Below are 56,015 nucleotides of genomic sequence, written 5' to 3'. Positions count from 1 at the left end.
CTGCTGGACCAGGGACAGGGCCGGCAGGCAGCGGTGGGCGAGCCAGACGTAGAGCGCCGGCTCACAGGGCAGGGCCACGACGCCGTCCTCGCCGGCGAGGGGGTCGCCGTCGATCACGCGGATCGTGGTGTCGGACAGGCCCGCCCAGTCGATGCCGCCGTCGTTGTCGGTGTGGATCCACAGGTTCTCCAGGCCCGGATCCCAGGCTCGGCCCTCGGACACCACCATGGCCATCACCCGTCCGATCACCGCGTGTATGAGCGCCGTGGCCACCACCTCGGCCGCGATGTCGGCATTGCTCATCTCGGCCGCGTGCCGCCGGTACATCACCTCGATCCGGCCCTCGCGGATGCCGTCGGCGAGCCGCCACCAGCGGCGTTTGCCCTGGTCTGCCATGGCGGCGACGGCGTAGACGCGCGGGTGTTCGGGTTGCAGGGCGCGCAGGCGGGAACAGGCAGTCCCGAAGGCGAGCCGGGAATCGCGCGGCGGACACACGGTTACGGGTTCGAGCATCGAACCTCCTCATTCATCGACTATTCGGCCAATGCATGGACAACGACCACGGAAAGATAGGTTAGGCTTACCAGACTTAATGAAGCAATGAACGCGTCAGGAGTAGTTCGTCACCGTGCCCGCCGTAGTCACCACCAGACGGCGACGTCTGTCCGGACTTCTCGTTCTCGCCGCCCTGCTGCTGTGTGCCATCGCGGCCAGCATTGCCCTCGGCTCCCGGAATCTGAGCCTCGGAACCGTGTACGACGCGCTCATTTGCCCTGGTGGACTGCCACTCTCGTGTCCCGCGGACGGCTCGGCCGCCCAGATCGTGCGCGAATTACGCCTTCCGCGAACAGGACTCGCCCTGGTCGCCGGACTCGCGCTCGGCATGGCCGGAGCCCTGATCCAGGGCTACACCCGAAACCCGCTGGCGGACGCCGGATTACTGGGCATCAATGCGGGCGCGGCCTTCCTCGCCGCGCTGAGCATCCACCTGCTCGCCCTCACCACGCCCACGCAGTACATCTGGTTCGCCTTCGCGGGCGCGCTGCTCGCGGGCCTGGTGGTGTTCGGCGTCTCCTCGCTCGGGGGCGGCCGGGCGAGCCCGCTCAGCCTGGTCCTCGCCGGCGCGGCCGTCACCGCGTTCCTGCAGGCCATGACCAATATCGTTGTCCTGCTGGACGGCACGGCCCTCAACACCTACCGCTATTGGGTGGTCGGCGACGTGGCCGGGCACGACGCTTCCACCTTCGGTCAGGTGTTGCCGTTCCTCGCGCTGGGCGCGATCCTGGCCCTGGCCTCCGCCCCCGCCCTCAACCTGCTCGGCCTCGGCGATGATGTCGCCCGCGGTCTCGGCGTGAATATCACCCGCAGCCGGGCGCTCGGCCTGGCCGCGGTCGTCCTCCTCGCCGGCGCGGCCACCGCCGCCGTCGGACCGATCGCCTTCCTCGGCCTGATCGTCCCCCATCTGGCGCGCGCCCTCACCGGCCCCGATTACCGCTGGCTGCTCCCCTTTTCGGGCCTGCTCGGCGCGCTGGTCCTGCTCGTCGCCGACACCGCCGGCCGCCTCATCGCCCGCCCGGGCGAACTCCAGGCCGGCGTCACCCTCGCCGCCCTGGGCGCACCGTTCTTCATCCTGCTGGTCCGCCGCCGAAAGCTGGTGAGCCTGTGACTCTTCCGACACCTCCCAACAACACCTCAGCCCCTGTGAGCCCTGGCCACCCCACGGCAAACGCTTCCGGAAGCACCGGATCACCCTCCGCCCGGCCCGCACCGGCAACACCGCCGATCGCCTCCGATCACCCCGGCACTCCCGGACGTGCGGAACCAGCCGGGAGCAGCGACCAGGCTCACGCCGACGAATTGCGCGCTGTCCGGCCCGCGGTGCGCGTGGGCAGGTTCTCGGCAGTGCTGCGGATCGGCGCGCTACTCACCGTGCTCGCGCTCGCGGCCCTGTTGTTCGGGCTGTTCGCGCTGGATATCGCGGTGGGCGAGTTCCGGATTCCGCTCGGGCGAGTGCTGGATGTGCTGGGCGGCGGAGGGACTCGCGCGCAGCGGTTCGTGATCATGGATTCGCGGCTGCCCAGGGCGCTGACCGCGATCGTGGTCGGGGCGGCGCTGGGATTGGCCGGCGCGGTGACGCAATCGATTCTGCACAATCCGCTGGCCAGCCCGGATCTGCTCGGAATCACCTCCGGCGCGAGCTGCGGTGCGGTCGCGGTGCTGGTCGGGATGGGTGGCGTCGGGACGGGTACGGCCGCGGCGCTGGGTGTTTCGGCGGCGGCACTGGCCGGCGGGCTGCTCACCGCCGTACTGATCTACCTGCTGGCCTGGGGCCGGACCACGACCGGGGACAGCGGGGTCATGGGATTCCGGTTGGTGCTCATCGGGATCGGCGTGAACGCGGCGCTGCTGTCGGTGGTGAGCTGGCTGTTGACGCGGGCCACGCTCACCGATGCCGCACATGCCCAGCAGTGGCTCACCGGGTCGCTGAACGCGGCGGACTGGTCGACCCTCGTGCCCGCCGCGATCGGCCTGGGCGTCGCGCTGCTCGTCACGGCCGGGTCGGCGCGGACGCTGGCCGCGCTGCGATTCGGCACCGACACCACACGCATCCTCGGCGTCCACATCCAGACCCAGCAGGCGATTCTCATTGCCGCCGCAGTCGGTTGCGCCGCGCTGGCCACCGCGGCGGTGGGCCCGCTCGGGTTCGTGGGACTGGCCGCGCCGCAGATCGCGCGGCGGCTGCTGCACACGCCCGGGGAACCGGTCATCGCCTCGGCACTGGTCGGCGCCATCGCGGTGGTCGGGGCGGACCTGCTCGCGCGCACCGTCTTTCTCGTCTCGCTGCCGGTCGGCGTGGTCACCGCGGCCGTCGGCGGACCGTTCCTGCTCTACCTGCTCGTTCGCACCAACCGGAAGGCGACACTGTGACTCTCGCGGCGGAAAACATCACCCTCGGCTACGGCGAACGGGTCATCGTCGACGGGCTGTCGGTGCAGATCGAGCCCGGGCTGATCACCACGGTCATCGGCCCCAACGGCTGCGGCAAGTCGACGCTGCTGCGCTCCCTGGGCCGGTTGCTGCGGCCCCGGTCGGGCCGAGTCCTGCTGGACGGCAAGGCCATCTCCACCATGAAGACCAAGGACACCGCGCGCATCGTCGGCATGCTGCCCCAGACGCCGGTCGCGCCCGAGGGCCTGACCGTCGCGGATCTGGTGGCCCGCGGCCGGCATCCGCATCAGTCCTGGCTGCGGCAGTGGTCGGCCGACGACGAGGCCGAGGTGACCGCCGCCCTGGTACAGACCGGTATCGCGGAGCTGGCGGGCCGCACCCTCGACGAGCTCTCCGGCGGCCAGCGCCAGCGCGCCTGGATCTCCATGGCCCTGGCCCAGGGCACCGACATCCTGCTGCTCGACGAGCCGACCACCTACCTCGACCTCGCCCATTCCCTCGAGGTCCTCGACCTGGTCGACCGCCTGCACGACGACCTCGGCCGCACCGTGGTCATGGTCCTGCACGATCTGAATCTGGCCATCCGCTACAGCGACCGCCTCATCGTCATGCACGCCGGCCGCATCGTCGCCCAGGGCGTCCCCGCCGACATCATCGACGCCGAGCTGCTGCGCGCGGTTTTCGGCCTGCGCGCCGAGGTGCTCGAGGACCCGGTGTCGGGGCGGCCGATGATCGTGCCCATCGGCGCCCGGCACGTGCGCGACTCCCGATCCGGAGACATGCCGGCGGATGCCGGGGTATGAGCAATACCACACCAGCAACTCGCCGGTTACGACGGGCTGTAGTACGCATTCCTGTCGTTGCCTCCGTAAACTTGTGGGATGGCAGGTCTTGGTGAACTCGAGAAAGCGGTCATGGACCAGTTGTGGTCGGCCGACGAACCGCAAACGGTCCGGCAGGTCCATGAAGCACTCGCTGAGCGTCGTGAACTCGCGTACACCACGGTGATGACCGTTCTGCAGCGCTTGGCGAAGAAGAATCTGGTGGTCCAGCAGCGTGACGACCGTGCGCACCGCTACGCGCCGGTGCACACGCGCGACGAACTCGTCGCCAGCCTCATGGTCGACGCACTGCAGCAGGCGGACGAAGTTGGCAGTCGCCGCGCCGCGCTGGTGCACTTCGTCGAACAGGTCGGCGCGGACGAGGCTGCCGCTTTGCGCGACGCACTCGCTAAGCTCGAAGCCACCGAGGTGGCGCGCAAGGACAAACCCGAGTCCGAATAGCCGTAGCCTCGGCCCGAGCCCCACAACGCAGTGAGCTGAGGACATGGACTGGACAGCGCCGGTTTTCGCCGGTCTCGCCCTGTTATTGGCGGGACCGGTGCCAACGCTGCTCAGCCGTGCCACCTGGCCCTATCGCAGCCCCCGTGCGGCGCTGGTGCTGTGGCAGGCGATCGCGCTGGCCGCGGTGCTGAGCGCCTTCGGTTCCGGACTCGCCATCGCCTCCCGGCTCCTCGTCCCGGGCGGCGACGGCCGTCCGACCACCACCCCCAGCAAGGAGATCGACGCCCTCGGTCTGCCGCTGTGGCTGGCCCTGGTCCTGGTGTTCGCGCTCACCCTGCTCGTCGGAGCGCGGCTGATCTGGTCGGTGATCCGGGTCGGCATCCACACCCGCCGTCGCCGCGCCCGCCACCGCATGCTGGTCGACCTGCTGGACCAGTCCGGTGTGCATCGGAAATCGGCCGATATCCGGGTACTGGCCGCCCCCGAGCCGATCGCCTACTGCCTGCCCGGCCTGCGCCGGCGGGTAGTCCTCAGCCAGGGCACCGTCACCAACCTGTCCGACGAGGAACTCACCGCCATCGTCAGCCACGAGCGCTCCCACCTGCGCGCCCGCCACGATCTGGTGCTCGAGGCCTTCACCGCCGCGCACGAGGCGTTCCCCCGCGTGGTCCGTTCCAAATCCGCGCTGGACTCGGTGAAGCTGCTCATCGAACTGCTCGCCGACGACTCCGCGGTCAAGGTCACCGGTCCCACTCCCCTGGCGCGCGCCCTGGTGGCCTGCTCCAATTCCCCGGCCCCGCAGGGCGCCATGGCCGTCGGCGGCCCCACCACCCTGATCCGCATCCAGCGCCTGGCCGGTCCGATCGGCGATCTCCGCATCGCCGTCGCTGCCTACCTCGCCGCCGCCGCGATCCTGGTCGTCCCGACCCTCGCCGTCGCGATCCCCTGGCTGGTCGAGCTCAGCCGCCTGGTCAGCCGTGCCTGATCCCCACCACCTATCTGCTCCCGAATCCGACTCGGGCGCGGCGCAATCCGCCATGCCCGCCGCCGATTCCGGCCCGGGCGAGAGCCTTTCGCCACCGCCCGCGAGCAGTGGCAACCCGACTTCGACTTCGACACCCACTTCAGCCCTGGAGGAAACCATCGCCACCGACTCGTCACCCGCAGCCGAGGCTTCGCCGACCGACCGAGCGGCCGAAGCCCGACGCCGGACCGACGCCAGTGAGAGCGGGCGGGACCAGCGCAACCCGGCTGAGACCACGAGCTCGGTGAACGACCATGCGGGCGCCGGTTCAGGAGGCGGCGAGGTGCGGTTCACGGATCTGGGACTCCCACCGGTACTGGTGCAGGCGCTGCGCCGAGGCGGGATCGATAAGCCGTTTCCCATTCAGGCGGCAGTGATTCCGGACATTCTGGACGGACGGGATGTGCTGGGCCGGGCGGCGACGGGGTCGGGGAAGACGCTCGCGTTCGGGCTGCCGATGCTGGCGCGGCTGTTCGGTGCGCCGAGTGCGCCGCGGCGGCCGCGCGGGCTGATTCTGGCCCCGACGCGGGAGCTGGCGATTCAGATCGAGAGCGCGTTGGACGAGCCCGCGCTGTCACTGGGGTTGCGGCTGGCCACGGCGGTCGGCGGGTTGCCGATCAAGAAGCAGGAGGAGCGGCTGGCGCGCGGGGTGGACGTCGTCATCGCGACGCCGGGGCGGTTGACCGATCTGCTCGGGCGGAAAGCGGTGCAGCTGGGCGACATTCGGGTCGTCACGGTCGACGAGGCCGACCACATGGCCGAGCTGGGCTTCCTGCCGCAGCTGACGGCGCTGCTCAACAAGGTGCCGGACGAGGCACAGCAGCTGCTGTTCTCGGCGACCCTCGACGAGACGGTCGACGGACTCGTGCGGAAGTACCTGCGGGAACCGGCGACCCATGCGATCGGCACCGTTCCGGCCGCAGCATCGCCGGGGCCGGTGGATGCCGTTGTGGCAGAGGAGGATTCGGGCAGCGAGCTCCGAAACGTCGCGGCCGGACCCGATATCGCGCACTACGCCCTGCATGTCCGGCGGTCCGACAAGCGGGCGGTGGTCAGCGAGATCGCCGCGCGACAGGGCCGGACGCTGCTGTTCGTGCGCACCCAGCACGGTGCCGACAAGCTGGCGCGCAAGCTGCGCGAGATCGGGATCGGCGCGGTAGCGCTGCACGGCGGGAAGGCGCAGAACCAGCGCAATCGCATGCTCGCGGCGTTCGCGGGCGGAACCGCACCCGTACTGGTCGCCACCGATGTGGCCGCCCGCGGGCTGCACATCGACGATGTCTCGCTGGTCGTGCACGTGGATCCGCCCGCGGATCCCAAGGATTATCTGCACCGGACCGGGCGGACCGCGCGGGCGGGTGCGTCGGGCACGGTCGTCACCATCGTCACCCCGGACGATCGGGAGGAGGCCACGCGACTGGCGGAGCGGGCCTCGGTGACGCTCACCGACGTGGAGGTGCGGCCGGGCGATCGACGGCTGCTCGAGATCACGGGCGCGCGCCGGCCGAGCGGCCGTCCGGTGCCGGATCCCTCGGCGCCGCCGGCGCCCGCAGCGGAGGCTCCGCGCGAGCAGCCGCGGTTCCGGCAACGGCCGAAGGGCGAGAGCCGGCCGCACAACAAGAAGCGCAAGCCGGGCGCGGCCCGACGTTCGTCCCGCTGACGCCAACACGCTTGGACGTTCCTACGACACGCGCGCGAAATCGAGCGGGTTTTCCGGCAAATCGGACGAGATTGAGATAACTCCGAGCCCAAAAGTGGCCGTAGCAATCCTTCAGCAAACGGAACTTTGGTGGCTCGGCGCGGGGGAGCGGACAGCCTCCGCGTCATTCCCTGGAGGGAATCGCGAACTCGCGGCCGGGCGGTGAGCATTTGGGCCATGAGCGAACGAAAGAACCTGCGCTACACCGTCATCGAAGCCACGAACGAGGGTGGTTCGACGTTCACCGACGCCGAAATCCCCTTGGCTGAGCGAACTCTGGCGATCGGAGTGCCCGCCATGGCCGTCGGCGGCATGCCCTCGACCGCGGGTGTGTCCTATCTGCGCAGCGCGGGCTTCGACAGTGAGCCGCATCCGGCCCCGGCCCGGCAGTGGGTGATCATGCTGCGCGGCGTGATCGAGGTGACCACCTCCGACGGTGAGCGCCGGCGGTTCGCACCGGGTGATCTGGTGCTGGCCGCCGACACCGAGGGACGCGGTCACACGACCGTCGCGGTGGGCGAACCGCCCTTCGAGGGGCTGTTCATCCCCACCGCGTCCTGAGCTACCGCTCAGAGCAGGTCGGCATTGCCGTCGATGGTCTTCAGCCTGTATTCGAAACGGTCGATGCGCCAGCCCTTTTCGGTCCGCTGCAGGCCGAGGACATAGCTGCCGACGAACCAGCGGGTGGTGCCGCCGGTGGCGTCGTTCTTCACGTGCACGGCGATGGCGTCGGCGTGGGCCAGCGCGGTGTCGCCGGTGATCTCGACGAGGTGATTGCCGGCCTGGTGGTGGACGGCGTCGAGGGCGCCCAGGCCGGCGGCCCAGGCATCGGCGATGTCGGCGCCGGGCTGCGGGCCGACGGGTCCGCCGAAGCCGTTGTCGAAGAACACCTCCTCCGCGAGCACCGACTCGCGCAGGTCGGCCCAGCGGGCCTGGTCGCAGTAGACGAAGAGTTTGGTGATGGTGTCGCTGACATCCAGTCGATCGGCGAGCGCCGCAAGATCGGTCACGGACGCCAACATAGGAGACCCCGCCTTCACCCGCCTGGCATTTTCCCCGCCCGATCGCACCGCGAACTCTCAGCATTCAGCTACCATGGTCCAACGTGCAGTTTCTTCCCGGGCAGACTCCGCCCTACGACCTGACCTACGACGACGTCTTTCTCGTCCCCCGCCGGACGGATGTGGCGTCCCGGTTCGATGTCGATCTCTCCACCACCGATGGGAGCGGCACGACCATTCCGCTCGTGGTCGCCAACATGACAGCCGTCGCCGGCCGCCGCATGGCCGAGACCGTCGCCCGCCGGGGCGGCATCGTGGTACTGCCGCAGGATCTTCCGATCCCCGCGGCCGCCGCCACCATCGCCTTCGTCAAGAGCCGCTCGCTCACCGCCGACACCCCCGTGGTGCTCGATCCCGACCAGTCGGTGTCCGATGCGCTGGCCCTGATCCACAAGCGCGCCCACGGCGCGGTCGTGGTGGTCGAGAACGGCAAGCCGGTCGGTGTGGTCACCGAGGCGGCCTGTGCCGACGTGGACCGCTTCGCCCGCCTGAGCGTGGTCGCCGACGCCAATTTCGTCAGCGCCCCGGCCGACTCCTCGCCGCGCGACATCTTCGATCTGCTCGAGGCCAAACACGCCCACCTGGCCGTGCTGGTCCATGCCGACGGCACCCTCGCGGGTGTGATGACCCGGACCGGCGCCATCCGCACCGGCATCTACACCCCGGCCACCGACGCCAGGGGCCGGCTGCGCATCGCGGCCGCCGTCGGCATCAACGGCGACATCCCGGCCAAGGCCAAGGCCCTGGTCGACGCGGGCGCCGACGTCCTGGTCATGGACACCGCGCACGGCCACCAGCAGAGAATGCTGGAGGCGCTGGCCTCGGTGGCCGCGCTGGATCTGGGCGTGCCGCTGGTCGCGGGCAATGTGGTCTCCGCCGACGGCACCCGCGATCTGATCGCGGCCGGCGCGGACATCATCAAGGTCGGTGTGGGCCCCGGCGCCATGTGCACCACCCGCATGATGACCGGCGTGGGCCGCCCGCAGTTCTCGGCCGTGGCCGAATGTGCCGCGGCCGCCAAGGAATTCGGCAAGCACGTGTGGGCCGACGGCGGCGTGCGCCACCCGCGCGACGTGGCCCTGGCCCTCGCGGCCGGCGCGGCCAACGTGATGGTCGGCTCCTGGTTCGCGGGCACCTACGAGTCACCCGGCGACCTGCGCGTCGACCGCGACGGCAACCGGTACAAGGAGTCCTTCGGCATGGCCTCCAAGCGTGCCGTGGCCGCCCGCACCGCCACCGACTCGGCGTTCGACCGGGCCCGCAAGGCGCTGTTCGAGGAGGGCATCTCCTCCTCGCGCATGCGCCTGGATCCCGAGCGCCCGGGCGTGGAGGACCTGCTCGACCACATCACCTCCGGCGTGCGCAGCTCCTGCACCTACGCCGGCGCCCGCACCATCGGCGAGTTCCACGAGCGCGCCGTGCTGGGCGTGCAGTCGGCCGCCGGTTTCGCCGAGGGCCGGCCGCTGCCCTCCGGTTGGTGATCACCACCGGTTAGTACTGCACATCCCGAGCCCGGCGGGTCCCTCTCGGATCCGCCGGGTTTCGCGTGTGCGGGGCCCGGCCCTGCGGCGATGCGGGGCCGCCGCCGGATGTGATACGGCACCGCTGTGCGGAAACCCTGGAAGCCGCCCGGTAGCATGGCCTGACCGACCCAAGAAATGGGTATCGGTGGCGTATCTCCGCCAGCAACCCCTGCGAAAGGAACAAGTTGTCACCCGCGTCCAAGGGCGCTTCACAGGAGGGCTCCTCTACCGAGCCGGGTGACGAACCCGGCTTCCCCGCAATACCGGCTTCGGAAACGGCCAGGTGGTGCTGACCGTGTCGGTCCTGCTCACCGTTCTCAGTCTGCTCGGATTCATCGCTCTGACCGCCGGCACGGCACTGTTCGTCGCCGCCGAATTCTCGCTCACCGCCCTGGAACGCTCCACCGTGGAGGCGCACGCCCGCGATGGCGACCGCCGGGCCCGGCAGGTGCGGCAGGCGCATCGCACACTCTCGTTCCAGTTGTCGGGCGCCCAGCTGGGCATCACCATCACCACGCTGATCACCGGTTATATCGCCGAGCCCGTGTTGGCACGGCTGCTGGAGCCGATGTTCCGCTCGTTCGGGGTGAGCGCCGGTACCGCACCGGGCATTTCGCTGGCGCTGGCACTGCTCATCGCGACCTCGCTGTCCATGATCTACGGCGAGCTGGTGCCCAAGAACATCGCCATCGCCAACCCGCTGTCCATGGCACGGCTGACCGCCGGGCCGATGATCGCGTTCTCCACCGTGTTCAAGTGGATGATCAATTTCCTGAACGGTGCCGCCAACTGGGCGGTGCGCCGGCTGGGCGTGGAGCCCGCGGAGGAACTCCGTTCGGCGCGCTCGCCGCAGGAACTGGGTTCGCTGGTGCGGACTTCCGCACTGCACGGGGTGCTGGATCAGCGCACCGCGCAGGTGGTGGATCGCTCGCTGCAGTTCGGTGAGCGCACCGCGGAGGAGCTGATGACGCCGCGGATGACGATCGAATCCCTCGATCAGGATTGCACTCTCGCCGATCTGGTCGACGCCGCCCGCGAGACCGGTTACTCCCGGTTCCCGGTCATCGACGGCGACCTGGACAACACCCTGGGCTTCGTGCACGTGAAGCAGACCTTCGTGCATCCGGCCAGGGATCGCCGCAGCATCAAACTGAAGACGATCGCCCAGCCGGTGCCGATCGTGCCCGCCAGCCTCGATGGTGACGAGGTGCTCGACCGGGTGCGCCGGGACGGCATGCAGGTGGCGCTGGTGGTCGACGAGTACGGCGGCACCGCCGGCATCGTCACCATGGAGGACCTGATCGAGGAGATCCTCGGCGACGTGCGCGACGAGCACGACGAGGAGGAGCTCGATGTGCGCCGCACCCCGAACGGCTGGAACTGCTCGGGCCTGCTGCGCATCGACGAGGTCTCCCGCACCACCGGTTACGACGCGCCCGAGGGCGAGTACGAGACCATCGGCGGCCTGGTGCTGACCCGGCTGGGCCGGATCCCCGAGACCGGCGACGAGGTGCTGCTGCCGCAGCCCGGCAACCACCAGCTGGAGCAGCCGCACACCAAGGGCGGCTGGATCGCCCGGGTGGAGCGGATGGACGGCCGGCGCATCGACCGCGTCCTGATCCGGCCCGTCGACGCCGAGGCCCTCGCGACCTGGGAGCACAGCCATGGGTGACCTGTACGCCGTCCTGCTCACGCTGGTGCTGCTGCTGGGCAACGCGTTCTTCGTGGGTGCGGAGTTCGCGCTCATCTCCGCGCGCCGCGACCGGCTGGAAGCGCTTGCGGCGCAGGGCAAGCGGAGCGCCAACACGGTCATCGAGGCGGGTCAGAACCTGTCGATGATGCTGGCGGCCGCGCAGCTGGGCATCACCATCTGCTCGATCCTGCTGGGTCGCGTGGGTGAGCCGGCGGTGGCGCATCTGCTGGAGAAGCCGTTCGATCTGGTGGGCGTGCCGGATTCGCTGCTGCATCCGATCTCGTTCGCGCTGGCGCTGACCATCGTGGTGATCCTGCACATTCTGCTGGGCGAGATGATTCCGAAGAACATCGCGCTCGCGGGGCCGGAACGGTCGGCGCTGCTGCTGGTTCCGCTGCATCTGATGTGGCTGCGGCTGGCGAAGCCATTGATCGCGATCTACAACTTCGCGGCCAATATCACCCTGCGCGCCCTGCGGATCGAGCCGAAGGACGAGCTGGATTCCACGGTGTCGTCGGTGGAGCTGGCCGAGATGTTCGGCGAGTCGCGTTCGGAGGGTCTGCTGGACGAGGAGGAGCATCGCCGCCTCACCCAGGCGCTGGGCTCGAGCGACCGGATCGTCGCCGACGTGATGGTGACGCTGGCCAAGACCCGCTCGGTGCCGCTGCGCGGGGACGGGACGACGCTGGGCGATATCGAATCCGCCGTCGCCGAAACGGGATTCTCCCGGTACCCGGTGCGTGCGGACGACGGTTCCCTGGTCGGCTACCTGCACGTCAAGGACGTGCTCGATCTGACCGCCGACGACAGTGCGGGCCCGGGCACCCCCATCCCCCGCACCGATATCCGCCCGCTGCCCACCGTCAGCATGGGCACCACCCTGTTCGAGGCGCTGGCCCGCCTGCGCCGCACCAACTCCCATCTGGGCCGCGTGGTCGACAGCCGCGGCAATACGGTCGGCATCGTGGCCCTGGAAGATCTGGTGGAGGAGTTCGTCGGCACGGTCCGCGACGCCACCCACCGCCTCGCCGAATGATGAACGCGCGCACCGATTCCACCGTGTCGTCCGGACCAGAATGGCTGTCCGGCCCCGCCTGGCGGGGCCGGGCGGCCGCCCACCGCGACCGCGTCGACGCCCTGGTCGGCCCGTATCTCGAACGCCGGGCAGCCGGTTCGAAGCATCCGGTGATCGATTTCCTGTTCACCTACTACGGCCACAAGCCCGCCCAGCTCAGACGCTGGCACCCCGGCTTCGGCGTCGTCCTCGCCGACGCCGCCGACTACGCGGGTTCCCGCGGCTACCACCAGGTCTCGGCCCCTCCCGCCGACGGTATCCCGTCGCCCGACTGGACCGCCGACCCGGCCTTCCTCGAAAAGCGCCGCGACACCCTCGAATTCGTCGCCCGCCTCCTCTCGGCCACCGCCACCCGCCCCGCCCAGCTCTCCTGCTTCGGCCTCCACGAGTGGGCCATGGTCTACCGCACCGACGACGTCCGCCACCAGCAGGTCCCCCTCCGCCTGGGCCCCGAAGGCACCGACGCCGTAGTCGACTCCATGCAGCTGCGCTGCACCCACTTCGACGCCTTCCGCTTCTTCACCCCCGAAGCGGCCCCCCGCAACGCCGAACCCCTCACCCGCGACCTGCAAATAGACCGCGAACAACCCGGCTGCCTCCACGCCAACATGGACGTCTACAAGTGGGGCTTCAAACTCACCCCCCTGATCTCCTCCGACCTCCTCTTCCAGGCCTTCGAATTGGCCTGCGCCGCCCGCGAACTCGACATGAAGGCCAGCCCCTACGACCTCCTCTCCTACGGCTACACCCCCATCCGCATCGAAACCCCCACCGGCCGAGCCGAATACGTCCGCGCCCAAGCCGACATCGCCACCCGCGCAGAAGTCCTCCGCACCCGCCTGCTCGACGCCTGCCGAGACTTGCTGGCCACCAGTACCTAGCCGCCTCGGCGAGCAAGGCTGGACATGCCCGGTTCCGCTGTTCGACTGTTGAGGTCAGCAGTAGAGATGCGGACCCCCGAAACGCTTCATCGAGGCCGAAGTTCCCGATGGCGTCAGCAGTTGCGTATCAACCACTTTCGGGTGCGAAGTGCGGGAATCCCGGGCCGACTCGACGCTGCTCGCATCTGGGCCTTCGTCCACGGAATCCGGCAGTTCGGCAACTGTTGAGGACGTCCCAGCGACCGCCACTCGGTGACCAGGCTGGATCTCTCTACTCGGTGACGGGGTGGATCTTGAGGGTGCAGGTGTAGACGGCGGCGTCGATTACGCGGGTGTCGGTTGAGTTGGGGGCGGTTACTTCGGTTTTGACGACTTTAGGGTCGGGTTTGTTGTAGGGGCCGCAGGAGGTGCCCTCGGCGATGGCGTGGGCGGGGTGGCCGGATTTGACCACCACGGTGGGTGCGGTGTCGGTGCCGGCGGGGAGGCCGCCGATGTAGCCGTTGGGGGTGCGTTCGGCGTGGATGACGGTACCTGTGTCGATGATTTCGTCCAGGCCGGGGTAGCCGGTGAGGGTGCAGGCCTGGGACGGGTTGGCGATGGCGAAGGTGAGGGTTATGCCGTTGTGGCTCATGGCGGCGCCCATGCTCTGCGCGGTGACGTCGACCTGGCCGGAGGCGCAGGCGGGGATGGGGGTGTCGGTGGGTTGCGCGGCCGTGGAGGCGGGAGTGCCGGTGGCCGGGCCGCCGCCCTGGTTGCCGCCGCCCTGGTTGCCGCCGGACGGGGTGCCGCCCGTGGTGAGCGCCGAGGTGGTCGGCGCGGCGGAGGGGGTGGAGGACGGGGAGCTCGAGCAGCCGGTGGCGGCTGCCAGCACGGTGCACGCCAGTAGTGCTGTGAATCCTGTTGTGCGCATGAGTCGCCTATCCTCTTCGATCATCGGATGTTTCCCAAATCGACGGGCCGACCGGGTCTGTTACGCACTGCAGCAAGGGATTTGGCCTGGCCCCCAGGACGATCGGCCAGACTGACCGATGGTGTCACAGACACTTATTTGTGACTCGCCCTACCGGACAGTCAGTTTATGCGTTAGCGTTCCGAGACGTAATGGTGACCACATTGCATAGCTGTCTGTGCCACCGGTCACGATACGGACGTTTCGGAAGAAGACGGGGGTAACCGCAATGATGCGGTTCACGGGCGTGCGCCGGTCCAAGCCGGCGGCGGTGCTGGCGGTGACGCTGCTGGGGGCGGCCCTGCTGCCGATGCAGGGCGCGACGGCGGATCTGCAATCCGATATCGCGAATCAGGTGCAGCAGTTCCTGGATGTCGGACGGACCTCGGTGCCGCGGGCGGACTGCGGGGACGACGCGCTGCCGGAAACCGGTCTGCAGGGCGATGTTCCGGCCGAGGATCGCAACAGCGGGCGCAGCACGCTGGGGTATCGCTGCAATCTGTCGTTCGTCGGCGGCTATGTGGGCAGGGGCGCGGGGATCACCTCGGCGACCTACGACCACTGCTCCTACACCGGGTCGATGTTCCCGGGCAATGTTCTCGGGCCCGCGCAGGGTGTGCAGGTGCTGGATGTATCGGATCCGGCGAACCCGGTGGTGACCGGAAGCCTCACCGAGCCCGCCATGCTCGCCGGCACGTGGGAATCGCTCAAGGTCAATGCCGAGCGAAAGCTGCTGGTGGGCACCGGCGTTCCGATCGGCGAGGGCGCCGGGTTCCTGTCGGTCTACGACATCTCCGACTGCGCCCACCCGCGGCTGCTCAATACCGGTGCGGGCACGAATCTGCTGATGCCGCTGCCGATCACGACCCACGAGGGCGGGTTCTCCCCGGACGGCCGGACCTACTGGGCCTCGGGCATCGCGCCCGGTTTCGTCAGCGCGGTCGACCTGACCGACCCGGCGAATCCGCACGTGATCTGGCAGGGCCTCACCGGCATCGAGGCGCACGGCTTCGGGATCAGCCCGGACGGCAATCGCATGTACCTGTCCGCACTGGCCGGTTTCACCGTGCTGGACATCAGCGCGGTGCAGCGCCGGGATCCGAACCCGCAGGTCAACCATCTGGGACGGGTGTTCTGGACCGATGGCTGGGCGACCCAGCACAGCATTCCGGTCACCTACGACGGCAAGCCGTACCTGTTCACCGTGGACGAGGGCGGCGCGGGCGGGGTGAAACTCATCGATATCTCCGACGAGACCAACCCGACGGTCGCGGCCAAGATCAAGCTGGAGATCAACCTGCCCGAGCATCAGGATTCGATGCTGGCCTCGGCCATGGGCGGCTCGGTGTTCTCCTACGACGCCCACTACTGTGCCGCCGATCGGCCGGAGAATCCGACCGCGCTGGCGTGCGGCTGGGAGGAATCCGGCATCCGGGTGTTCGATGTGCGGGATCCGTTCCACGCCAAGGAGATCGCGTACTTCAATCCGCCCGCCCGCAAGGGCCGGAACCTGGAGCTGTGGAACTCCCCACACGCCCTGGCCTCGCTCATCGGCGTCCCGGTGATGGAGTTCCCGTCGGCGGCGCGGGCGGTGCTGGAGGGCAAGTTCGATCCGAACAAGGCGCTCTCGTCGCGGTCCGGCATGGTCGCCTTCGGTGACCTGTCCACCGACTGGTGCTTCTCCCCGCCGGAGTGGCACGGCAACCAGTTGTGGGCCACCTGCAATGACAACGGCTTCATGGTGTTGCAGCTCGCCGACGACGTGTACACCCCGCCCGCCGACCAGCAGTCCGTGGTGGGATCGTGACGGCTCGCCAGTGCGCTCGGGTCCGGCGGCCGGTGGCGATCACAGTGCTCGCCCTCGCCCTGTTGGCGGCCGGGATGCTGCTGCGCCCACTGCTGATTCCCGAGAGCCGTTCCGCGCCACCGGTGCTCAGCCGGGTCGACATCGGTTTCAGCCAGGACATGACCGCCCATCATGAGCAGGCGCTGATCATGGTGCAGCGCTTGGATTCCGGGGTGGATCCCACGGTGCGCCGGCTGGCCCAGCAGATCGCCGATGCCCAGCGCATGGAGATCGGCACCATGCTCGGCTGGCTGCGCCTGGCCAACGCCTCGCCGGACTCCACCCATCCGATGGCGTGGATGACGGCGGATGCGGCTGCCGCGCACGACCATTCGATGCCGACCATGACCAGTACGAACGGCACGTCCATGCCCGGTATGGCCACCCAGGCCGAACTCGACTCGCTGGCCGCCGCCCGCGGCAAGGCCGCCGAGGTCCTGTTCCTGCAGCTCATGCTGCGCCACCACCGCGGCGGCGTGGCCATGGCGCAGGCGGCCGATCGGCTGCTCGCGTCGGGCCCGGTGAAGGAGGCCGCGCGGGGCATGATCACGGCCCAGTCGCAGGAATCGGGGCTGATGACGATCATGCTCGCGCAGCGCGACGCCCAGCCCCTGTCCTGAGGTGCGGAAGCGAGGTGTTGCCTGTCGCCCACGGCCGCAACGGTTTTGGAGTCTTCATCGCTCGACTGGCGGAATCGGACGCTGTCGCGGGACGCCCCTGTCTCCGTCACCCGATGTGCTGTACTGGCGGCATGATCGAATCTGGTGGCCTGACCGAGGCGGTCGACGCGGTGGTCGAACGGTCGTTGCTCGGCGGCCCGCGCCGGTACACCCGCGCGCAGGTGGCCGAGCTGTCCGGTGTGCCCGCCGACCGGGCCCGCAAGCTCTGGGTGGCGCTGGGCTTTCCGGCCGCGGCCAGCGACGACGAGGTGGCGTTCACCGACAACGATGTCGCCGCGATTCGCGCCTTCACCAGCCTGGACCAGGCCTCGATCGCGAACGAGCAGAATCAGATCGCCGCCGCCCGCACGCTGGGTCAGGCGATGGCACGGCTCGCCGAGTGGCAGGCGGATCTGATCACCCGCGAGATCGGCGGCCGGATCGCGGCCGGTGCCGGGCGGCCCGAGGCGGGCCGGGAGACCACCGAACAGGCCATCGCGGTCCTCGCCGAATTGCAGGACTACGCCTGGCAACGGCACATGGCCGCGGCGCTCACCCGCTCGCTCGCCTCGGGCGGAGCCACCCGCCACCTGCTGGTCGGCTTCGCCGACATGGTCGGCTACACCCGCCTGTCCCGCCACCTCGACCCCGACGAGCTGACCGAACTGCTGGAGACCTTCGAGTCCACGACCACCGAGGTGATCACCGCGCACGGCGGCTGGGTGATCAAGAATGTCGGTGACGAGGTGATGTTCGCCGCCGAGGACGCCCGCGCCGGCGCCCGCATCGGGCTGGACCTCAATGCGGCGATCACCCGTGCGGCCCAGACGATTCCGGAGATGCCCCAGATCCGGGTGGGCCTGGCCTACGGACCGGTCCTGACCCGCTTCGGCGACCTCTACGGCACGGTCGTCAATGTGGCCGCCCGGCTCACCGGTGTGGCCCGCCCCGGCACGGTCCTGGTCGACGACGGCGCGGCGGCCGAACTCGACGGCGACGATGAGCTGACGATCCGCCGTCTGCGCAGCGTGCGGGTCAAGGGCTTCTCCCGCTTGCGTTCCCACCTGGTCCGCGAGCGCAAGCGCCGCTAACCCGGCCGCTCCGCCGCAGCCGGCCGGCCCCGGTGATCCCCGCCCGAACCTCGGCTGTTCCGGCCGATGCCCGGCCTCGTCATCGCTCTCACCGAGAGTGGGAAATTTCACCGGCTGCGCCCCGGCCTGCCGTGGGTATGGTCAAGAGATGATCGGCCGACCGGCCGGGAGAGGTTGACTGTCAGCATGACTCGGGCCGAGGCGCTCACCATTCCGACGCATATCCACGGTTATCCGGAGATCGCGTTCGGCGGCTACCTCGCGGGCCTGCTGGCCGCCCAGGCCGGCACCGACACGGTGCGCGTCGACTTCCGGCGCGCCGTCACGGTCGGCACCCCGATCCTGCTCTCGCGTCCCGGCGACGGCCGCGTCGCCTTCACCGCCACCGACGACACCCTGCTGGTCGAGGCCGCGCCCGCGGCGCTCACCCTCGATCCGCGGCCCGCGCCCTCCTGGGCAGCGGCGAAATCCGCTGTCGAACTGGGGTTGTCGGGCGACCGGACGGTCACCGACTGCTACGGCTGCGGGCTGGCCTGCGAGCCGGGCCGCGGGCTGCTGCTGTTCCCGTCGGAGCTGCCCGGCGAGCAGATGATGGCCGCCGCCTGGACCCCCGACGCCGGGCTGGCCGACGAGTCCGGGGAGCTCCCGCCCGAGGTGGTCTGGTCGGCGCTCGACTGCCCGGGCGGCCGTGCCGCGTTCGTCTTCTCGCGAATGGGCAGCGGCGCGTTCACCGCCGCCATGACCTCACAACAGCTGCGGCCGATGTACGCCGGGGCCGACTACATTTCGCACGCCTGGGTGGTGGCGCGCGACGACCGCAAACATACGGTCGGCGTGGCGCTCTCGACCGCCGACGGCGAACTGTGCGCCCTGTCCGAAGCGCTCTGGATCGAACCGCGCCAGGGCTGAGCCGACGCGCCGGGCGCGCCGCGCCGCCGATGCCGTTGGCCGCGAGCCGGACTCGCCGCAACCGCTGAGCGCGGCAACGGTTCGCGTGCCACACTGACCGGGTGGCAGGATCTTCGTCGCCCCAGGCCCAAACCGACGCCATGGCAGCGGTCATCGACTGGAATGTCGTCGGCCCCGCGTTCCACGATTTCTGGACCAGCACCTACGCCCGCGAGGTCACCGACACCGGCCGCCTCACCGGCCGATTCCGCAGCTGGGGGCAGATTCTCCGCTTCATCGCGATTGTCGCCAGCGCTGTGGTGACGGGCCTTGCCGGATTCGAGGGCTCGCTCATCCGCGCTGCCACCGCCTTCGCAGGCGGGGTGGCCGTGGTGGCCACCGGCAGCGCCGCCATCTTCCACGCCGACCAGCGGGTGGCGGCCAACCGGCGCACCCAGCAGTTGCTGCTCTCCGAAGGCTGGCGCTTCGTCGCCGGCGCGGGCGATTACACCGGTGGCCCCACCGCCGCGAACGCCACCAAGTTCCTGCTCAGTGTCGAGCAGATCCTCTCCACCTACGTGGACGACTACGTCAAGACCATCGACGAACCCGCGCCGGCACCCTGATCGCCGAACAGTCCGCGGACAAGAGTCACCGGATCACCCTTGTCCGTGGGCTATTGGATCAGGCGGGTCAGAGGTTTCCGACGGCGTGTTCGAGCCGGTCGGCCACCAGCTGACGCGCCTGTTCACGCAGGGCGGGCCGGAAACCGCTGGGGTAGACCGGATCTGCGGGCGCGTAGGTCTTCAGGACCTCCTTCGCCAGGGTGATCTTGTGCACCTCGGTCGGCCCGTCGGCGATGGCCATCACCTGGGCGTAGTTCATCATGTCGAGGAACGGCAGATCGGTGCTGACGCCGATGGCACCGTGCAGATGCATGGCACGCTGGGCGATGTCGTGCATGACCTTGGGCATGGCCACCTTGATCGCGGCGATGTCGTGGCGGACCTTGCGGTAGTCCTGTTCCTTGTCGATGCGCCACGCGGTGCGCAGCACCAGCAGCCGGAACTGCTCCATCTCGATCCAGGATTCGGCGATCTTCTCCTGGGTCAGCTGTTTGCCGCCGAGCACGCCCTTGCCCATCGGCCGCGACACCGCCCGCTCGCACATCATGTCGAAGGCCTTGCGCACCAGCGCGACCGTGCGCATGGCGTGGTGGACGCGGCCGCCGCCGAGGCGGGTCTGGGCCACGACGAAGCCGAGGCCCTCCGCACCCAGCAGTGCGTCCGCCGGAATGCGCACGTCGGTGAAACGCAGGTGGGCCTCGTGCTCGCTGAAACCGGGGACGGTGAAGTTCCGCACGATCTCGAGACCGGGGGCGTCAGCGGGCACGATGAACATCGACAGCCGCTGATGCGGCGGCGCGTCCGGATCGGTCACCGCCATGACGATGTGGAAGGCGGCGAACTCGGCGGCGGAATTGAACCACTTCTCGCCGTTGATGACCCACTCTTCGCCCTCGCGCACCGCGCGGGTCCGGAAGGCCGTCGGGTCCGAACCGCCGGTGGGCTCGGTCATGACGTAGCACGAGCCGATCTCGCCATCGAGCAGCGGCTGCAGGTATTTCGCCTTCTGCTCGGGCGTGCCGAAGTGGGCCAGGATCTCGGCGTTGCCGGAATCCGGTGCCTGACAGCCGAAGACGAGCGGGGCCCACAGGGACGTGCCCAGCATCTCGTTGAGCAGCGCCAGCTTCAGCTGCCCGTAGCCCGGGCCGCCCAGCTCGGGTCCCAGGTGGCAGGCCCACAGCTGCTGCTGTTTCACCTTCTCCTGCAACGGTTTCATGAGCGCCCGGATCTCCGGGTTCCGACGGTCGTAGGGGTTGGGGTAGAGCAGGTCCAGAGGTTCCACCTCGGTCCTGACGAACTCCGCGACCCAGTCCAGTTTCTTCTGGTATTCCGGATCCGTCTCGAAATCCCAAGCCATGATCAGCCTTTCGTGCTCTTGCGCGGTTGGATGAGTCCGTCCAGGACGGTGGTGCAGAGAATGTCGGCGATCTCGTCGGGGGTGTGCTGCCCGCCGGGCCGGTACCAGAAGGTCACCGAATTGAGCATGCCCAGCACGCCGTTGGTGACCACGTGGTCGTCGGTGCGCAGCACGCCCGCGGCCCGGCCGGCGTCGATGACCTGCTGCCACAGCGCTTGCAGGCGGTCGCGCAGCTCCTGCAGCTCCCGCGCCCGTTCGCCGGTCAGCGCGGTGACGTCGCGCAGCTGGATGGCCACGGCCCGGCGATTGTCGATGATCAGCCGGACGTGGCTGTGGATCAGCTTGCGCAGCTTCGTGATCGGATAGTCGGGGCCGTCCGCGATCTGCTCGGCCTCGGCCAGCATGAGCCGGGTGTAGTCGGCGAGGATCTGCCACAACAGCTCCTCCTTGGATCCGATGTGGTAATACAGCGCCCCGCGCTGCACATCGGCCCGTTCCCCGATCTCGGCGACGCCGGTGCCGTGGAAACCCTGCTCCGCGAACAGTTCCAGCGCCGCGCGCACGATCCGCTCCCGGGTCTCCCCCGGTCCGCTCGCCGACGCGGGCGGGCGGCCGCGGCGGCGGGCCGGGACGGCGGCGGTCATCGGAATCCACCGTCCAGGGCCAGGGTCGCGCCGGTGCAGTAGGCGGAGGCGTCGGAGGCGAGGAACAGCACCGCCCCCGCGATGTCGGCGGGCGCCCCGATCCGGCCGAGGGCGGTGTGCCGGGCCAGTTCGGCGCGCATCTGCCGCGGCCACGCCTTCGCGATATCGGTGTCGAAGGGGCCGCAGCGGATCGTGTTCACCCGCACCGACGGCCCGTAGGTGTGCGCCAACCCCACGGTCAGGGCCTCGAGACCGGCCTTCGCGGCGGCGTAGGGCACCGCCAGCGGTTCGGGATGCGCGGCCTCGATCGAAGATATATTCACGATCGATCCGCCGCCCGCCGCGGCCATACGCGCGCTGATGAGCGCCGAGAGCCGGAAGGGCCCCTTCAGATTGGTGGCGATCACCTTGTCGAACATGGCCTCGGAAACCTGGTCCAAGCTGGGATAGAGCAGGGACATCCCGGCATTGTTGACCAGTACGTCGACCGTCCCGAACTCGGCGTAGGCGGCCTCGGCGAGCGTCTCGCACTGCTCCCAGTCGCCCACATTGCAGGCCACCGCCAGCGCCCGCTGCCCGGTCTGCGCGCGCACGTCGGAGGCTAGTTCCTCACACGCCCCGAGCTTGCGGCTGGCGATGATGACATCGGATCCGGCCGCCGAGAGCGCCAGCACCATCTCGCGCCCGAGCCCGCGACTGCCGCCGGTTACCACAGAGACCTTGCCGGACAAGGGTTTTCCCATGAATCGCACCTTCGCTCCGAGCGGCCGGAAAATGTTCCAACCAGTACATTAAATGTACCGATCGATACAATCAACCCCGATCGTTCGAGGCCCCAACCCCGAGGCCGTGAAATACCGCCCGGTAACCGCGAGTAATATGACGCCCGTACTTTTTCCACCCGGCTTCTCGAAATGAGGCAGTAGATGACAGAGCGGATTCAGGTCGGCGGGCTGCAGGTTGCCAAGGTGCTCCACGATTTCGTGGAGAACGAGGCTCTTCCCGGCACCGGTGTTGATTCCGCCGCGTTCTGGTCGGGTGCCGAGGCCGTCATCAATGACCTCGCTCCCCGCAACCGCGCACTGCTGGCGGAACGCGACGACATCCAAGCCAAGATCGACGAGTGGCACCGCGCGAACCCGGGCGCAGGCTACGACAAGGCTGCCTACAAGCAGTTCCTCACCGAGATCGGCTATCTCCGTCCCGAACCGGCCGACTTCCAGATCGGTACCGAGAACGTGGACGCCGAAATCGCCACCCAGGCGGGACCGCAGCTGGTCGTGCCGGTGATGAACGCCCGCTTCGCCATCAATGCCGCGAACGCGCGCTGGGGCTCGCTGTACGACGCCCTGTACGGCACCGACGCCATCTCCGAGGCCAATGGCGCGGAGAAGGGTTCGGGCTACAACAAGGTCCGCGGTGACAAGGTCATCGAGTGGGCCCGCAACTTCCTCGACGACGCCGTGCCGCTGATCACCGGCTCGCACGTCGGCTCCACCAAGTACTCGATCGAGGACGGCGAGCTCGTGGTCGGCCTCGAGGACGGCACCGAGATCGGCCTGGCCGACAACGACGCGCTGGTGGGTTACCTGGGCGACCCGGCCAACCCGACCTCGGTGCTGCTGAAGCACAACGGCCTGCACATCGAGATCCAGATCGACCCGGCCTCCCCGATCGGATCCACCGACACCGCGGGCGTCAAGGACGTGGTGCTGGAGTCCGCGGTCACCACGATCATGGACTTCGAGGACTCGGTCGCCGCCGTGGACGCCGAGGACAAGGTCCTCTGCTACCACAACTGGCTGGGCCTGATGAAGGGCGATCTGGCCGAGCAGGTGTCGAAGGTCGGCAAGACCTTCACCCGCACCATGAACCCGGACCGCGTGTACACCGCCCTCGACGGCAGCGAGCTTGTGCTGCACGGCCGTTCGCTGCTGTTCGTGCGCAACGTGGGTCACCTGATGACCTCCGACGCGATCATCGACGCGGCCGGCAACGAGGTGCCCGAGGGCATCATGGACGGCCTGATCACCGTCCTGATCGCCAAGCACGCCCTCAATAGCGAGACCCGGCTGAAGAACACCCGCACCGGCTCGATCTACATCGTGAAGCCGAAGATGCACGGCCCGGACGAGGTGGCCTTCACCAACGAGCTGTTCGGCCGCATCGAAGAGGTCGTGGGCCTGCCGGTCAACACCCTCAAGGTCGGCATCATGGACGAGGAGCGCCGCACCACGGTGAACCTGAAGGCGTCCATCTTCGCCGCCAAGGACCGCGTGGTCTTCATCAACACCGGCTTCCTGGACCGCACCGGCGACGAGATCCACACCTCCATGGAGGCCGGGCCGATGGTCCGCAAGGCCGAGATGAAGGCCCAGCAGTGGATCAAGTCCTACGAGGACTGGAACGTCGACACCGGCCTGGCCACCGGCCTGCCCGGCAAGGCGCAGATCGGTAAGGGCATGTGGGCCATGCCCGATCTGATGGCCGAGATGCTGGTCCAGAAGATCGGCCACCCGAAGTCCGGCGCCAACACCGCCTGGGTGCCCTCGCCCACCGCCGCCACCCTGCACGCCACCCACTACCACCTGGTGGACGTGTTCAAGCGGCAGGCCGAGATCGCCAAGGGCGGCCCGCGCGCCACCGTCGACGAGATCCTCGAGATCCCGCTCGCCCCGAACACCGACTGGTCCGCCGAGGAGATCCAGCAGGAGCTGGACAACAACTCGCAGGGCATCCTCGGCTACGTGGTGCGCTGGATCGACCAGGGCGTCGGCTGCTCGAAGGTGCCCGACATCAAGGACATCGGCCTCATGGAGGACCGCGCCACGCTGCGCATCTCCAGCCAGCTGATGGCCAACTGGCTGCGCCACGGCATCGTGACCGAGGCGGATGTCATCGCCTCCCTCGAGCGCATGGCCCCCGTCGTCGACCGCCAGAACGCCGGCGACTCGTCGTACTTCCCCATGGCCCCGGACTTCAACGCCTCCATCGCCTTCCAGGCCGCGAAGGAACTGGTTCTCGAGGGCACCAAGCAGCCCAACGGCTACACCGAGCCCATCCTGCACCGCCGCCGCCGCGAGGCCAAGGCCTTCAACAAGTCCGTCTAGGACACATCCGCTCCACCTCACGAACCGAATCCCCGGTCGACAACTGTCGATCGGGGATTCGCCTTAGACTGGCGGAAGTTCCCTGACGAAAGGACAGGAGCCGGTGAGTGCCGCCATCGAGGACGGGTACGGCTACGGGCCGTACACGGTCGAAGATCTGCACGGCCTGCCCGATGAGGGCAAGGCACACGAACTCGTCGATGGCTGGCTGATCGAATTGTCGCCAAGTTTTCGCCACGACCACCTCGCAAAGCTCTTGACTCGCATCCTGGAACGTGCGGCCGAGGACTTCGGAGCTGACGTTTATGTCCAAGCCCCGATGGATATTTCCACGCCGTCAGGCGCGCGGAAGCCCGATGTCGCCATCGTGAGCGCGGCTGCTGCGCGTACCGCCTACGATCTCGGACTTTCCCTGGTCCCCGGCGGTGACGTCCAGGTGGCGATCGAGATCGTGTCACGCGGTTCGGGCAGCGAACGAGAAGACCGCGGCCGCAAGGTGATCGAATACGCTCGGACCGGAATCGCTCAGTACTGGCTCGTCGATTTCGACCCACGTCCACGCATCCAGATCCGACGCCTCGACGGCTCCTCCTACGGAGAACCGATCATTCTCGAGGAAGCGGACGTCCTCGAGGTCTCCGACCCGTTCCCGATCTCCTTCCCGCTCTCCCGCTTGACCGACTTTTCCTGACGTCTCCGCGACTGGACGGCCGAAGCACCCCGATGGAAACAGCGAGCCGCCGGACCGATTTCGACTGCCCCTATGGATGCTAGGTTTTGGCTTAGTGGGCGTAGGAAGGAGGGCGGATGTCTCCGCGGGTTGGGTTGACGACGGAGCGGGTGGTCGGGGCGGCGGCTGAACTGGTCGATGAGATCGGGTTCGAGAAGCTCACGCTGTCGGCGCTGGCCAAGCGGGTGGGGGTGAAGGATCCGAGTTTGTATGTGCATGTGCGGGGGTTGCAGGATCTGCGGGTGCGGGTGGCGCTGCTGGCCAGTGAGGAGCTGAACGAGCGGATCGGGGCGGCTGTTCTCGGCCGTTCGGGGAGGGAGGCGTTGGTGGCGTTCGCCGACGCGTATCGGTCCTATGTGCTCGAGTATCCGGAACGCTATGCGGCCACGCAGATTCGGATGGATCCGGCCGAGATGGCGGGTGAGCCGGCGCTGCTGCGCAGTGTCGAGCTGACGGCGGCGTTGCTGCGCGGGTACGGATTAGGGGAATCCGAGGGGCTGGACGCGGCTCGCCTGCTGCGCAGTACTTTTCACGGATTCGCCACGCTCGAGTCGGCCGGCGGCTTCGCCCACTCACGCTCCCCCGACGACTCCTGGCCGCACATTGTCGAAGCGCTGCACCAGACGTTGTCGAACTGGCCGTCCTATACGTAGTGGCGGGCCATGGCGGCGGTTTCGGTGGCGATGCGGTGGCGGAGGTCGTCGGGGGCGAGGACTTCCGCACCGGCGCCGAGGCGGAGCAGGTCGGGGATGGCGCGGTCGGTGGATTCGATGGGAAGGCGGATGTCGCGGTGGCCGGTGGAGGTGGGGTCGGTGGCCGAGTCGCGCGCGGCCTGCGCGGTGGCGGGGTCCAGGAGTTCCGGTAGCCGTTCGAAGGTTTCGGCGGTGAGGCGGATCAGGGCCGAATGGTGGTGGCGGCGTTGGTCGAAGGATTCCAGGTAGGTGCCCCAGTAGGCGGCGAGGTCGAAGTCGGGTGGACGGGATACGGGGTCGGGGAGGACCTCGAGTTCCATGATCCGGGAGATGCGGTAGGTGCGCAGGTCGGTGGCGGTGTGGCCCACGAGGTACCAGTTGCCGGATTTGAGGACCAGGCCGAGCGGCTCGGTGGTGCGGGTGACCAGATGTGGTGTGGCCCAGCGGATGTAGGTGAAGCGCAGGGCGCGTTCGTTCCAGACGGCGTCGGCGACGATGGTGAGGTGGGGCGTCGGCTCGGCTTCGCTGTACCAGCCGGGGGCGTCGAGGTGGAAGCGTTCGGCGCCGCGGCCCGCCCGGTCGCGGAGTTCCGGGGGCAGGGCGGACATGACCTTGAGGTTGGCGGCGGTGACGATCGCACCGAGTCCGAGATCGGCTGCGGCGCTGGGGAGTCCGGCGAAGAACAGGGATCCGGCCTCGTCGGTGGTCAGCAGCTCGAGTTTCGCGCGGAAGCCGTCCAGGAGACGGTAGCCGCCGTCGTGGCCCGGATCGCCGTAGACGGGGATGCCGGCGGCGGAGAGGGATTCCATGTCGCGGTAGACGGTGCGGATCGAGACTTCCAGCTGGCCGGCGATCTCCTGGGCGGTGACCCGGTCGCGTGTCTGCAACAGCAACAGGATCGACATGAGACGGCTGGCGCGCATATCGAAAATTTTGCCCGAATCCACTGACACTAGATGTCAGTGAACCCGACATACTGTCCTCCTCGTTCCGAACGGACCCCGTCCGACCATCGAATGAGGAGACACCGCAATGCCTTTCGTCGAAACCCGCACCGGCACCTCGCTGTTCTACCGCGATTGGGGCACCGGCCGCCCGGTGCTGTTCCTGGCGGCGGCCGGGATGGACAGCACCGAACCGCGCGGCGTGATGGCCGATCTGGCCGGACGCGGCTTCCGCACCATCGCCCTGGACCGCCGCGGCCACGGCCGCTCCGACGATCCGGGGCACGGCTACGACTACGACACCCTCGCCGATGATGTCGCCGACCTGATCGACCACCTGGACCTGCGTGATCTCCTGCTGGTCGGCCATTCCATGGGCGGCGGCGAGATCGTCCGCTATCTGACCCGTCACGGCAGCGCCCGGGTGGATCGCATCGCGCTGGTGGCGGCCGCGCTGCCGTTCCTGCTGGGCACCGACGACAACCCGGACGGCGCACCGCGCGCGGCCGCCGATGCCCTCCGTGATTCCTGGCACCACCATCAGGACCGCTGGCTCACCGACAATGCCGACCCCTACATCGGCGCCGGCCTGCCCGGCTGCGAGGTCTCCGCGATCGCCCGCGACCGCGTCCTGCAATCCATTGCGGGGACATCGATCTGGGCGACCATCGAATGCAACCGCGCGGTGGTCGAAACGGACTTCCGCGCCGAGATGCGCACCATCACCGTCCCGACATTGATCATCCACGGCGACTCCGACGCCTCGATCTCACTCGATTTCGGCGGCCGCCGCCAAGCCGCCCTCGTCCCGGACAGCGAGCTCGTCATCTACGAAAACGCCCCTCACGGCCTCTACCTGACCCACCCGGAACGCCTGACCCGCGACCTCCTCGCCTTCGCGAAGTCCCCGGTTCCCGCCTCGGCGTAGCGAATTCGGTCCAGCCCGGCTGCCGCCCACTCCGCGCGGATCCGGCAGCCGCGGCTCGCCCTTGACTCTGTACCCGGGTACAGGGTCGAGAATGGCGGTATGCGCAGCAGTGAGGTGGCCGCCCGCGCGGGCGTGAACGTGCAGACCCTGCGGTATTACGAGCGGCGAGGTCTGCTGGCGGAGCCGCCGCGTTCGGCGGGCGGGTATCGCGCGTATCCCGCGGACGCGGTGGCGACGGTCCGATTCGTCAAGCGGGCGCAGGATCACGGGTTCAGCCTGGGCGAGGTCGAGGTGCTGCTGCAGCTCGCCGCGGGCGGCCCCGAGGACTGTGACACGGCGCGGGAGCTGGCCGAGTCGAGGATGGCCCTGCTCGCCGAGCGCATCGCCGACCTGCAACGCATGCGGCGATCGCTGGCCGAGCTGGTGGCGACCTGCGACCGCCCGCGCGAGGACCGCTGCTGCTCATTGCTGGAGACCTTGCACGAGAAGGGAGATCGGTCGTGAAGCTCGAGATTCTGCAGGTTCCGGACTGCCCGAATGTGGCGGTGCTGGAGGATCGCATCCGGCAGGCGGCGGCGGGCCATCCGATGGTCTTCGAGATCACTCACCGCGTCGTCGACGACCCGGACGAAGCGGCCGCGGCGGGCATGACCGGCTCGCCCACGCTGCTGGTCGACGGGGTCGACCCGTTCGCTGTGCCCGGCCAGGTCCCGAGCGTCTCGTGCCGCCTGTACCGCTCCGAGTCCGGCGGTATGGACGGCGCCCCGTCGGTCGGCGCTCTCCGCGCGGCTCTGTGGCTCGAGCCGATCGATACGCCGGAGGACTCCCGGGCTGTCGGCGACTGCTGCGCCCCCTCGGACACCGTGGGCTCCCCCGCGTCCGGACTCACGACGTGGCGAAGTGCCGCGCAACCGGCGGACCCCGCCGAAAAGGCCATCCACCAGGCTGTTCTGCGCAGTTTCGCCGCCACGGGCCGAGCACCGAGTGCAGCGGAACTGACCCGCATCGCCGCGCGATTCGACGTCTCCGCCGCATCGGTCCTGGCTCGCCTGCATGAAGCGGACGTGATCCGTCTCGATGCCACCGGCGCTATCGCCTCGGCGTATCCGTTCTCGACGTCGCCGACCCCGCACCGCGTTCGAATCACCGATGGCGCAACGGTTTACGCAATGTGCGCCGTCGACGCACTCGGCATGCCCGCGATGCTCGGCACCGATGCCGTCATCACTTCGACGGACCCGACGACCGCCGACCCCATCGAAATAACCATCCACGCAGGCGAACTCATCGCCCACCCGCCCACCGCGGTCGTCTTCCTCGGCGCCCGAGCAGGCGAGGGCCCCTCCGCCGACTCCTGCTGCAACGACCTCAACTTCTTCACCGACCGCGACACCGCCGAACACTGGTCCGACGCCCATCCCCACCTCGACGGCACCGTCCTCGATCTGCCTGCCGCTCACCGACTCGGCAACGACATCTTCGGCACCCAGCTGCAGCCTTGATTCACCGTTGCGCCGACCCATATAGCTCCCGGAACCCTCGGGGGTTCGCGCGTCTCCGCGTCAGCTGACCACGATCACGGACTTGCCCGTGGAGTGTCCGGTGGCCAGGTAGGTGATGGCGGCCGTGGCTTCGGGGAGGGCGAAGGTTCGGTCGATGCGCGGTGTCAGCGCGCCTGCGGTGGCGAGTTCGGCCAGGGTGCACAGGGTTTCGGGTTTGGGGAGGGCCAGGAGGGAGCGCAGGCGGTGGCGGGTGAAGGGTGAGAGGAGTTGGGCGCGGACGGAGCGGCCGAGGCCGCCGAACCAGCGGCCGCCGCCTTCGCCGCCGCCGAGGACCAGGGTGCCGGTGGCGGTGAGGAGGGAGCGCAACAGTGGGAGGGGGCGGTTCCCGGCCATGTCGAGGATGAGATCGTAATGGCCGGTGAGGGTCTCGGTGGTGTAGTCGATGACGTGGTCGGCGCCGAGGTCGGTGACGAAGGCGGTGGACGCGCCCGAGCAGACGCCGGTGACCTCGGTGCCGTAGTGCTTGGCGAGCTGGACCGCGAGGTGGCCGACACCGCCGGACGCACCGATGATCAGCACGCGCTGTCCGGCCTCGATGCGGCCCGCGTCGCGCAGGCCGGTGAGGGCGGTCATGCCGGAGATCGGCAGTGCCGCGGCTTGTTCGAAGCTCGAGTTGACGGGTTTGCGCTGGAGTTTGATGGCAGGGGCGCAGGCGAATTCGGCGTAGGAGCCGGGGACGGTGCCGAAAACCTCATCACCGGGCCGGAATTCGGTCACCTGCGGCCCGACCGCCTCGACGACGCCCGCGACATCCCAGCCGCGGACCCGTTCCCGGGGCGCGCGCAGCCCGAGCGCCAGCCGGGCGATCCGCGGCTCGCCGGTCATGAAATGCCAGACGCTGGGATCCACGCCCGCGGCGCGCACGCGGACGAGCACGCCGTCCTGTCCGACGTCGGGCGTGGGAATGTCGGTGTAGGACAACACGTCGACGGTGCCGTACGCGTCCTGCGCAATAGCCTTCATGGCTGGTCTTCTTCCGGATACTCGAAGATCTCGTCCAGTGGTGCACGGAACACCCGGGCGATCTGGAACGCCATCTCCAGCGATGGCGAGTACTTGCCCTGTTCGATGGCATTGACGGTCTGCCGGGTCACCCCGAGCCGATCCGCCAGTTCGGCCTGTGTCATCTCGCCGTGCGAGAAGCGCAGCGCGCGAATGTTGTTGGTGACCCTGGTCGGCTTCACCATGGCCAGGTCCCCCGCCGGTAGGCGACGAGCTTGGCGACCGCGCCCACCACCGCGGAGAGCGTGAAGCCCAGGTAGATCGCATTGGCGATCCAGAACCGGTCGCCGTTGGCCATGGCCAGCACCAGCGCGGTGACCGCGCCGAGCACGACGAAGGCATTGCCGGCCTGCGTTCCACGCATATCGATTTCACGGTCGCGTTGATCCCGGCGGTCCCGATCTCGTGACCCGATGGCGACGGCGATGCTGGCCACGATCGAGACCACGATGGACCCGCCGACCGTCCACAGCAGTGGCGCGACATAGGCCACGTCCACCACCGCCGTGTGCCGCGCACGCGCCAGCACGACGATCAGATAGATCACGTACGAGACCACGGCCGCGACACCCAGGATCCAGGTTCGCTTCTCCTCGTAGGGCATGCACCTCAGTGTAAAGAAAACACGACTCCATGTACAGAATCTTTTACATCCAGATGAATTGCCGTTCGCCGCAATCGATTCCATCGGCTAGGGTCGCGGTATGGCCGATATCGAAGCCCCGGACCGGATCGAATCCATCGGCCCGGAGTTCTTCGCCGATCCGCACGCCCACTACCGGCGCTGGCGCGAGCACGGGCCGGTGCGGCAAGTCCGGTTCCCCGACGGCGTGATCCGCTGGGTCGTCCTCGACTACGCCGCGGGCCGGGCCGCACTCTCCGATCCGCGCCTGCAGAAGACGGCCGCGGTCAACGACGCGCTGCTCAGCCGCAAACGCGGTGTGCCGCAGTCGGATCCGAATTCGCTGGCGCTGCTGACCAATATGCTCAATACCGATCCGCCCGGCCACACCCGGCTGCGGAAGCTGGTGACCCGGGCTTTCACCCCGCGCCGGGTGGCCGCGCTGGGCCCGCGTATCGAGGAGATCACCGGCTCGCTGCTGGATGCCCTGGAGGGCCGCTCCGAGGTGGATTTGCTGCGCGAATTCGCCGAGCCGCTGCCGATCACGGTGATCTGCGAGCTGCTCGGTGTGCCGCTCGGCGATCGCGCGGACTTCCAGGAGTGGACCCGGGCGCTGGTCGCGGTCGCGGGCCTGGACGAGGACCGGGCCCGCGCGTCGGAGGCCATGGCGGCCTATCTGACCCAGCTGGTGCGGGCGAAGGCAGTGGAACCCGCCGCCGATCTGCTGTCCGCACTGGCCGTCCCCGCCGACGACGGCGATGCCCTCACCGAGTCCGAGCAGGTCGGCATGGCCTTCCTGCTGCTGGTCGCCGGGCACGACACCACCGTCAATCTGATCGCCAACGGCACCCTCGCCCTGCTCCGCAATCCGGCGCAGCTGCAGGCCCTGCGCGCCGACCCCGAGGCGATTCCCGCTGCGGTGGAGGAATTCCTGCGCTTCGACGGCCCGGTGAACATGAGCACCATCCGGCACACGGCCGAACCCGTCACCATCGCGGGCACGGACATCCCCGAGGGCGAATTCGTCTTCGTCGCATTGGCCGCCGCCAACCGCGACGCCGACCGCTATCCGGCCCCCGACGCCCTGGATCCCGCCCGCGACACCACCGGCCATCTGGCCTTCGGCCACGGTATCCACTTCTGTGTCGGCGCCCCGCTCGCCCGCCTGGAAGCGCGGGTCGCCTTCGCCGCATTGCTGTCCCGGTTCCCGGACCTGCGCCTGTCACCCGCCGCGGAGGCGCTCGCCTGGCATCCGAGCACCCTCATGCACGGGCTGCACGAGCTGCCGGTGCTGCTGTAGTACTCGCCCAGATCAGCGGGCCCGCAGGGTGACCGGCAGCGCCGACGGCGAGAGCACGAAATCCCGGTTGGAGGCCCGCACCCGGTGTCCCGGCACCGGGGTGATCCGCCAGCGCGACAGCAGTGCCGCGGAGGCCAGCGCGATTTCGAGCATGGCGAAGTGGTCGCCGAGGCAGCGGCGGCGGCCGACGCCGAAGGAAATCATGGCCTTCTTGGCGGTGTCGGCGGCGTTCTCGGCGGACCAGCGTTCCGGATCGAAGGATTCGGGGTGGGTGAACCAGCGCGGGTCGTGCTGAACCATGTAGGGGCTGAACATGATCGCGGCCCCCGCCGGAATGGTGACGTCCCCGACGGTCAGGTCGGCGCTGGCGTTGGCGGCGCTGATCCACGGTCCCCAGAATCGAATGGTCTCGGAAACGACCTGTTTCAGGTACGGCATGGCGGCCAGGTGTTCGGGCCGCACGTCACCGGTGCCGACCACGGCGTCCAGTTCCGCGTACAGGCGTTCGGCGATGGCCGGTCGCAGGCTGACCTCGTGCCACAGCCACCCGGTCAGCGACGCCATGGATCCGACGCCGCCGGCGAGCATGAGGATGGCCTCGTCGATGATGTGGTCGTCGGACAGCCGCGCCCCGGTCTCGCTGTCGGTGTGCCGGATGAGCGCCGACACCACATCGTTGAAATCCTCGTCGCGCCTTCGGTATTCGCTCACCACCGCCCCCACGGCGGCGCGCAGGTGCCGGGACTTGCTACGCCACCGGTAGTTCGCGATGACCCGCAACCTGCGCAGCTGCGGCGGCAGTGCGGTGCGCACGATGACCTGGCTGAGCAGCCACGGCACACTGTCGCGGATCTCGCGGCGCGCACTGTCACCGAAGTCGGCCGTGAACAGGGTCGCCGACACGGTGTCGAGCACCAGTCCGTGCGCCTCGTCCATGAGATTCACCCGGTGACCGACCGGCAGTGCGGCGGCCCAGGCATTGGCGATATCGGCTGCGGCTTCGGCATATTCGGCCAACCTGCTCTGCCGCAGGGCGGGCGAGATCATGCGGCGGCGCAACCGGTGTTCGGGCCCGCGCAGCACATTGACCGCTCCGCCCGCGATATCGTCGATGGCCTCGCGCAGGTCCTCCCGCTCGAACTCGGCGTCGCTGAGATTGACCTCGCGCAGCAGGTCCGGGGTGGTGAGCACGTAGCCGGTCCGGCGGCCGAAGTGCACGCGCACGATCGGCCCGAGCGCGGGCAGCGAGGTCACGAAGCCGGGTGCGTCGGTGAGCGCGCGCAGACTGTGCCCGAGCACCGGCACGCCGCCCGGGGCGGTGGGGATGTCCGCCAGGCTCCGCGGCATGACGGGCGGCGGCGCGGCGGCCAACCCGGCACCGGCGTCCCGGTAGACCTCCAATACCCGTGCGATCTGGTGCGATTGGCGCACCGTGTCGACCTGTCCGACCAGTTGCGCCCGCAGGTCGGCGAGCACCGAGCGGTCCGCCGCCAGCTTGGCGAGGGTCTCGCTCAGCGCCTCGACCGACGGATCCGCCGACCGGATGCCCGCGGGCACCGATTCGGCGAGATCGGGATCGCAGTACACCACCGGTAGTCCGACGGCGGTGGCCTCGAGCAGCACCATGCCCTGGGTGTCGAATCCGTTGGAGGGGAACAGCAGTGCGTCGGCCGCGGCCATGGCGTCGAGGCAGGCGGCCTGGCTCACCCTGCCGTGCAACCGGATTCGTTCCCCGAGCCGCCGTTCCACGATGCGTCCGACGGCCGCGCCGTGCAGGTCGCCCTCGCCGTAGATGTCGAGCACGCAGTTGTCGGTGCGCCGCACCGCCTCGATGGCTTCCAGCAGCCGCTTCTCCCCCGACAGCCGCCCGCACCACACCAGCCGCAGCGGCCCGTCCGCGGGGCGCGTCACGGCGGTGCGCGCGTCGAGCAGCGCGTCGTCGACGCCGTTGGACACCACGGTGATCGGGCGAGTGAGCCCGTGCGCGAGCAGCAGGTCGGCGAAGTGCCGGGTCGGCGCGATCACCTGGTCGGCCACCTGGGCCTGCCCGCTGATCGTCCACCAGGCGTGCCGGGCGGCGGCCGATTCCCCGGCCCGGTGCGGCATGTGATGCTCGTGCGGCACCCAGCGGCCGTGCAACCCGCGCAGCGCCAGCGCGGTGGCGTAGGGCGCGGGCGAGGTGTGCTCGATGAAGGCGTCGTCGCGGCTCTGCGCGGTGTGCACGAGCGGAATCCGGTGCCGCCGTGCCGCTTTCATACCCGCGATGGCGACGCCGTAGGTGCTCTGGGTGTGCACGACATCGATCGGTCCACGAGCGGCGAATTCGGCGTCGATGAGCGCGGCATTGCGCCGGGTCGGCGCGACGACCGCGAATCCGTTCACGGCCGGAACCGGCAGCGGTTGCAGCGCAACGACATCCGGATCGGGCGCGGCCCCCGGATCGGGCACGGTGAACACGGTGACCCGGTGCCCGGCGCGTTCGAGTCCGCGGCGCAACCCGGTGACGGCGGTCTGCACCCCGCCGAGCGAGGCCGGATGGTAGTCCACGAACATGGCGATGTGCATCAGCGCAACCCTACGCAGCGCCGCCCCTCAGTGAAATGCCCACATTTCCTACGTCTGGACGCCGACCCGCAGAGCACCCCAGGGTCAAGGGATCCCGTCCCCACGCCGAGAGAGGCCGCATGCGCATCGCGATACCGCTGACCGGAACCCGGGGCGATGTGCACCCGATCGTGGGCCTGGGCGTCGAATTGCAGCGCCGCGGCCATGAGGTGCTGATCGGCGCGCCGCCGAATCTGGTCGAATTCGTCACCGCCGCAGGCCTTCCCGCGCAGGGCTGCGGACCGGACGTGCAGCGGCTCTACAGCTCCGACGAGGGCCAGCGCGCGCTGGCCGCGGGCAATACGCTGCGGCTGATGCAGCTGGTCGGTAAGCAGATGGCCGAGTACGGCGAGCGGATGAACCGTGAGGTCATCGACGTGTGCGCGAAGGCCGATCTGATCGTGGCCAGCACCGTCACCGAGGACCGGGCGTCCTCGATCGCGGAGGCCATGGGCGTGCCGCTGGTCAGCCTGCACTACTACCCGGCGCGCATGAACAGCGCCTACCCGTTCCCCGGTCTGCTTCCCGCACACTGGAATCCGCCCGCCCCGGTCAATCGGGCCACCTGGCTGCTGGCCGAGAACCTGCGCCGCGTGGTGTTCCTGCGGTACCTCAACGAGCTGCGCGGCGTGCTCGGGCTGCCGAAGTCGTACACCAGCCCGGCCGCAGCGCTGGCGCGGGCGCGGGTGCCCGAAATCCAGATCTACGATCCTGCCCTGGTGCCGAACCTGCCGGAACAGTGGGACGACCGCCGCCCCTTCACCGGCTTCCTGACCCTGGATCAGGCCACCCGCGCGGCGGTCGGCGAACTGTCGGGCAGCCATGACGACATTCTGTCCTGGGTCGGGGCGGGCGAGCCGCCGGTGTTCTTCGGCTTCGGCAGCATGCCGATTCGCGATGCCGCGGTCGTGTTCGCCATGGTGGAGCAGGTGTCCACCCGGCTCGGGGTGCGTGCCCTGGTGCATGCCGGTTGGAGCGACCTGGATGTCGCGAACACCGTGACGGGCGACCGGATCAAGCTGGTCGGCAATTTCGCCTACGACCTGATCTTCCCGCACTGTGCGGCCGCCGTGCACCACGGCGGCATCGGCACCCTGTTCGAAAGCCTGCGGGCCGGACTGCCCACGGTGGTGTGCTCGGTGTCGTTCGAGCAGCCCATGTGGGGCGGGCAGGTGGAGAAACTCGGTGTGGGCGCGCATCTTCCGTTCACCGCCATGACCGCCGACCGGCTGGCGGGCGCGCTGGCGCCGCTGCTGAACGCGCGCACCCGGCAGCGGGTCGAGGGCTTCGCGGCGACCCTGCGGACCACCGGGGTGGCCGAGCACACCGCGGATCTCATCGAGGCCGCCGCCCGGTGACCGCTCCGATGCTCACGGCGGTACGCCATTTCGTCCCCGACACCCTGGTCATGTTCCGCCGCTGCGCCCGCCGGACCCTGCGCAGCACGGACACGCTGGTCATCTCGCTGACCATGCCGATTCTGATGATGCTGCTGTTCACCTACGTGTTCGGTGGCGCGATCGAGGTCGGCGGCTCGTACCTGAACTATGTGGTGCCGGGAATCATGCTGCTGTGCACGGGTTTCGGCGCGTCGATCACCGCGACCAGCGTGTGCACCGATATGACGCGGGGCAGTATGGACCGCTTCCGGACGCTGCCCATGTTCCGGCAGGCACTGTCGGCGGGGCATCTGAGCGAGGGCCTCGTGCGCACCATGGCGGCCATCGCCATCGCGGTGGGTGCCGCGGTGGCACTGGGTTATCGGCCGGGTTCGGGGCCGCTGGGCTGGCTGGGCGCGGCCGCGCTGATCGCGCTGTTCGTGGTCGCGATCACGGCCGTCGCGGTGGCGCTGGGCATGGCGGCGAACAATCCGGAGGCGGCGGGCGGGCTCACCTACGCCATCACGTTCATTCCGTATGTCAGCAGCGCGTTCGTGCCGACCCGCACCATGCCGAGCTGGCTGCGCGCTATCGCCGACCGGCAGCCCGCGACCCCGGTGGTCGACACCGTGCGCGCGCTACTGGACGGCACCGCCGCCGATCGGGCGCCGGCGGCGGTGCTGTGGTGCCTGGCCATCGCGGCGGTCGGATTCGCCTGCGCCGCCGTGTCCTTCCGGCGTTTGTCCTACCGCTGAGCCGGTCAGCCGCGAGTGGCCACCGCCGCCTGCGCGATCAGCATCAGGTACAGGGTGAGGATGAACAGGACGGCGGGCAGCACCGGGTACTCGTCGTCCCGCGACCGCACGAACCGCCATGCTCCGACCGCCGGGATCAGCGTGAGCGCCAAGGGAATCCAGCCGAGGGCGGTGGCCACGCCGTGCCACTCCCACGGCTTCGCGACGGCGATCTCACCCACCGCCGCCGCCAGTGCGCACAGTACCGACGCCCCGGCGCTACCGAGCGCACCGAGCGCGTTCGAGTAGTACATCTCCCCCGGCCGCACGCTGCGCGAGGTCTTGCGGGCGAACTCGAATTGCAGGAAGGCTCCGGCGAACACGAGCGCCACCACCGCGACCCGGCCGTGGGCCGCCGCCTCTCCGGTGTCGATGGCCGACAGCACGACATACGCGGTCACCAGCAGCTGCACCGGATAGGTGACCACGAGGTTGAGCATGATGTCGGTGCGCACCGTCTCCGAAAGCTGTTCCAGCGCCCAGAGAATCAGGCCGTAGGCGAGCACCGCCGCGATGGCCACCGCCGAGCGCACCGACAAGGCGAGGCTGCCCGCGATGGATACCACCGCGATCACCCCCATGGCACTGCGCAATTCGAGCGCACTCACCGCTCCGGTGACCAGGGGCCGGTCCGGATTGTGCACCCGGTCGTACTCCAGGTCCTTCTGCTCGTCGACCATGCGCAGGTACAGCAGCACGATCGCGACGATGCCGATACGGGCCGCGGTCGCGCCGGTCGGATGCCAGGCGACGCCCGGCTGCGTCAGCAGTGCCGCCGTCCCTTCGAGGGCCAGCACCCAGAGGATGCCGTACAGCAGGTAGTGCGGCTTGTACATCACCGTGGTGAACCGTGCGATCCGGCCCACCGAGGTGAGAAGACCGGTGCGGGACGGGATTTCGGCGAGATCGGTCACGGCGCCGCCACCTCCCCCGGTGTCGGCCAGCCGTCCCAGCCGGTCAGTTCCGCGGCGGGTGTGCGGCGCACGGGTTTACCGCCGCCCGGCAGCAGGTGCGCGACCGGCAGCATGGCCACCTGGGTGACCTCCTCGAACGGAATGCCCAGCAGCTCGGCGACTTCGCGCTCGTAGGCCAGATGCGCCGTGGTCAGCGTCGATCCGAGCCCGCGGGCGCGCAAGGCCAGCTGGAGATTCCACACCGCCGGATAGATCGACCCGTAGAAGCTGGCCAGCCGCAGCGCCGAGGGGTCGGCGGGCGGGCGGCCCAGCGCGCACACCACGATCAGCGCGGGCACCTCGCCCAGGTGGTCGGCCAGGTGCTGCCCCGAGGCCAGATCGGCCAGCTGATCCGGCCGGGGTGTGCGGCCGGAGAGGTTGGCGGCGAACCCCTTCCGGTAGTACTCGCCGATCCGGGATTTGAGTCCGGGGTCGCGCACCACCACGAACCGCCACGGCTGCCGGTTCGAGCCGCTGGGCGCGTGCACCGCGATCGCCAGGCACTCCCGCAGGTCGCGGTCGTCGACGGGCCGCTGCAGGTCGAGGCGTTTGCGGACCGCGCGGGTGCCGGTCAGCAGATCGGTGTCCATCAGTCGCCGTCCTCCGCCGGTGCCAGGTCCCCCGCGAATTCGAGGTCGATCCGCGCCGCCACGGCGCCGGCCTGGCGGATCTCGCAGTGCACGACGGTGGCGTCCACCCCGGAGTCGGTGCGCTCGGCGACGCACACGGCGGGCAGGTCGAGTTCCACGAACTGGTCGAAAGCGCTTGTCACGCTGGTCAATCGGCGGGGCTGCGGGCCCATGGTGGTGAGCGCGACCTGCCGGCAGGCCTCGATGAGGAGGTTGCCGGGCACGTGGTCGAGCTGATGGTCGAACAGGATCGGATGGGTGGTGTCGGCGACCAGCGCGGCACGGGACCGGCCCGGGGTGGACTCCGGCGGCCCGATCACCACATTGCGGGGGTTCTCCCGGCCGACCAGCGCCGCGGCGGCCCGCGTGCCCGGCGAGGCGGGAATCTCGAAGGGCCCCAGGCCCAGCTGTTTCCGGTAGCCCGCGCGGATGGCGGCCCACTGCCGCGGATCCACCCAGGAGAAGGAGCCGTCCACGGTACCCATCGGAACTCCCCGGCAGCTGATGTCGAGGACCAGGTCCAGGCCCTGCAGCCGCTCACCCCGATGGTGTTCGCGCAGCGCCCGCACCCGCAGTTCGAGATCGGCGGGCGCGGAACCGATCTCCCAGATCGCGCCGTCGATGCCGGTGCCGTTGAAGGTGCGCACCAGGAAGGCCCGGTCGGTGGGCACGTCGAAGAACTCGTGGGTCACCGCGATGGAGGCTTGCCGGGCGGCCTCCATGACCGCGATCAGGTCGTGGTGCAGGCCCAGAGCGCCGGCGTGATCGCCGTAATGGCCGTGCATGCGCGGCAATTGGGCCCCGGCCACGTAGGCGCCGGAGGTCTCGGCCTCCAGCGAGGTCACGAAGACCTCCGCGACCGCGTGCCGGTGCGCGAGCGCGCGCGGGATGGTGCGCAGGTGGGTGGCGCGCACAGCGGCGGCGCGGGTGAGCGGGTGAGCGGTTCTGGGTGGCTGTGTCGTCGTCATGGTCTGGCCTCCAGCCAATCGGTCGCGCTGACCGGGCGCAGGGTCTGCGACCCGGTCCCGGCACGCATGGGTAGGACGTAGGAACCCAGCACGATGAGCGACCAGGGGTCGAGCGCGCGGCCACTGGACCACGCCACCTCCAGCAGCGCGGCCTGGGCGGCCGGGGAGCCGGGTTCGGCCGCGGAGATCCGATCGTCCAGGGATTTCATTGCGGCGGAACCCAGTTCGGTGCACAGCCGGGCGATGGCGTCGGAGCGCTCGAAGCTGCGGGCGGGGGCCCGGTCGTAGAGGTCGCGGGCCAGCGCGGCGGCCGCGTCGGTGCGGTCGCGCGCCTCGAGCGCATGGGCGAACACCTGGGCCCGGGTGGTCTCGTCGAAGTAGATGGCGAGTTCGCGCAGCACGTCGGCGGGATCGTCGGGGGAATGGACGAGATTGAGCAGGTAGTTGTGACGGCCAAGCAAGTAGCGCAGTTCACCGGGCTGCCGTTTGCGGGGGTCGGTCGCGCCCTTGGCGGCGGTGAGGCGCACCGGTGTCGGCAGGTCGGCGACCGGGCCGCGGACCACGAGCACCAGGACATCGGAGATCCCCACCAGCAGGTCGGCCAGGCGCCGCCGTTCCGGGGAGGCGATGTTCCAGGCGAAGTACCACAGGGCGCGGGCCACATGCCGATCCACCACCACGCGGCGGGCGTCCACCACCTGGAAGTCGTTGTCCGCCAGCCAGGTCAGGGTCGGTTCGACGGCCCGGGCCACGATGGCGTCCGGTTTCAGCAGCAGCAGCGAGTGCTCGCGGGCGAAGGCGGCGACGTCGATACCGAGCCGCTGTGCCTGCTCGACGGTCTCGAGCACATAGGTGTCGGTGAGGTAGGCGTCGACCTTCTCCTTCGACGGAGTCGCGTCGGCGAGCAGGGTGCGCAGGGCGTCGTCGGTCACGACCGGACCCCCGTTCCCGGTGCCGATACGCCGATTCCGGTGCGCGCCAGGGTTTCCGCGATGGACGGCAGCGGCGCGCCCAGGTAGCCGGACTCCAGGCAGTGATCCAGCAATGCCCGCAGGTAGTCCTTTCCGGTCTGCGGTGGGAGCCGGTCCAGCAGGCGGTCCGCGTTGCTGGTGTCGAAGGACAGCCGGCGCTGGAAGTAGCTGGTGTAGAGCGCGCCGATGCGCAGGTAGTACTCGCGCTCGATCGGGTCGAGATCCTCGGCGCGGAAGGAGGATTCCGGCACGAAGGTCGCGACGTCGAAGGACGGATACTCGGCCAGCACGTCGGAGACCTCGCGCAGTGACAGCGTGTCCCGGCCCACCGCGTGCAGGGTGGATCCGGCGACACTGTCGAAATCGGTGACCGCGGCGGCGATCACATCGGCGACGTGGTCGACCGGGGCCAGGGCGAGCGTGGCGTCGTAACGGCCCGGCAGGGTGCGCAGCTTGCCCTCGACCATGAGTTTCACCACGGTGTAGAGGTTCTTGTACTCGCGGATCACGCCGTCGCCCAGCGCGCCGGTGACGATGCCCGGACGCACCACCGCCCATCGCAGACCGCGTTCCCCGGCCGCCCGGATCACCTGTTCGGCCCGCAATTTGCTCTGCTCGTAGCCGTTTCCGAAGGATTGGCCCGCGTCCAGTTCGTCCTCGCGGATGACGCCGTGCCGCAGACCGCACACGTAGGCGGTGCTGACGTGCAGCAGCGGCACGTCCCAGGCGAGGGCCAGCGCGACGGCGTGCTCCGCGCCGCGCACATTGAGCTCGTCGTAGGTCTCGGCGGTGGCGTCGAAGGCGGTGGTGGCGGCGCAGTGCACGATGATGCCCACCCGGCCGGCAAGATCGGCGGCCGTCGCGGGGTCCAGCCCGAAGACCGGCCGCCGGATGTCGCCGGTGATCGGCAGGTCCGGCTCGTACCCGCTGCCGTCATTGCGGCGGATGTCCGAATTGCTGTGCAGCACGGTGGCTACCGGGCGGCCGGCGGCGCTGAGCCGGGCGGCGACTTCCGATCCGACCAGTCCGCTCGCGCCGGTGAGCAGGACGGTGTTCCGTTCGCTCATGCGCTCACCTCCAGGGTGCGGGTGACCAGATCGACGACCTGGCCGACCCGCAGCACCCCCATCAGCTGTTCGGGCCGGTAGCGCGGCAGCGCGAAGCTCTGTTCGAGCACCACGGTCAATTCCATGAGCCGCAGCGAATCGAAGCCGAGGTCCTCGATCAGGCGCAGCTCGTCAGTCCGTTCTCGCGCGTCGGCGGCACCGTCGAGTTCGGCGGGCCTCGGGGCCATGGTGGCGATGATGTGCCGGACGCGTTCGGCGACAGTGGCTTCGGTGGTCATGACTGCTCGCTCTCTCGCAGGTGGGGCTGCTGGCCGCCGCTGGCCAGCAGGTCGCGGGCCTCGTCCAGGGGCAGGTCGGCGTCGAGATACCCGGCCAGCCGCAGCCAGTCGTAGCCGAGGGTGAGGGTGCGCTGCCACTGCTCGCGGGAATCGAAGGAGGCCGGGAAGTCCCGGCCCGCACCGGTATCCGTGGCCAGGCGCCGCACCGTGGCGACGACGGCATCGATACGGGCAAGATCGTTCAGCGCGTCGCCGCCGTTTCGCAGGGTGCGCGAGAACCGCACGCGCGCAGCCGATTCCAGTGCCGCGATCAGTGTGTCCCGCTCGGGGGCGTGCGCAGGCAGCAGCCCGGCGATGGTGCCGACCGGATCCACATCGGCGGGCAGCGGATGAATGCCGAACGCGCTCAACAGCACTCGCACAGTCATCGCGATGAGCCGGTGCGCGGCGATATCGGCGACCTCGCCCTGCGCGTCCTTGACCGCGCCCACCAGATCCTCGCGGGCGTTCTCCAGCACCACGTTGGACCACACCAGATTCAGACCGGCCCCGATGAACCGCCGGGCAGGCAGCGCCGACAGCGTCGCGATTCCCTCCCCACGCGCCGCACCGGTGAGTCCCAGCGCGGGCGTCGCCACCACGGCCACCGGCGTGTACGCCTGCACCGGTTTGCACATGGCCAGGGCCGGTTCGAGCACCTCGCCGCCCCGCCGCTGCAACCCGACGAACCCCAGCCGGACGAACTCCGCCAGCTCCGCCCCGATATCGCGCGGAGCGCGCGCCATGACATCCCGGATCGACTGCCGGAACACCACCGACCGCCACGCCTGGGCTCCCGCCTCGGACAGCACGAAAACCTCACTGTCGGAACGCAGCACGTGCAGACGCCCAGCCAGCGGCCAGGTGGTCACGGCGGGACGCCGCGTGAAGATCAGCTGGTGCGGGTCGTCCGCGACGCCCGCCACCCCGAGCTCTGCGGCCAGGGCCACCGTGGCAGCCCACCGCGCACCTCCCCGCTCCCGATACACCGCGTCGGCAGTGGTGGGGATCGTCCGAGCGATCTCCCCACCGGAATCCGATGATTCAGTCGATTCGAGCGGCGTGAGCCGCCCGGAATCGCCCTCGCTACTCGCGTCGTCGCGGTCGGCGGCACCGGTCAGCTCGCGGTAGCGGTCGATCAGCTCGTCGGGGGCGGTGCGATCGAGTTGCTGTGGCAGCCATTTGGTTTCGAGGTAGGTTTCGCCGCGGCGGGCGAGCCAGGCCTTCATGGCTTGCCGGAGGCCGTCCTCGGCCCAGGCCTCGGCTTCGGTGTGGGCGCCGAAGGCGCGCAGGGCGATAGCGTAGCCCAGGGCGTGGCGGGCACGGGTGACCCACCAGTCGGCGACGAGGGTGGTGAAGGCGTCGTGGGTGAGGATTCCGCGCAGCTGGTCCAGATCGACCGTGCCGGGCCGGATGACCGTGGCACGCAGGAAACGCTGGCATCGGTTGAGGCCGTCCTCGTCCGGGTCGGTGGCGGCCCGCTCGAGTTGCCGGCGCAGCTGGGCCACCGAGCGGGTGCGGACCTCGACCCGGCGGCCGTCGAGGAACAAGACGGTCGGCAGGGTCGGCAGCTCGTCCGCGCCGGGGGCCACCACCAGGAAGTCGATGTCCGAGCCCGCATTGCCGAAACCCTCTGCCAGCGAGCCCTCGAACAGGACAGCGGCGTCCTCGGGAACGGCGACCGACCGCAGCGCACCGTCCAGGAGCTGCCGCAGCCTGTCCAGGGGCAGGCCGGGTCGTGGCACGGCGCGTGCCGGGCGCGCCACAGCCTCGGATCCGCCATCCGAGGCGTCGCTGGCCTGCGCGAGGGTAGTCGGCTGCAACTTGTCGACCGCGGCCCCTTCCGGCTCGAGGGAAGTGGGTTGCCCCGCAGCGGTATCCGCCTCGTGCAATACCGCGCCCTCGAGGGCGCCGTCCCGCAGCAGCTGCCACATGTGGCGGCGGCGGGGTTTGCCGCTGGAGGTGCGGCGGATGAGGCCGCGCGGTCCGGTGACGATGTGCACGGTCTGGGCGGGTCCGAGGTGGCCGCGAATGAGGTCGCGGGCCTGCGGAATCCAGTCGCCGGGCGCGGTCTCGGCGAACAGCGCGACACCCTGGAGTCCGGCCTCGACGAGGCCGACGGCGGCGAGCTTGCCCTTGGTGAGCCCGGTTTCCTGGGCGACCCGGGATTCGATGTCCTCCATGAACACCGAGCGGCCGCGCACCTTGATGCTGGTGCCCATGCGGCCGAGGACGAAAACCTCTCCGCGATAGAGGAATCCGGCGTCCCCCGAGTACAGGCGGCCGTTCTCCAGGCGGGTGGACGCGGTCGCGCTCGCCTCCCCGGAGTAGCCCAGCGCCACCGAGTCCCCGGTCACCACCATCTCACCCAGGACGCCGTCGGGCAGTTCCCGGCCCTCGTCGTCGACCACGGTCACGATGGATTCGGGCGTGGAGAAGCCGAGCCCGGTGATCCAGCCCGCGCCCGCCACCCGGTGGGTGTCGTCGAGCATCGCCTCCTCGAGCACCGGAACCCGCTCTCCGAAGCGCAGATTCGGATTGTCCAGCCGCAGCGCGGTGATGGGCCGCCGGGTGGGCGAGGAGGTCACCATCAGGGTCGCCTCGGCCAGCCCGTAGGCGAGGGTGAACGCGCCCATCGAGAAGCCTTGCGGGCCGGTCAGATCCGCGAAGGCCTGCAGATCGGCCACCTCGACCGGCTCGGACCCGATGGCCAGCGTCCGCCAGCCCGACAGGTCCAGGCCGGCGATCTCCTCGGGCCGGACCCGGTGCGCCACATAGCCGAGCGCGAACGACGGCGACGGCGCGTGCTGGGCGTGGGTCATGGCCCGCAGCCAGCGCAGCGGGTCGCGCACGAACTGGTCGGGGCGCATGAGGTACAGGTCGGCCTGGTTGGTGACGCCCTGCAGGAACGCGCCGACCAGGCCCATATCGTGGTAGAGCGGCAGCCAGGACACCATGGTCTCGCCCGGCTGCCAGTCGATGAGGCGGGTGATCATGGCGATGTTGTTGGCCAGGTTGTGCCAGCTCACCCGCACGCCGCGAGGTGCGCCCGAGGAACCCGAGGTGAACTGCAGCAGTGCCACTTCCGACACGTCGGCGAGCTCGCGCGTCGCGGGGGCGGCGGGCAGCGCCGCGGCGTGGACGACCACCGGTTCGTCGGTACGACCGGCCGCGAGGCAGGCACTGCGCACGAAGGTCTCGAACTCCGGGGAGGTGACCACCACGTGGGGCGCGGCCTGCTCGACGATGCCCGCGATGTGCGCGACGATCTGCTCCAGGTCGCCGAACATGGGCGGCGCGACCGGGGTGAACACCCCGCCGCACGCCCACACCGCGTAGAAGGCCGCCACACAGGGGAATCCGGTTGGCATGATCACGCACGCGCCGTCACCGCTGCCGAGTCCCGCGGCCCGCAGCAGGTCCGCGATCGACCACACCTGGTCGGCCAGCTCCCGATAGCTGCGGTACTCCCATCCGTCGGCCTCGTCGGCCAGATACAGCCCGGTGCCGGCCGATGGCTCGATCAGCCACCTGCGCACGGTCGCTTCGTCGTTCACGTGGTCGATCACTGGTCTCCTTCGGGAAGCACGGTGACGGTGCCGGCGGCCCCATCGACTCGAATACGCATGCCGCTGCGCAGTTGGCGGGTGATGCCGGGCAGCTGCACCACGGTCGGCACGCCCAGCTCGCGTGCCACGATGGCCACGTGGGTGAGCGGGCTGCCGCGTTCGATGACCAGTGCCGACGCCGAGGGCAGGGCCGCCACCCAGCCCGGATCGGTGCGGTAGGCGATGAGGATGCCGCCGGCCACGTCGCGGGGTTCGTCCACGATCACCGCAGCGCCCTCGACAATGCCCGCCGCCGACGGGGTTCCGGTGAGCACCGTGCCGGGAGTGGCCGCGGCCGTCGCGGTGACCGGCACCCAGCCCTGCTCGGCCAGTTCGGCATTGCCCAGCCGCGGTCCGACGGTGCGGAAGCGGGCCGGAGCCACCAGTGTGGAATCCTTGGCGCGCAGCGACTTCCGCACCGTCACCATCTCGCGCAGACGGTCGGTGTCCGCACCCTCGTAGCAGCCGCGCAGTTCCTCGACGGTCAGCTGGAACACGTCCTCGAACTCGTCGATCACGCCGCGCGCCGCCAGATCCCGGCCCATCACCCGGATCATGCGCTTGACCATGCCGAACGCGCGGGTGCGGCAGAAGCGCAGCCGCTCACGGTGCGCGGCACAGCGGGAAACCTTGGCGCGCAGGCGTTCGTAGACGCGCCGCCGGACGCCGTGGCCGAGGTGCTCGTCCAGGTAGGCGTCGGCCTCGCCGGCGCGGTTCGCGGTCACGGTGTCGCCGACCCGGCCGACCGCACTGCGCAGCATGACGAACAGATTGGCCGGATTCTCCCGCAGATCCGGTGTTTCCAGCTTCAGCTCGTCGAGGCTGCGGTAGCCGTAGCGGTCCAGATAGTCGTCGAGGGCGGCGAGGAACTCGGTGCGCCCGGCGGCCCGCAGCGCGTCGTGAATCGCCTCCGGCGCAGTCGAATTGATGATGTCGTTCAGTTCCGGATCAGCGCGCACGACCCGGGCGAGTTCGGTCATGGCGCGGGCCGGCTCGGCGGATTCGACATCCGCGCCCGGGCCGACCACGGCGTAGAGGAACCATTCCGGCGCCTTGGGCAGGAACAGCTTGGTCAGCAGGAACATCAGACCCGAAAGGGTGAGCAGGATGGCGTCGAGCACCATGAGCGGGCCCCACCGCCGCACCAGGTCGCCCTCCACCGTGCGATAGGAGCGGTAGGCCTGCTCGCCGGTCAGCGCGGTGTAGTCCACGGCGTCGTACTCGTCGTAGACGCGGTAGAAGTCGGTCATGAACTGTTGGACCAGGTCGTCGATGCCGAACAGGCGGCGGGCGTAGATCACCGTGGTGAGCGCGCGCGAGCGGAGCCGGGCCGCAGTGCTGTCGAACTCGAAGGGGCGCAGCGTCTTCGCGATATCCGCCGGCAGCGGTTCGGCCACGCCGAGGGCGGCCTCGAGCACCCGGCGGTTGAGCGGGTAGCCGGGCGCGATGCCGACCATGCGGTACCAGTGCAGCAGGTTGTAGTAGACGCGGCCGTGAAAGCTGCCCAGCAGCACGGGAGTCCACGCATCGGTCTGCCGCAGCTGCTCGACCGGTACTCCCAGGGAGGCCGCGTAGCCGCGGTACACGCGGCCGTAGATATCGGCGGCGGTGGTGTAGGTCAGCGGTGAGGTGACGCCGCTGAAGCTCTCGATGATGTTGGAGTTGTCCCAGATTCGCGTCTCCCCGGGACCCACCCGCTCGCCCGCGCCACGCAGCTCGACCTCGCGCGCGGACAGCGTCGACGCGGTCGCGGTGATCGGCCGGGTCTGCAGCAGCCACACGCCGGTGTCGTCGATGGCCCATTCGATGTCCTGCGGTGCGCCACAGGATATTTCGACCTTCCGGGCGATCTCCGCCAGCTCGGCGGTCTCGACGTCGGTCAGGACCCGCGCGCCGCGTCGACCGGCCTCGACCTCGACCGTCGCGCAGCCCTGCCCGTCGCCCGGTTCGAAGCGAATATCCTTGTCCCCCAGTGCGATATCGAGCAGGACACCGGTGTCCCGGTCCAGGATCATCGAGTCGGCGTCGACCGCGCCGGACACCAGCCCCTCCCCGAGCCCGTAGACGGCGCTGATCACCAGCTCGTCGTCCGCGCCGGTCATCGGATTCCGCGTGAACACCACGCCACTGGATCGCGCCGAGATCAATCGCTGTAACACCACCGCGGGCGCGTAGGCGCGAGACAGGCCGTGCGCGAACGCATATCGCACCGCACGCTCGGAGAACGCCGACACCCAGCAGTCCCGCACCCGGGCGATCACCGCTTCGAGACCGTGCACGTTCAGGTGGCTGTCGAACTGCCCGGCGAACGAAGCCTGCGCCCCGTCCTCGGCCGACATGGACGACCGCACCGCGATGGGCTCCGGCCCGAGCCGCTCCCAGGCCTCGCCGATCACCGCCACCGCCGCCTCGGACACCTCCGCGGCCGCCAGCGCCCCGCGCAGCTCGGCGGCCCGAGCCACCGCCGACTCGACCTCCCCGAGCGCCGCGAACCCCTCCAATTCCCCGGTCAGGCCCGCCGCGCTCGCGAACCCATCGAACACCTCCGTGCCGAGCGCCACCCACTCGGGCACCCGCACCCCCACCTCCCCCAGCGCGTACAACCCCCGCGCCTTCCCACCCCCATACGCGGCGACATCCACCGAATCCGACCAAGGGCCGAGCAACCGCACAACCTCTCCCATCCCCCTGAGGCCAGTCACATCACAGCGAATGCCGGAGCAAGATCAGGGGTTCTACTTTGAGTAGTCCACGTTTCAAACGCGCACCAGCCCAAGGTTCTTGGGTCTGCCTCGCCCCGGTTCCTCGAGCCACCATCACGGCCGAAGCCACGCCGTGCAATTCGCACAGCGAGTGCGACACAGTTGGATATCGCGAAAGAGCCCCGATAATCCCCGGTGGGCACCGGCGCAACCGGTGATACTACTTATCCTGTTGCCCCACAAGATGTTTCGGCGCGGCATGCCGAGGTGCCCGCACGGTCACCGACGGCAAGGCGGTTGGCCTTTCGGAGAGCAGACCAGTTCGAGGCGGTCGCACCGAGGCTCAGCGACGCGGTGAGCAGCACGGATGCCGCAGCGGTTTTCCTCATCCTGAAGGTCTGCCTGTTTCTCTCTGGGGGATTTGCGAGATCGCCCGCCGATCGCCGGGCGTCGAGCTCACCGTGTCGGAGCGCTCCCGCAGTCGCGCGGTCGCACGCGCTGCTCGATTCGACCGATAGGCAGTGCCGATCGCCGCGCCATACCGGGCGCCACCGCACCGAGACTGGGCGCAGGACATCGCACGACCTCGGCGAAAGCCCGTGCGGTCCCGGCGAAAACCCATGCGGTCCCGGAGAAAGGAGAGCGAGTGGCCCGGCTGCAGATCGACGCGGTGTCGAAACGATTCGGCGCCGAGTACGCGATGCGCGAGGTGAGCCTCGACCTGTGCTCGGCCCCCATGCCCCGCTTCGGCGACAAACCGGCAGTCCCCACCAATTCCGGTGCAAGCCTGCACATTCTGTCCGGCGACCCGGCCAAGCAGCGTGCGGCCTGGGAGCTGATCGAAAACCTCACCAGTCAGGAGTCCTACGTGAAGATCTCCCAGAACATCGGCTACCTGCCGCGGCCCTCCGAGATGATGACCGACCCAGACGTGCTCGGCTCCTGGGCCGCGCAGAACCCCCTGCTGGCCCCGAATGTCGCGCAGCTGGCCACCATGGAACCCTGGGTCTCCCTGCCCGGCAACGACTATCTGCAGATCCGCGACGGCATGATGGACGCCGTCGAGTCCGTCGTGTTCCGGGGCAAGGATCCGCAGGCCACCCTGACCGCCGCCCGCGCCGAGGGCGCCGGACTCCTGCCCGCATCATGAACCCGGCGAACATCCTGACCCTGGTCCAGCTCACCGACACCCACCTGCGCCCGAACGGTGAGCGCGTCCTCGACGCGGTCGACACCCATGCGGTCCTGCTGCACGTCCTCGACAAACTCCGCACCGGCGGGCGGCGCATCGACGCGCTCATCCTGTCCGGCGATCTGGCCGACACCGGCGCACCCGAGGCGTATCGGCGGCTGCGCGCGGCCGTGGAACCGGTGGCGGCCGAGCTCGGCGCGCAGGTGCTCTACGTGATGGGAAATCATGACGAGCGAGCGGCTTTCGGGGTCGAACTGTTCGGGCACGAGCCCGGTTCGGCGGCGGCCACCACACCCTACGACCGGGTCCTGGAGGTGGCCGGGCTGCGCGTCATCGGCCTGGACTCCACCACGCCCGGACAGCATCACGGCCATCTCGAAGACAGCCAGCTGGACTGGCTGGCCGCCCAGCTCCGCGAGCCCGCGCCCCTGGGCAGCCTGCTGGTGCTGCATCACCCGCCGCTGCCCTCGGCCGTCCCCGCCGCCGAATTCCTCAAGCTGCGCAATGCCGATCGGCTGGCCGAGGTGCTCACCGGCACCGACGTCCGCATGATCCTCTGCGGGCACAACCACATGACCGCGGCCTCCGCGCTGGCGGGCATCCCGGTGTGGGTTGGACCCGCGCTGGCCTATCGCATCGACGCCATGTCACCGACGGGCCGTCAATACGGCATCGCCGGTTCGGGTTTCACCCGGATCGACGTCCTGGACACGGCCATCATCGCCAGCGCGGTCGAGACGACACCCACGACCCGGCTCTACGACAAGTCCGACACCGAAGTCCAGGAGCGTCTCCAGGCTCTCGAGTCCGGAAGGGGCTAGCGCTGTTCGTCACTGTCACCCCACAGGACCCGCCGCCGCTGCCGACCCCGGCACCGGCGGCGGGTCCGCACCGCGCCCGGCTCCGCCGCCTGATCCGCCGGGCCACGCCCCACCTGTACCTCACACCGGCACTGATTCTGCTGGTGGTGTGGGCCGGATTGGCCGGCATCAGCGGCGAGTACGACGAGGCGGCCCGCGTCGACGGCGCGAGTCCCGGCAACTGGGACTGCGCAGCTTCATGGGCACCGAGGGCGAGCAGTGGGGTCCGATGATGGCGGTCGCCGGGCTGGGGACTCAAATGATCACAGCCCGAACACCCGGCGGGCGTTCCCGTCCAGGTACAGCTCCCGCGTCTCGTCGTCCAGGCCCAGCTGCTCCAGCCCGTCGAGCGCGTGCTGCGGCATGATCATCGGATAGTTGGTGCCGAACAGCACCTTCCGCCGGCCGCTCGCGGTCTTCAGATACGCGACCAACGCCGGCGGCAGCCGTTTCGTGGTGTACGCCGAGGTGTCGATGACCACGTTCTCGTGCTTGCGCGCCACCGCGATCATCTCCTCGGTCCATGGATAACCGACATGACCGCACACGATCGTCAGCTCCGGGAAATCCAGGGCGATCCGGTCGATATAGGGAATCGGCCGCCCCGGCTCCGAGGGCCGCAGCGGCCCGGTGTGCCCGACCTGCGTGCAGAACGGAATCCCCAGATCCACGCACGCCGCGTACAGCGGATAGAACCGCGCGTCGGTCGGCGGCACCTCCCACAACCACGGCAGCACCCGCACCCCCTTGAACCCCTCTTCCCGCACCCGATGCCGCAGCTCCCGCACCGACTCCATCGGCCGCCGCAGATCCACCGAGGCCACCCCGATCAGCCGGTCCGGTGCCTCCGCAACCCATTGGGCCACTTCGTCATTCGAGATGAGCACCCCCTCCGGCGCGCACCACGCCGACAGCAGCGCCCGATCCACGCCGCCGGCGTCCATGGCGGCCAGCGTGGCCTTCAGCGGAATCTCCTCCGACGGGATGACATCCCCGGTCCACCGCCGCAGCGAGTCGAAGATGTCACGCGCGAGAAAGCGACCCGTCGGATGCTGTGCCCAGGCGTCGATCGTCATCACTGACCACCCCACTGCTCTCCGGGTCCGCAGCGCTCGCCGGCTCCGGACCGTCCAGACATTCCAGGAACGCGGCCACCGCCGGATTGGTCTCCGCGCTGCGCCAGACCGCGTACAGATCCAGTGTGGGCACCGGATCCACGATTTTCACCGCAACCGCCATACTTCCCGGTCCCCCCATCCCCATGGAGATGGCGCGCGGCAGCGACGCGAACCCCACCAGCGGCCGCACCGACACCATGTGCGCGGTCGCCCCGGGATCATCGGCGTACTGCGTGACATTCAGCGAAATCCGCGCGTGCGCGGCCGCCCGGAAGATGTTGTCGTACATGGCCGGGCACTGCTCCCGCGCGAACAGCACACACTCCTGGTCCTGCAGTTCGGCGAACGGCACCCCCACCCGGTCCGCCCACCGATGCCGCCTGCCCACCACCGCCACCAGCGGCACCCGATGCAGCAGCCGCCGGTACCGGAACTCCGGCGTGCTCGGATGGCCGTACACCATGGCCACATCCAGCGCGCCCTCCGCGAGCGCGGTGAGCTGCGGGCCGGTCCGCTTCTCCCACAGCGACACCTCGATATCGGGATACCGCTCGGTCATCCGGACCAGTGTGTCCGGCAGCACGTGCCGGCTCGCCGGCAGGTTGTAGCCGACATTCACCGTCCCCACCCGGCCGTCCGCCAGGGCCCGCGCCGCCCGTGCCGCCCGATCCAGCTGCGCCACGATCTGCCGGGCCTGAATCTCGAACTCCCGCCCGGCCGGAGTGAGCCGCACCTCATGGGAGTTCCGCGCCACCAGCGTCACGCCGATCGACTTCTCCAGCTTCTGCAACTGTGCGCTCAGGCTCGGCTGTGTCAGATGCAGCCGCTGGGCCGCGCGCCCGAAGTGCAGCTCCTCGGCGAGGGTGATGAACGAGACCAGATGTCGGATCTCCATGGGCCGGCTCCTCTGTCATACCCGCCACGCTCGTCGCGATACCGGCCACGCTAGTCCCGGCGGGTAACCGGCGATGAATTGCGGTTCTCCCCGGAACAAATGGCCGATGGCCTTCGTTGTACCTCCACGGCTCCAGGTCCGCGCTCCACGCGGGCACCCGGAGTCAGGGGACGAAAAAATCACCCGACAACGGCAGGTCCGTTGTGCCACCATGTTTTTCACCGATGATCAGCCGACCGTCACGGTCGTGACCAGCAGGAAAGGAGGAGACGGCAATGAATCCCAGGTTCAGCGAACAGTATCCGAGTTCGCCCGAACAGCGCGCCCTACTCGTGCGCCATGCCGAGCGCAGCCCGCGCGGCGACGACCGGAACATCGGCCGTCTCCAGGCCCACGCGTAAGCGGGCAACTCCCTCCTTCTGTTCGATCCCTTTCACGAAACATGGTGACCCCCATGCTGTTCCGTCACGCCGACGACCCGGAGATAACCACCGACAACTGGATACACGCCGGAGTGCTGCTGCTCAACGCCTCCTACGAGGCGCTGACCACGATCCGCGCCGAACGCGCGGTGGTGCTGCTGCTCGGCGGCGCCGCCGAAACCGTCACCGATCGGCGGCCGCACTTCCCGATCCGCTCGAAGCACCTGGAGCTGGCGCTGCCGGAGACCATCCGGCTGCACCGCTACATCTACCTCGAGCACCGGATCCTGGTGCACGACGACGACAGCCGCGCCACCCTGGCCGCGGTCCTGCGCCGCGACCGCTACCGCTGCGGGTACTGCAACGACTGGGCCCGCACCGTCGACCACATCCGCCCGCGCTCGAAGGGTGGGCCCAATACCTGGGCCAACCTCATTGCCGCGTGCGGTCCCTGCAATACGTACAAGGCGGACCGGACTCCCGAGGAGGCCGGTATGCGCCTGCTGTGGGAGCCCAAAGCCCCCAATGACAGAGAGCGGGCCCAGCGTCAGGTCTGGAAGGAACTGGCGGCGTCCTGAATCCCAGGACCGGGACCGATCTCGATGAACGAAGAACACCCGCACCGCGTGATCGGACATGAGAGGAGCGAGATCCGATGACGAACACTGCACTTCGGGAGCCGACCCTGGCGGATCTGCTCCCCATCTCCGACTCGAAGGACTACTGGCAGCGCGCGGCCTGCAAGGGCGACCCGAACCACGAGGCGTGGTTCCCGTACCCCTCGCAGGACTTCGACTACGCCCGCACCATCTGCGCGGCCTGCCCGATCCGCCGCGAATGCGGCGACTTCGCGGCCCGCACCGGCCAGTCCGGCGTCTGGGGCGGTCACGAATACGACCGCGGCAAGCTGATTCGCGACTGACACCTCGGCGGTGGCTCCCCTCGGAGCCACCGCCGTTGTCGTCGCTGCCCCGCCGGGTCCAGGCCGGTCGGATTTCGCGTAACCGCCTGGCACAGGTGGCTACCAACCCGTCAACATAGGATGGTCGCTCGTGGGAACTCATCGCGCCGCGGGCGGGTCACGAGGGATCAGCAAGGGACCGGTTATCGCAGTGGTCGCGGTGGCAGTGCTAGCGCTGGCCGTCGTCGGCTGGGCCTGGCTGTCGGATCGGTCCAAGGAGCGCGACAGCCGCGCCGCCGCCTCCTGCGTGGAGGGCACCGCCACCCTGAATGTGACCGTCGATCCCGACATCCTCACCCCGGTCGAGGCCGCGGCCGACCGCTTCAACGCCACCAAGCCGCACGTACGCGACCACTGCGGAGAGGTGGCCGTGGCCGCACAGCCCTCGGCCGCCATGGTCGCGGCCTTCACCTCCGGCAAGGCGTGGGATCCGGCGCTGGGCCCGCAGCCCGCGCTCTGGATTCCGGAGTCCTCCCGCTCGGTCGAGCAGATGCGCGTGCCAGGCCTGATCGCGGGCACCCCGGCCCCCATCGCGGTCAGCCCCATCTCCCTGGCCGTCCCCGACGACCTGCGCCGCGCCCTCGAGACCGCCAAGGTGCACTGGTCGGACCTGCCCCGGCTGCAAGAGGGTTCCCTCGCCGATATCGGGCTGCCCACCTGGGGCAAGCTGCGCCTGGCCATACCTGCCGGGGACGGCTCGCTGGCCGTCGCGGCCGCGGTCGGCTCGGGCGTCTCCGGCACCGATCCCCTCGACGAGAAGGCCGTCGCCACCGGTCAGGTGGTCTCGGCCATCTCCGGCCTGGCCGCGGGCGCACCCGCCGCCAAGGACGTGACCGGCGCGCTGACCGACCTGTCGGGGGCCGCCGACCCGGCCACCGCTCCCGTACACGCGGTGGCCGCCACCGAGCAGCAGATCCGGGCCCGCAACGGCCTGACCGCCTTCCGCCCCGACAGCGCGGGCCCGGTCGCCGACTACCCGGCCGCCCAGCTCACCGGCTCCTGGGTGGACCAGACCCAGAATCTGATCGCGGGCCTGTTCGCGGACTTCCTGCGCGCCCCCGACCAGTCGAAGCTGTTCACCGACAACGGTTTCGGCGCCGCACCCCCGGCCACCGCCCCGGTCCCGGCGAAGGCGGTCCTGGACAAGGTGGGCCAGATCCTCGCCCATCCGGTGCTCGGTGTGCAGGCCACCGTGCTGCTCGACGTCTCCTCCTCCATGTCCACCACCGAGGGCTTCGGCACCCGCCTCGCCAATGCGGCCGCGGCACTGGAGTCCACGATGGGCGTCATGCCGCCGGGCTTCGGCCTGGGCGTGTGGGAATACTCGAAGAACCTCGACGGGAACAACCCCTACAAGGTCCTGACCCCGACCGCGCCGCTGTCGGACGATCAGCGCACCGCCATCAGCCAGGCCCTGAGCACGGTCACCGCGAGCACCTCCAAGCCGGACCGCACCTATCCCACGCTGCAGGCCGCCTACAAGAACGTGCTCGCCAACTACGCCGCGGCCCGCACCAATTCGATCCTGCTGATCACCGACGGCCCCGAGGACGATTCCACGGTCACCGGCGATCAGCTGCTCGCCGAGATCGCCGCCGCGACGGATCCGGTGCATCCGGTGCGGATCGACGTCATCGTGGTCGGCGGCCCCGGCACCCAGACCCTGCAGACCCTCACCCAGCGCACCGGCGGCACCTACACCAAGGTGAACACCACCGCGGACCTGCCGTTCGGCACCGCGGTCTCGCAGGCGCTGACCACACCCTGACCGGCCCGAATTCCAGGGCGGCAAGGGCACGGCAACACGGCGGCAGCGCTTTCCGCATTCGCCAGCAAACCCGTGGCATATTCGGCGAATGGCACAAAGCACTGGTCCCGAACCCACACTGAAACAGGGCTTCGCCGCCGGAACGACGATCGCGGCGGGCATCCTGCTGCTCGTCGTCGGCGCGCTGTCGATCCTGCAGGGCATTTCCGCGGTGGCGTCGGACGACCTGCTGGTCGTCGGCTACGACTACGTCTACAAGATGAACACCACCGGATGGGGCTGGATCCACATCGTCCTCGGCATCATCGAGATCGTGGTGGCGATCGGCCTGCTCCGGGGCACCACCTGGGGCCGGGTCGCCGCCCTGATCCTGGCGGCCCTGTCCATCGTGGAGAACTTCCTCTGGATTCCCTACTACCCGGCCTGGTCGCTGCTCATCATCGCGCTCGACGTCGTGGTGATCTGGGCCATCTCCACCTACAAGCCCGTCACCGTCTGAGCCCCGGCGCGGTGACCGTGCCCGCGACACCGCCGCGCCGATAGTGCCTGCGGCACAACGGTGAAGCGGCCCCGCGGGTGCGGGACCCCGGGGGGGCGGGGGGTGGTCGCCGGGGAGGCGCCGCGCACGCGGGGGGCGCGGGCCGCGGCGGGGCCGCGCCCCCCCCAATT

53 protein-coding genes (1 of these 53 cut by a window edge) are annotated in these 56,015 nt (G+C 69.5%); 32 read left to right on the top strand and 21 right to left on the bottom strand.

What is annotated here, in order from left to right; translation table 11 throughout:
* Positions 1–513 carry the 5' portion of a hypothetical protein gene (locus ACFXIV_RS24420; protein WP_379401993.1) on the bottom strand. It extends 192 nt beyond the left edge of the window, so 513 of the gene's 705 nt are visible here — the first part of the coding sequence; its start codon is at positions 511–513; its stop codon lies beyond the left edge, outside the window.
* A 115-nt stretch (positions 514–628) separates the two neighbouring features.
* Between ACFXIV_RS24420 and ACFXIV_RS24415 the strand changes: the two genes are divergently transcribed.
* From ACFXIV_RS24415 to ACFXIV_RS24385, 7 genes are all read left to right on the top strand, one after another.
* Positions 629–1,666 (top strand): FecCD family ABC transporter permease, encoded by a 1,038-nt coding sequence (locus ACFXIV_RS24415; RefSeq protein ID WP_379401994.1) that lies wholly within the window; start codon positions 629–631, stop codon positions 1,664–1,666.
* A gap of 236 nt (positions 1,667–1,902) precedes the next feature.
* Positions 1,903–2,928: a FecCD family ABC transporter permease gene (locus ACFXIV_RS24410; RefSeq protein ID WP_379401995.1), complete on the top strand. Its 1,026-nt coding sequence runs from the start codon at positions 1,903–1,905 to the stop codon at positions 2,926–2,928.
* On the top strand, positions 2,925–3,752 hold the full coding sequence (locus ACFXIV_RS24405) for an ABC transporter ATP-binding protein (RefSeq protein WP_379401997.1): 828 nt from the start codon (positions 2,925–2,927) through the stop codon (positions 3,750–3,752). The genes ACFXIV_RS24410 and ACFXIV_RS24405 overlap by 4 nt, the downstream gene beginning before the upstream one ends.
* Positions 3,753–3,830: 78 nt before the next feature.
* On the top strand, positions 3,831–4,232 hold the full coding sequence (locus ACFXIV_RS24400; protein ID WP_379401998.1) for a BlaI/MecI/CopY family transcriptional regulator: 402 nt from the start codon (positions 3,831–3,833) through the stop codon (positions 4,230–4,232).
* A 43-nt stretch (positions 4,233–4,275) separates the two neighbouring features.
* On the top strand, positions 4,276–5,217 hold the full coding sequence (locus tag ACFXIV_RS24395) for a M48 family metalloprotease (protein WP_379401999.1): 942 nt from the start codon (positions 4,276–4,278) through the stop codon (positions 5,215–5,217).
* Positions 5,218–5,539: 322 nt separating this feature from the next.
* The gene (locus ACFXIV_RS24390; RefSeq protein ID WP_379402000.1) at positions 5,540–6,916 is read left to right on the top strand and encodes a DEAD/DEAH box helicase; all 1,377 of its coding nucleotides are present in this window, start codon (positions 5,540–5,542) and stop codon (positions 6,914–6,916) included.
* A gap of 216 nt (positions 6,917–7,132) precedes the next feature.
* Entirely contained in the window at positions 7,133–7,516 is a 384-nt protein-coding gene (locus tag ACFXIV_RS24385; protein ID WP_379402001.1) for a hypothetical protein, read from the top strand.
* An 8-nt stretch (positions 7,517–7,524) separates the two neighbouring features.
* Here ACFXIV_RS24385 and ACFXIV_RS24380 read toward each other — a convergent pair whose 3' ends face one another.
* On the bottom strand, positions 7,525–7,965 hold the full coding sequence (locus ACFXIV_RS24380) for a nuclear transport factor 2 family protein (protein ID WP_379402002.1): 441 nt from the start codon (positions 7,963–7,965) through the stop codon (positions 7,525–7,527).
* Between the two features lie 95 nt (positions 7,966–8,060).
* On the opposite strand from ACFXIV_RS24380, the gene ACFXIV_RS24375 reads away from it, so the two are divergent.
* The 4 genes from ACFXIV_RS24375 to ACFXIV_RS24360 all read left to right on the top strand — a co-directional run bounded on the left by ACFXIV_RS24375 (position 8,061) and on the right by ACFXIV_RS24360 (position 13,188).
* Positions 8,061–9,497 (top strand): GuaB1 family IMP dehydrogenase-related protein, encoded by a 1,437-nt coding sequence (locus tag ACFXIV_RS24375; protein WP_379402003.1) that lies wholly within the window; start codon positions 8,061–8,063, stop codon positions 9,495–9,497.
* Between the two features lie 337 nt (positions 9,498–9,834).
* The gene (locus ACFXIV_RS24370; RefSeq protein WP_379402094.1) at positions 9,835–11,211 is read left to right on the top strand and encodes a hemolysin family protein; all 1,377 of its coding nucleotides are present in this window, start codon (positions 9,835–9,837) and stop codon (positions 11,209–11,211) included.
* Positions 11,204–12,268, top strand: coding sequence for a hemolysin family protein (locus tag ACFXIV_RS24365; protein WP_379402004.1), 1,065 nt, complete (start codon positions 11,204–11,206; stop codon positions 12,266–12,268). Before ACFXIV_RS24370 ends, ACFXIV_RS24365 begins: the two co-directional genes overlap by 8 nt.
* Positions 12,268–13,188, top strand: a complete 921-nt coding sequence (locus ACFXIV_RS24360; protein ID WP_379402096.1) for a 3-methyladenine DNA glycosylase — start codon at positions 12,268–12,270, stop codon at positions 13,186–13,188. Before ACFXIV_RS24365 ends, ACFXIV_RS24360 begins: the two co-directional genes overlap by 1 nt.
* A 271-nt stretch (positions 13,189–13,459) precedes the next feature.
* On the opposite strand, the gene ACFXIV_RS24355 is transcribed toward ACFXIV_RS24360, so the two are convergent.
* Positions 13,460–14,098: a DUF4232 domain-containing protein gene (locus tag ACFXIV_RS24355; protein ID WP_379402005.1), complete on the bottom strand. Its 639-nt coding sequence runs from the start codon at positions 14,096–14,098 to the stop codon at positions 13,460–13,462.
* 268 nt (positions 14,099–14,366) lie between these two features.
* Between ACFXIV_RS24355 and ACFXIV_RS24350 the strand changes: the two genes are divergently transcribed.
* From ACFXIV_RS24350 to ACFXIV_RS24330, 5 genes are all read left to right on the top strand, one after another.
* Positions 14,367–15,944: an LVIVD repeat-containing protein gene (locus tag ACFXIV_RS24350; RefSeq protein WP_379402006.1), complete on the top strand. Its 1,578-nt coding sequence runs from the start codon at positions 14,367–14,369 to the stop codon at positions 15,942–15,944.
* Between the two features lie 74 nt (positions 15,945–16,018).
* Positions 16,019–16,603 carry a DUF305 domain-containing protein gene (locus tag ACFXIV_RS24345; protein ID WP_379402097.1) on the top strand — a complete coding sequence of 195 codons (585 nt, stop codon included), beginning with the start codon at positions 16,019–16,021 and terminating at the stop codon, positions 16,601–16,603.
* A gap of 131 nt (positions 16,604–16,734) precedes the next feature.
* Positions 16,735–17,733, top strand: coding sequence for an adenylate/guanylate cyclase domain-containing protein (locus tag ACFXIV_RS24340; protein WP_379402007.1), 999 nt, complete (start codon positions 16,735–16,737; stop codon positions 17,731–17,733).
* A 186-nt stretch (positions 17,734–17,919) separates the two neighbouring features.
* Entirely contained in the window at positions 17,920–18,642 is a 723-nt protein-coding gene (locus tag ACFXIV_RS24335) for a PaaI family thioesterase (RefSeq protein ID WP_379402008.1), read from the top strand.
* Between the two features lie 101 nt (positions 18,643–18,743).
* Entirely contained in the window at positions 18,744–19,247 is a 504-nt protein-coding gene (locus ACFXIV_RS24330) for a DUF4231 domain-containing protein (RefSeq protein WP_379402009.1), read from the top strand.
* Positions 19,248–19,314: 67 nt separating this feature from the next.
* On the opposite strand, the gene ACFXIV_RS24325 is transcribed toward ACFXIV_RS24330, so the two are convergent.
* Genes ACFXIV_RS24325 through ACFXIV_RS24315 form a run of 3 tightly spaced genes read right to left on the bottom strand, consistent with a single transcriptional unit; the run spans position 19,315 to position 21,991 of the window.
* Positions 19,315–20,604, bottom strand: a complete 1,290-nt coding sequence (locus tag ACFXIV_RS24325) for an acyl-CoA dehydrogenase family protein (RefSeq protein WP_379402010.1) — start codon at positions 20,602–20,604, stop codon at positions 19,315–19,317.
* Positions 20,605–20,606: 2 nt separating this feature from the next.
* The gene (locus ACFXIV_RS24320; protein ID WP_379402011.1) at positions 20,607–21,248 is read right to left on the bottom strand and encodes a TetR/AcrR family transcriptional regulator; all 642 of its coding nucleotides are present in this window, start codon (positions 21,246–21,248) and stop codon (positions 20,607–20,609) included.
* Positions 21,245–21,991 carry an SDR family NAD(P)-dependent oxidoreductase gene (locus ACFXIV_RS24315; RefSeq protein ID WP_379402012.1) on the bottom strand — a complete coding sequence of 249 codons (747 nt, stop codon included), beginning with the start codon at positions 21,989–21,991 and terminating at the stop codon, positions 21,245–21,247. The genes ACFXIV_RS24320 and ACFXIV_RS24315 overlap by 4 nt, the downstream gene beginning before the upstream one ends.
* Before the next feature lie 183 nt (positions 21,992–22,174).
* Between ACFXIV_RS24315 and ACFXIV_RS24310 the strand changes: the two genes are divergently transcribed.
* The 3 genes from ACFXIV_RS24310 to ACFXIV_RS24300 all read left to right on the top strand — a co-directional run bounded on the left by ACFXIV_RS24310 (position 22,175) and on the right by ACFXIV_RS24300 (position 25,741).
* Entirely contained in the window at positions 22,175–24,358 is a 2,184-nt protein-coding gene (locus ACFXIV_RS24310) for a malate synthase G (RefSeq protein WP_379402013.1), read from the top strand.
* Positions 24,359–24,461: 103 nt separating this feature from the next.
* Positions 24,462–25,049 (top strand): Uma2 family endonuclease, encoded by a 588-nt coding sequence (locus tag ACFXIV_RS24305; RefSeq protein ID WP_379402014.1) that lies wholly within the window; start codon positions 24,462–24,464, stop codon positions 25,047–25,049.
* 116 nt (positions 25,050–25,165) lie between these two features.
* Positions 25,166–25,741, top strand: a complete 576-nt coding sequence (locus tag ACFXIV_RS24300; protein WP_379402015.1) for a TetR/AcrR family transcriptional regulator — start codon at positions 25,166–25,168, stop codon at positions 25,739–25,741.
* On the opposite strand, the gene ACFXIV_RS24295 is transcribed toward ACFXIV_RS24300, so the two are convergent.
* The gene (locus ACFXIV_RS24295) at positions 25,732–26,703 is read right to left on the bottom strand and encodes a helix-turn-helix transcriptional regulator (RefSeq protein WP_379402016.1); all 972 of its coding nucleotides are present in this window, start codon (positions 26,701–26,703) and stop codon (positions 25,732–25,734) included. The genes ACFXIV_RS24300 and ACFXIV_RS24295 overlap by 10 nt on opposite strands.
* A 109-nt stretch (positions 26,704–26,812) precedes the next feature.
* On the opposite strand from ACFXIV_RS24295, the gene ACFXIV_RS24290 reads away from it, so the two are divergent.
* The 3 genes from ACFXIV_RS24290 to merB all read left to right on the top strand — a co-directional run bounded on the left by ACFXIV_RS24290 (position 26,813) and on the right by merB (position 29,154).
* Complete coding sequence (locus ACFXIV_RS24290) at positions 26,813–27,652, top strand: alpha/beta fold hydrolase (RefSeq protein WP_379402017.1); 840 nt, start codon at positions 26,813–26,815, stop codon at positions 27,650–27,652.
* 99 nt (positions 27,653–27,751) lie between these two features.
* Entirely contained in the window at positions 27,752–28,156 is a 405-nt protein-coding gene (locus tag ACFXIV_RS24285; RefSeq protein ID WP_379402018.1) for a MerR family transcriptional regulator, read from the top strand.
* Positions 28,153–29,154, top strand: a complete 1,002-nt coding sequence (gene merB, locus ACFXIV_RS24280; RefSeq protein WP_379402019.1) for an organomercurial lyase — start codon at positions 28,153–28,155, stop codon at positions 29,152–29,154. The genes ACFXIV_RS24285 and merB overlap by 4 nt, the downstream gene beginning before the upstream one ends.
* A 60-nt stretch (positions 29,155–29,214) precedes the next feature.
* On the opposite strand, the gene ACFXIV_RS24275 is transcribed toward merB, so the two are convergent.
* Genes ACFXIV_RS24275 through ACFXIV_RS24265 form a run of 3 tightly spaced genes read right to left on the bottom strand, consistent with a single transcriptional unit; the run spans position 29,215 to position 30,820 of the window.
* Complete coding sequence (locus tag ACFXIV_RS24275; RefSeq protein WP_379402020.1) at positions 29,215–30,177, bottom strand: NAD(P)-dependent alcohol dehydrogenase; 963 nt, start codon at positions 30,175–30,177, stop codon at positions 29,215–29,217.
* On the bottom strand, positions 30,174–30,401 hold the full coding sequence (locus ACFXIV_RS24270) for a helix-turn-helix transcriptional regulator (RefSeq protein ID WP_040857236.1): 228 nt from the start codon (positions 30,399–30,401) through the stop codon (positions 30,174–30,176). Before ACFXIV_RS24270 ends, ACFXIV_RS24275 begins: the two co-directional genes overlap by 4 nt.
* Positions 30,395–30,820: a hypothetical protein gene (locus ACFXIV_RS24265; RefSeq protein WP_379402021.1), complete on the bottom strand. Its 426-nt coding sequence runs from the start codon at positions 30,818–30,820 to the stop codon at positions 30,395–30,397. The genes ACFXIV_RS24270 and ACFXIV_RS24265 overlap by 7 nt, the downstream gene beginning before the upstream one ends.
* Positions 30,821–30,920: 100 nt before the next feature.
* Here ACFXIV_RS24265 and ACFXIV_RS24260 point away from each other — a divergent pair, with 100 nt between their 5' ends.
* Complete coding sequence (locus ACFXIV_RS24260) at positions 30,921–32,138, top strand: cytochrome P450 (protein WP_379402022.1); 1,218 nt, start codon at positions 30,921–30,923, stop codon at positions 32,136–32,138.
* A gap of 12 nt (positions 32,139–32,150) precedes the next feature.
* Here the strand turns inward: ACFXIV_RS24260 and ACFXIV_RS24255 are convergent, their stop codons facing one another.
* Positions 32,151–34,703 carry a cytochrome P450 gene (locus ACFXIV_RS24255; protein ID WP_379402023.1) on the bottom strand — a complete coding sequence of 851 codons (2,553 nt, stop codon included), beginning with the start codon at positions 34,701–34,703 and terminating at the stop codon, positions 32,151–32,153.
* A 119-nt stretch (positions 34,704–34,822) separates the two neighbouring features.
* On the opposite strand from ACFXIV_RS24255, the gene ACFXIV_RS24250 reads away from it, so the two are divergent.
* A complete protein-coding gene (locus tag ACFXIV_RS24250) occupies positions 34,823–36,100 on the top strand; it encodes a glycosyltransferase (protein ID WP_379402024.1) in 1,278 nt (425 codons plus the stop codon).
* Entirely contained in the window at positions 36,097–36,876 is a 780-nt protein-coding gene (locus tag ACFXIV_RS24245; protein ID WP_379402025.1) for an ABC transporter permease, read from the top strand. The genes ACFXIV_RS24250 and ACFXIV_RS24245 overlap by 4 nt, the downstream gene beginning before the upstream one ends.
* Positions 36,877–36,881: 5 nt before the next feature.
* Here the strand turns inward: ACFXIV_RS24245 and ACFXIV_RS24240 are convergent, their stop codons facing one another.
* Genes ACFXIV_RS24240 through ACFXIV_RS24205 form a run of 8 tightly spaced genes read right to left on the bottom strand, consistent with a single transcriptional unit; the run spans position 36,882 to position 48,112 of the window.
* Positions 36,882–37,829, bottom strand: a complete 948-nt coding sequence (locus ACFXIV_RS24240) for a hypothetical protein (protein ID WP_379402026.1) — start codon at positions 37,827–37,829, stop codon at positions 36,882–36,884.
* Complete coding sequence (locus tag ACFXIV_RS24235) at positions 37,826–38,458, bottom strand: nitroreductase family protein (RefSeq protein ID WP_379402027.1); 633 nt, start codon at positions 38,456–38,458, stop codon at positions 37,826–37,828. The genes ACFXIV_RS24240 and ACFXIV_RS24235 overlap by 4 nt, the downstream gene beginning before the upstream one ends.
* Positions 38,458–39,465 (bottom strand): ScbA/BarX family gamma-butyrolactone biosynthesis protein, encoded by a 1,008-nt coding sequence (locus ACFXIV_RS24230; protein WP_379402028.1) that lies wholly within the window; start codon positions 39,463–39,465, stop codon positions 38,458–38,460. The genes ACFXIV_RS24235 and ACFXIV_RS24230 overlap by 1 nt, the downstream gene beginning before the upstream one ends.
* Complete coding sequence (locus tag ACFXIV_RS24225; RefSeq protein ID WP_379402029.1) at positions 39,462–40,397, bottom strand: nucleoside-diphosphate kinase; 936 nt, start codon at positions 40,395–40,397, stop codon at positions 39,462–39,464. The genes ACFXIV_RS24230 and ACFXIV_RS24225 overlap by 4 nt, the downstream gene beginning before the upstream one ends.
* Entirely contained in the window at positions 40,394–41,503 is a 1,110-nt protein-coding gene (locus tag ACFXIV_RS24220; RefSeq protein WP_379402030.1) for an SDR family oxidoreductase, read from the bottom strand. The genes ACFXIV_RS24225 and ACFXIV_RS24220 overlap by 4 nt, the downstream gene beginning before the upstream one ends.
* A complete protein-coding gene (locus ACFXIV_RS24215) occupies positions 41,500–41,781 on the bottom strand; it encodes a phosphopantetheine-binding protein (protein ID WP_379402031.1) in 282 nt (93 codons plus the stop codon). The genes ACFXIV_RS24220 and ACFXIV_RS24215 overlap by 4 nt, the downstream gene beginning before the upstream one ends.
* Entirely contained in the window at positions 41,778–45,389 is a 3,612-nt protein-coding gene (locus tag ACFXIV_RS24210; protein WP_379402033.1) for an AMP-binding protein, read from the bottom strand. Before ACFXIV_RS24210 ends, ACFXIV_RS24215 begins: the two co-directional genes overlap by 4 nt.
* On the bottom strand, positions 45,386–48,112 hold the full coding sequence (locus tag ACFXIV_RS24205) for a phosphoenolpyruvate synthase (RefSeq protein ID WP_379402034.1): 2,727 nt from the start codon (positions 48,110–48,112) through the stop codon (positions 45,386–45,388). The genes ACFXIV_RS24210 and ACFXIV_RS24205 overlap by 4 nt, the downstream gene beginning before the upstream one ends.
* A gap of 664 nt (positions 48,113–48,776) precedes the next feature.
* On the opposite strand from ACFXIV_RS24205, the gene ACFXIV_RS24200 reads away from it, so the two are divergent.
* Complete coding sequence (locus ACFXIV_RS24200) at positions 48,777–49,280, top strand: hypothetical protein (protein ID WP_379402035.1); 504 nt, start codon at positions 48,777–48,779, stop codon at positions 49,278–49,280.
* Complete coding sequence (locus ACFXIV_RS24195; protein WP_379402036.1) at positions 49,277–50,143, top strand: metallophosphoesterase; 867 nt, start codon at positions 49,277–49,279, stop codon at positions 50,141–50,143. The genes ACFXIV_RS24200 and ACFXIV_RS24195 overlap by 4 nt, the downstream gene beginning before the upstream one ends.
* 302 nt (positions 50,144–50,445) lie before the next feature.
* On the opposite strand, the gene ACFXIV_RS24190 is transcribed toward ACFXIV_RS24195, so the two are convergent.
* Both ACFXIV_RS24190 and ACFXIV_RS24185 read right to left on the bottom strand, forming a co-directional pair.
* Positions 50,446–51,258 carry an amidohydrolase family protein gene (locus ACFXIV_RS24190; RefSeq protein WP_379402037.1) on the bottom strand — a complete coding sequence of 271 codons (813 nt, stop codon included), beginning with the start codon at positions 51,256–51,258 and terminating at the stop codon, positions 50,446–50,448.
* Entirely contained in the window at positions 51,206–52,195 is a 990-nt protein-coding gene (locus ACFXIV_RS24185; protein WP_379402038.1) for a LysR family transcriptional regulator, read from the bottom strand. Before ACFXIV_RS24185 ends, ACFXIV_RS24190 begins: the two co-directional genes overlap by 53 nt.
* Before the next feature lie 275 nt (positions 52,196–52,470).
* On the opposite strand from ACFXIV_RS24185, the gene ACFXIV_RS24180 reads away from it, so the two are divergent.
* The 5 genes from ACFXIV_RS24180 (at position 52,471) to ACFXIV_RS24160 (ending at position 55,845) form a co-directional block, all read left to right on the top strand.
* Positions 52,471–52,596 carry a hypothetical protein gene (locus ACFXIV_RS24180; RefSeq protein ID WP_379402039.1) on the top strand — a complete coding sequence of 42 codons (126 nt, stop codon included), beginning with the start codon at positions 52,471–52,473 and terminating at the stop codon, positions 52,594–52,596.
* Between the two features lie 53 nt (positions 52,597–52,649).
* Positions 52,650–53,195 carry an HNH endonuclease gene (locus ACFXIV_RS24175; protein ID WP_364617813.1) on the top strand — a complete coding sequence of 182 codons (546 nt, stop codon included), beginning with the start codon at positions 52,650–52,652 and terminating at the stop codon, positions 53,193–53,195.
* 77 nt (positions 53,196–53,272) lie between these two features.
* The gene (locus ACFXIV_RS24170) at positions 53,273–53,539 is read left to right on the top strand and encodes a WhiB family transcriptional regulator (RefSeq protein ID WP_354831710.1); all 267 of its coding nucleotides are present in this window, start codon (positions 53,273–53,275) and stop codon (positions 53,537–53,539) included.
* 130 nt (positions 53,540–53,669) lie between these two features.
* Positions 53,670–55,346 (top strand): VWA domain-containing protein, encoded by a 1,677-nt coding sequence (locus ACFXIV_RS24165; RefSeq protein WP_379402040.1) that lies wholly within the window; start codon positions 53,670–53,672, stop codon positions 55,344–55,346.
* An 88-nt stretch (positions 55,347–55,434) separates the two neighbouring features.
* Positions 55,435–55,845 carry a hypothetical protein gene (locus ACFXIV_RS24160; protein ID WP_379402042.1) on the top strand — a complete coding sequence of 137 codons (411 nt, stop codon included), beginning with the start codon at positions 55,435–55,437 and terminating at the stop codon, positions 55,843–55,845.
* Positions 55,846–56,015 lie beyond the last annotated feature (170 nt).

Source organism: Nocardia sp. NPDC059236 (assembly GCF_042754085.1).
Taxonomy (GTDB): Bacteria; Actinomycetota; Actinomycetes; order Mycobacteriales; family Mycobacteriaceae; genus Nocardia.
The sequence above is the reverse complement of the archived record's forward strand: the minus strand, read 5'-3'. Positions and strand labels throughout refer to the sequence as shown.

Excerpts from the sequence above, each read along its gene's own strand:
- ACFXIV_RS24255 (WP_379402023.1), bottom strand. The coding sequence starts at position 34,703 with ATGCACATCGCCATGTTCGTGGACTACCATCCGGCCTCGCTCGGCGGG.
- ACFXIV_RS24335 (WP_379402008.1), top strand. The coding sequence starts at position 17,920 with ATGACTCGGGCCGAGGCGCTCACCATTCCGACGCATATCCACGGTTAT.
- ACFXIV_RS24185 (WP_379402038.1), bottom strand. The coding sequence starts at position 52,195 with ATGGAGATCCGACATCTGGTCTCGTTCATCACCCTCGCCGAGGAGCTG.
- ACFXIV_RS24195 (WP_379402036.1), top strand. The coding sequence starts at position 49,277 with ATGAACCCGGCGAACATCCTGACCCTGGTCCAGCTCACCGACACCCAC.
- ACFXIV_RS24275 (WP_379402020.1), bottom strand. The coding sequence starts at position 30,177 with ATGAAGGCTATTGCGCAGGACGCGTACGGCACCGTCGACGTGTTGTCC.
- ACFXIV_RS24360 (WP_379402096.1), top strand. The coding sequence starts at position 12,268 with ATGAACGCGCGCACCGATTCCACCGTGTCGTCCGGACCAGAATGGCTG.
- ACFXIV_RS24230 (WP_379402028.1), bottom strand. The coding sequence starts at position 39,465 with ATGACGACGACACAGCCACCCAGAACCGCTCACCCGCTCACCCGCGCC.
- ACFXIV_RS24295 (WP_379402016.1), bottom strand. The coding sequence starts at position 26,703 with ATGCGCGCCAGCCGTCTCATGTCGATCCTGTTGCTGTTGCAGACACGC.
- ACFXIV_RS24310 (WP_379402013.1), top strand. The coding sequence starts at position 22,175 with ATGACAGAGCGGATTCAGGTCGGCGGGCTGCAGGTTGCCAAGGTGCTC.
- ACFXIV_RS24270 (WP_040857236.1), bottom strand. The coding sequence starts at position 30,401 with ATGGTGAAGCCGACCAGGGTCACCAACAACATTCGCGCGCTGCGCTTC.
- ACFXIV_RS24175 (WP_364617813.1), top strand. The coding sequence starts at position 52,650 with ATGCTGTTCCGTCACGCCGACGACCCGGAGATAACCACCGACAACTGG.
- ACFXIV_RS24215 (WP_379402031.1), bottom strand. The coding sequence starts at position 41,781 with ATGACCACCGAAGCCACTGTCGCCGAACGCGTCCGGCACATCATCGCC.
- ACFXIV_RS24340 (WP_379402007.1), top strand. The coding sequence starts at position 16,735 with ATGATCGAATCTGGTGGCCTGACCGAGGCGGTCGACGCGGTGGTCGAA.
- ACFXIV_RS24395 (WP_379401999.1), top strand. The coding sequence starts at position 4,276 with ATGGACTGGACAGCGCCGGTTTTCGCCGGTCTCGCCCTGTTATTGGCG.
- ACFXIV_RS24320 (WP_379402011.1), bottom strand. The coding sequence starts at position 21,248 with ATGACCGCCGCCGTCCCGGCCCGCCGCCGCGGCCGCCCGCCCGCGTCG.
- ACFXIV_RS24250 (WP_379402024.1), top strand. The coding sequence starts at position 34,823 with ATGCGCATCGCGATACCGCTGACCGGAACCCGGGGCGATGTGCACCCG.
- ACFXIV_RS24300 (WP_379402015.1), top strand. The coding sequence starts at position 25,166 with ATGTCTCCGCGGGTTGGGTTGACGACGGAGCGGGTGGTCGGGGCGGCG.
- ACFXIV_RS24365 (WP_379402004.1), top strand. The coding sequence starts at position 11,204 with ATGGGTGACCTGTACGCCGTCCTGCTCACGCTGGTGCTGCTGCTGGGC.
- ACFXIV_RS24180 (WP_379402039.1), top strand. The coding sequence starts at position 52,471 with ATGAATCCCAGGTTCAGCGAACAGTATCCGAGTTCGCCCGAACAGCGC.
- ACFXIV_RS24160 (WP_379402042.1), top strand. The coding sequence starts at position 55,435 with ATGGCACAAAGCACTGGTCCCGAACCCACACTGAAACAGGGCTTCGCC.
- ACFXIV_RS24400 (WP_379401998.1), top strand. The coding sequence starts at position 3,831 with ATGGCAGGTCTTGGTGAACTCGAGAAAGCGGTCATGGACCAGTTGTGG.
- ACFXIV_RS24315 (WP_379402012.1), bottom strand. The coding sequence starts at position 21,991 with ATGGGAAAACCCTTGTCCGGCAAGGTCTCTGTGGTAACCGGCGGCAGT.
- ACFXIV_RS24265 (WP_379402021.1), bottom strand. The coding sequence starts at position 30,820 with ATGCCCTACGAGGAGAAGCGAACCTGGATCCTGGGTGTCGCGGCCGTG.
- ACFXIV_RS24385 (WP_379402001.1), top strand. The coding sequence starts at position 7,133 with ATGAGCGAACGAAAGAACCTGCGCTACACCGTCATCGAAGCCACGAAC.
- ACFXIV_RS24260 (WP_379402022.1), top strand. The coding sequence starts at position 30,921 with ATGGCCGATATCGAAGCCCCGGACCGGATCGAATCCATCGGCCCGGAG.
- ACFXIV_RS24235 (WP_379402027.1), bottom strand. The coding sequence starts at position 38,458 with ATGGACACCGATCTGCTGACCGGCACCCGCGCGGTCCGCAAACGCCTC.
- ACFXIV_RS24285 (WP_379402018.1), top strand. The coding sequence starts at position 27,752 with ATGCGCAGCAGTGAGGTGGCCGCCCGCGCGGGCGTGAACGTGCAGACC.
- ACFXIV_RS24355 (WP_379402005.1), bottom strand. The coding sequence starts at position 14,098 with ATGCGCACAACAGGATTCACAGCACTACTGGCGTGCACCGTGCTGGCA.
- ACFXIV_RS24205 (WP_379402034.1), bottom strand. The coding sequence starts at position 48,112 with ATGGGAGAGGTTGTGCGGTTGCTCGGCCCTTGGTCGGATTCGGTGGAT.
- ACFXIV_RS24290 (WP_379402017.1), top strand. The coding sequence starts at position 26,813 with ATGCCTTTCGTCGAAACCCGCACCGGCACCTCGCTGTTCTACCGCGAT.
- ACFXIV_RS24350 (WP_379402006.1), top strand. The coding sequence starts at position 14,367 with ATGATGCGGTTCACGGGCGTGCGCCGGTCCAAGCCGGCGGCGGTGCTG.
- ACFXIV_RS24325 (WP_379402010.1), bottom strand. The coding sequence starts at position 20,604 with ATGGCTTGGGATTTCGAGACGGATCCGGAATACCAGAAGAAACTGGAC.
- ACFXIV_RS24220 (WP_379402030.1), bottom strand. The coding sequence starts at position 41,503 with ATGAGCGAACGGAACACCGTCCTGCTCACCGGCGCGAGCGGACTGGTC.
- ACFXIV_RS24190 (WP_379402037.1), bottom strand. The coding sequence starts at position 51,258 with ATGACGATCGACGCCTGGGCACAGCATCCGACGGGTCGCTTTCTCGCG.
- ACFXIV_RS24345 (WP_379402097.1), top strand. The coding sequence starts at position 16,019 with ATGCTGCTGCGCCCACTGCTGATTCCCGAGAGCCGTTCCGCGCCACCG.
- ACFXIV_RS24170 (WP_354831710.1), top strand. The coding sequence starts at position 53,273 with ATGACGAACACTGCACTTCGGGAGCCGACCCTGGCGGATCTGCTCCCC.